Source organism: Legionella londiniensis (assembly GCF_001467825.1).
Taxonomy (GTDB): domain Bacteria; phylum Pseudomonadota; class Gammaproteobacteria; order Legionellales; family Legionellaceae; genus Legionella_A; species Legionella_A londiniensis.
In genome coordinates this window covers 1-57,671 of record NZ_LNYK01000001.1, presented here as the reverse complement: position 1 = coordinate 57,671, position 57,671 = coordinate 1, and the positions used below count along the sequence as shown (strand labels likewise).

Genomic DNA, 57,671 nt, shown 5'->3' with positions numbered 1-57,671 from the left:
TACTCATCTGCACTGTCTATGGATTCCCCATCCCGGCTCGGCTTATCCATGTAGCGAATTGCATCGTAGCCGCTCTTTTTCTTAAATATTTCTCCACCAATTTTCCAGTCATTTTTTCCTTGGGCAAAAAATTCAGCAGCTTTTGCCGCCATATCGGAAAATGATTCATTCATGCCGCCGGATTGTCCATAATACATCAAATTTGAATACTGCTCGGTAAATCCATGAGATATCTCATGGGCGCCAATTCCCAGTGAAACCAACGGATGGAGTAAGCGACCGCCGTCACCGAAAGTCATCTGCTTGCCATCCCAAAACGCATTTTCATAAGAACGCCCATAGTGAACGCGCATAATCATTTTCATGGCTTTCCCGGCATTATTGACTAAAGGAGGAATCCCATACCATTGATTGTACAATTGATTAATAACCTGGCCTGCGTAAAGCGCATCATTGGACGGCGAGAAAGCGCCATTGGCACGGTCATAGCCGTTTGCATTGTATCCTGTCCAGAATATTTTTGATTTAAGATTGCCTTTTTGACAGGAAAACTTCATGGGAACGTTTTTACCGTATACCTTATGTTTCATGTCAACAACTCTGACTGAGTCGTTTTCCATAGCACAAATGCCTGCTTCGTTGTCTCTATGGATTATCAAGTAAGGGACATTTTTTCTTCCATATTGAACTTTACGCGAACTGGTATTGCCGCCAAATCCCCTGCCTCTGACTTCTGTGTAAGCTGTTTTGATATCATTCCACTCTACAAAAGGCGTCAGGGTACTGGCATCCATAATCATGGTTGGCCGTTCTGGTATTTTATCTGGATAGCGAACTAAAGCGCTGACCTTATAGGCCCAATGTGCACGATCATCCTCATCTATGTAAACCATAGGTATCGCCTCTTCTTCACTGATAGCCTGGTTTGGATACTTGGCTTTTAATTGTTCCAGGGCACGGGAGGCATTTTTTTTAAAATCGGCTTGCGGCTTACCCAAATCTTTTTCCAGCGCTTTATATACCTTGCCATTTAAAAGGACTTCGCTTTTGTTATGCAAAAGCATGTTGTGGGGTTGCCTCGTATGCAAAACGACATAGCCGCCAAATACAGGAAAGCCGGCATATTGCTGCTGCATACGGATATGCATAACCTTATTAATATCTCGATGCTGTTTTAGAAATTGCATGGTATCGGCTGAACCAGCTAGTTTTGGTTTATCGCCGGGGAAAAGCAATTCTATGTTGCCGGGAATGGAATGCAGCGAATCATTTTGTAAGGAAACAGGCTCTGCAGCAAATGCTGGCGCTGCAACAGCCAAAGACAAAAAAACGGCTGAATAAACATGAGAATGATTAGCCATGAAACTTTCTCCTTAAGCGTTAAATGCTTGAGTAAACTATCCTTTTATCGCTGGACATGCGATGTAATGAATCATAGAGGCTTAAACAGCATAGCAGCCAAAATTAATTAAGCCAGTAAATTCATGAGAATGGAATACAGATCATCAAGAAATGATTCGAATAGCTTTATCTGCTGAACTTGCGTGCTTATTCCATGACCATGCTTATTAAGCACACATAGCAAAACAGAAAATGCGGTAAAAAACAATAAGAATTTTAACTAAAATGCCTCTTGCAAAAGATAAAGGCTCATAGTTCATCTTGAATCAGTTATATTTTTGCCAGGTGAATTAACACCTGCCTGGGTGTGATGCTATCCCCTTTTTGACAATAGACTTCCTGCACCTTCCCGGCAAAAGGCGCCTGGATTTCGGTTTCCATTTTCATGGCTTCCATCACCAGCAATGCCTGCCCGACTTTAACTTCATCACCTGCTTTTACCTGAACACTGACTACGGTTCCCGGCATGGCAGCTGTTATGTCCCCCGCTGAAATTGGTTTTTGCGGCAGAGGCGAGGAATCCTTCCGGTTTTCTTCAGTATAATGAAGAATGACTTCTTCCGGCACGCCGTCAACCCAAAGATAATAGGCCTGTTTGCCATTTTCCCGTTTTCCGGTTCCGCCCACTTTGACGTGATATTGTTCGCCATGCAAGGAAAATTCAAATTCGGATAAAGGTTGTTTTTTTACATTTAATTCCGGTGCCAGCAGTGGCTCGGGGCTCAGCGCCAGATTCTTTCGTTCTTCCAGAAACTGCTTTGCTACCTCAGGAAACATGGCATAAGACAACACATCTTCTTCATTTTCCGCTAAACCACCTATGTTTTTTCGCAAACGCTCAAGTTCGCAGGGCAATAAATCGGCAGGCCGCCCTTCAATCACTTCCGTTTGGCCAATTGCTTTTTGACGCAATCGGGCATTGATTTTTCCAGGTGGGGCGCCATATTTTCCCTGACAATAGAGCTTGACCTCATTGGTAATAGTCTTATAACGCTCGCCGGTTAATACATTAAGCACCGCCTGAGCGCCAACAATTTGCGATGTTGGGGTCACAAGAGGAGGATAACCCAAATCCTTCCGCACTCGGGGAATTTCAGCATGCACTTCCTGCATTTTATCCAAAGCCTGCTGCTCTTTTAGTTGGTTGTACAGATTGGAAATCATCCCTCCTGGAACCTGGTAGAGTTGCACTCTCGGATCAATTTCCCGGGCTTCACTCTCAAATTGCTGATATTTTTTGCGAATACCTTGAAAGTAATCGCCAATTTCAAGCAGCAGGCTCAAATCAAGACCGGTATCATAAGGTGTATCAGCAAGTGCTGCCACCATGGATTCCGTTGCCGTATGTGACGCCCCGCCTGAATAGGCAGAAATCGCTGTATCAATATGCCTGCAACCTGAAACAACAGCCTCATAAAGACAGATCCCGGCCAGACCTGAAGTAGCATGGCTATGGACATGGATAGGCAATCCAGTTGCATCGGCCAGAGCCACAGTGAGCTCAACAGCCGCTTTGGGAGTCAAAAGCCCTGCCATATCCTTGATGGCGATGCTGTCGCAGCCCATATCTGCCATGACCTTGCCAAGCTCTACGAATCGCTCCAGGGTATGGACAGGACTTGTGGTGTAAGAAATTGCGCCTTGGGCATGTTTTTTGTATTTTTTAATACACTCGATTGCCACTTTTAAATTGCGCGTGTCATTTAACGCATCAAAGACGCGAAATACATCAATACCGTTTTTCACGGCCAGCCGAATAAACTCTTTTACAACATCATCCGCATAATGACGATAACCAAGCAAATTTTGCCCGCGCAGGAGCATGGATAAGGCAGTATTGGGCAGTGCGTTACGCAACTTCTTTAACCTCTCCCATGGGTCTTCCTTTAAAAAACGCAAACAGGCATCAAAAGTTGCCCCGCCCCAAACTTCCATGGCCCAAAACCCAACCTGATCCATTTTATGGCAGACAGGCAGCATGTCTTCAGTACGAAGCCTTGTGGCAATTAAGCATTGATGGGCATCGCGTAGCGTTACATCCGTGATGTGGGTTTTCATCAATCATCCTTCGCGAATCAAAGTTCTGTACTTAACTATAACCAGAATGAGACAAAGAAGCCAAGATAGTAAATATGAAGTTATCTTGCCGGCATCTTGCCGATATCATCGGATATATAGACATATTCGTGAGAATCAGGCAAAATTGCGGGAATTTTGATCGCGACTGTTTTTTAATGAAAACAATTCTTGTGTTAAATGGCCCGAATTTAAACTTGCTTGGCACCCGAGAGCCTGAAGTCTATGGCGAGGACTCATTGGAAAAACTGAATCAAAACCTGAAGGATAAAGCCCAAATTGCAGGTTTTGAACTCAAGGCCAGGCAAAGCAACAGTGAGTCAGAATTAATCCATCTGATTCATGAAGCCTTTGCCGCTAAAATTGATTATTTCATTGTCAATCCTGCAGCTTTTACGCATACCAGCATCGCTTTGCGTGATGCGTTGATCGCGGTAAAAATCCCTTTTATTGAGGTACATATCAGTAACATTTATGCCCGCGAATCCTTTCGCCGCCATTCCTATTTTTCCGATATTGCATTGGGAGTAATCAGCGGATTTGGCACCAAGGGTTATTTTCTTGCTTTAGAAGCCATCATTCATCATTCCAAGTAAAGAGAGTTTTATCCATGGATATACGTAAAATTAAAAAATTAATCGAATTGCTGGAAGAAACCGGTATTTCTGAAATTGAAGTCAAGGAAGGCGAAGAGTCGCTGCGCTTGAGCCGGCATGGGTATGCGCCAGAACCCCCTGCCGCAAGACCAGTTGCTCCTCCGCCTCCTTCAATTCAAATTCAGCCTTCACCTGCTGCCGAAGTTGAAAAGAAACCGGAGCCTGCAGCATCTGCGCACACGATCCGTTCTCCAATGGTCGGCACTATGTACACTGCGCCTTCTCCAGATGCCGCACCCTTTGTGACCGTGGGCCAGTCTGTCAAAATTGGCGACACATTATGCATTATAGAGGCTATGAAAATGTTTAATGAAATCGAAGCCGATCGTGCAGGCAAAATTACTGCTATTCATGTTGCAAATGGTGAGCCGGTTGAATACGACCAGCCTCTTTTTTCAATTGAATAGGGGCGATATGTATGTTAAGCAAGATTGTAATCGCCAACCGTGGCGAAATAGCTCTGCGAATTCTGCGCGCCTGTAAGGAACTTGGCATCAAAACCGTGGCTGTTCACTCAGACGTTGATAAAGATTTGCTGCACGTTCGCCTTGCTGATGAAACTGTCTGTATTGGACCTGCCAGCTCGCAAAAAAGCTACCTCAATATACCGGCAATTATATCTGCCGCAGAAATTACAGATGCCGTTGCCATCCATCCAGGATATGGTTTTTTGGCAGAAAATGCGGATTTCGCGGAAATCGTTGAGCAAAGCGGCTTTCGCTTTATTGGCCCTCATGCTGAAACCATCCGCTTAATGGGTGATAAGGTTTCTGCAATTAATGCCATGAAACAGGCAGGCGTTCCCTGCGTTCCAGGTTCTGATGGTCCTTTATCTGAAGATGATGATAAAAATCTTGCCCTTGCGAGGAAAATTGGTTACCCCGTTATCATTAAAGCCGCAGGCGGCGGGGGCGGACGCGGCATGCGGGTGGTACATAGCGAGGCAAACCTCTTAAATGCCATCAGCCTGACCCGCAGTGAAGCCAAGGCCGCATTTAACAATCCAGTCGTCTATATGGAAAAATTTCTGGAAAACCCGCGCCACATTGAATTCCAGGTGCTGGGAGACGGCAAGGGAAATGCGGTGCATCTTGGGGAACGTGACTGCTCAATGCAGCGCCGTCACCAAAAAGTCATCGAGGAAGCTCCCGCCCCAGGGCTTACAGAAGAGCTTCGCCGTGAAATCGGCGAGCGAGTGGTTAAAGCCTGCTGTGAATTAAAATACCGAGGCGCCGGCACTTTTGAATTTTTATACCAGGACGGGTGCTTTTACTTTATTGAAATGAATACCCGCATTCAGGTTGAGCACCCGGTAACTGAGCTGGTCACAGGCATTGATTTAATTAAAGAGCAAATCAAAATTGCAAGCGATATGCCTTTTACCCTCACTCAGGATAAAATCAAATTAAAAGGCCATGCCCTTGAATGCCGGATTAATGCTGAAGATCCAAAATCGTTCATGCCTTCGCCCGGCACAATTCGACTCCTCCATCAGCCGGGCGGGCCTGGCATCCGTTTCGACTCCCACATCTACAGCAGTTATACCGTTCCGCCAAATTATGATTCCATGATAGGCAAGCTAATCAGTTATGGCGAAACCAGGGAGGAAGCATTTGCGAGAATGCTCAATGCCTTGGATGAAATCATCATTGACGGCATTAAGACCAACATAGAGCTGCATCAACGGATTTTACACGACAAAGGCTTCAGGCAAGGGGGAACCAACATTCATTATTTAGAAAAAATGCTGAAGGAATAATCGTGCTGCAGATTGAAATTGAATGCCGGCGTGAGGATGTTGAACCGCTGTCGGCACTGCTGGAGGAAAGTGGGGCATTATCGCAAATTCTGACTGATAAATTCGATAATGCCATTTTAGAGCCGGAGCTTGGAACTACCCCGCTTTGGCCTGACGTCATTTTTCAGGCTTTATTTGCCGACCCTGAAGATGCAAAAGCAGCTGCAAGACAAATTTCAGAACGATTTCCGCAGTTAAACCCCTCCATTTCCCCCCTTCCCGAAAAAGACTGGGAGCGCGCCTGCCTTGATGAATTTAAACCGTTACGATTTGGTAAACGACTCTGGGTCACCCCTTCCTGGCTGACGCCTCCAGATACCCAGGCGGTCAATTTGATACTGGATCCAGGTCTTGCTTTCGGTACAGGAACGCACGCTACCACATCACTTTGCCTTGAGTGGTTGGAGCAAGCTGATGTTTCTCAAAAAACCATCATAGACTATGGCTGTGGTTCTGGCATCATAGCGCTTGCCGGCTTAAAACTCGGAGCACGGCATGCCTATGCCGTGGATATAGATGAGCAAGCTCTGCAGGCTACTCAATATAATGCAGAACTCAATGCCTTGGGCTCAGAGTATCTAACGACGGGTTTCCCTGAAATCCTGCAAAACAGCAGTGATATTTTAATTGCCAATATTTTACTGTCGCCTTTATTGACCCTCAAAGAGTCATTTTTTCAGCTGGTTAATCAACAAGGCATGCTCGCTGTATCCGGAATTCTTAAAGATCAGGCCAGTATCCTGGCAGAAGCCTATGCCTCCCATTTTCAACTGCTGACCACTTTGCAAAAAGATGAATGGGTTTTGCTGATATTTAAACCTAAACAAACGCCTGTTGAATGAACCATCAGAGATGATGACGCATCTCTGATGGTTAAACAGCATTGCCGGATTGAGTTGTTAAATTAAGCCCAATGCCTTAACTGTATCACGCTCGTTACGCAATTCTTCAAGGGTTGCATTGAATTTTTGCTGGCTGTATTCGTTAAATTCCAGTCCTTCAACGACACGTACCACGCCATGTTCAAGGCCTACGCGGCGCACAAAGCCATGTTCGCGTCGACACGGAAATGAGAAAATCAGTCCTTCATCAACACCATATTCTCCATTGGAGGAGAGTGCCATGGAAAAGGATTCATGTTCTGGCGTATCTTTTACCAGATGATTCACCCCAACCACGATAGCATTGGCGGCAGAAGCAGCAGAAGACGAACCTCTTGCCTTAATAACTTCAGCGCCGCGTTGTTGCACTTTGCTCACAAAGGTTTCTTTAAGCCAGGTCTCGTCATTAATAACTTTAGCCGCAGAAATGCCGTCAATCTTGGCATGATAAAAGTCCGGGAATTGTGTTGCTGAATGATTACCCCAAATCGTCATTTGCGAGACTTCAGTGATATCAACTCCTGCTTTTTTGGCAAGCTGGGCGCGGGCTCTTAATTCATCCAGTGTCGTCATGGCATAAAAACGATCGTCAGGAACATCAGGAGCGTGGTGTTTGGCAATAAGACAGTTCGTATTACAAGGGTTGCCCACCACAAACACGCGCACATCATCGCTTGCATAATCATTAATAGCTTGCCCTTGTTTTGTAAAAATACCGCCGTTGATCTGCAGCAAATCAGAGCGTTCCATGCCTTGCTTACGGGGTACCGAGCCAACCAGTAAGGCCCAGTTTACGCCTTCCATTGCTTCTTTGAGACTGCTGGTGCATACAACCCGCTTTAGCAGGGGAAACGCGCAATCTTCAAGCTCCATTGCAACTCCCTCAAGTGCGGGCAAAGCTTGTTCGAGCTCCAGCAGATTTAATTCGATATCGGTATCAGGACCAAACATTTGCCCTGAAGCAATGCGAAATAGCAAGGCATAACCGATGTGTCCTGCTGCACCGGTAACAGCCACTCTAACTCTGTTGTGCATAATTTTATCCTCTTTTTTCTTAAATAAAGCATAATATTAGCCGGCACGGCAGTTTGAATATGAATTCCACGGAAACCGGCGTAATCTTTTAGAGTTTGTTCCTGGAGCCTGTCTGTAAACTGGCAAATTAGTTTGCAACTTATGGTACTATTGTCTAACTTAACAAGCCAGTCTATTTTACAACTTCATGATACCGGTATCACTTTATATTCACATCCCGTGGTGCATCCGCAAATGCCCCTATTGTGATTTTAACTCTCATCAAAGCCCTGGGCTGTTGCCCGAGACGCAATATATCGCTGCATTAATAGAAGACCTGGATAACGATCTCGAACGCTTTCCTGCAGGATTGATAGAATCGATTTTTATTGGCGGCGGAACACCAAGCTTGCTCACTCCAAAAGCATACGAAATGCTGTTTGTACAATTAAAGCAAAGGCTAAACTTCGCAGGCGATATTGAAATCACCCTGGAAGCCAATCCTGGTACGGTTGAGCAGCAGCGGTTTGCTGAATACCGTGCCCTTGGGATTAACCGTTTATCAATCGGGATACAGAGCTTCAACCCCATGCATCTGCGCGCCCTCGGGCGTATACATGACAGCCGGCAGGCCCATTGCGCCATAGATGCCGCAAGAAGCGCAGGCTTTGACAATTTGAATCTTGATCTGATGCACAGCCTGCCCAACCAGACAGTACAGGAGGGAATGCTTGACTTGCAAACAGCGCTTGCCCATGAACCTGAGCATTTGTCCTGGTATCAATTAACCATTGAACCCAATACGGCGTTCTATAAGACAAAGCCACCGCTTCCTTCTGAGGAAATTGTATGCGAGATGGAAGAACAGGGTTTTGCAAAACTTAAGGAAAATCATTACCTGCGCTATGAAATTTCTGCTTTCTGCCGTAATAACCGGTTTTCCCGCCACAATCTAAACTACTGGTTATTTGGCGATTACTACGGCATTGGCGCAGGCGCGCATGGCAAGCATACCCGGGGTAATGATATATATCGGACGCGCAAACATCGCCAGCCCAATGATTATCTCGATTGCCATAAACCCTTTCTTGCCGAGACAACCCGTATCAACGCTGATGATCTGATATTTGAATTCATGCTGAATACTAGCCGCCTGCAACAGCCAATCCCCTTGGCGCTTTTTGGCGAACGCACAGGCTTGGCCCTTGATCTGTTAATGCCTGGATTGAACGAGGCAAAAAATAAGGGATTAATTATGCTGAATGATGATGTCTGGCAGGTTACTGAACTTGGAAGACGCTATACCAATGATTTGCAGGCAATATTCCTGCCATAAGTATGACGCTATATTTCAAAAGACTCTAAAAAAATTTTTTGGCAATGGACAGCCTGAGACAAATGCCGGGCTTCACAATTATTGCCTCTTCCCTGATAATAGCTGCAATTTGCCGCGCGGAGAAAAATGGATATGCTGGCCTTTCTTTTTTTTATGCTTTGTGTACTTCTCGGTTATATTGTGGGTTCTTTTTGCTCCGCAATAGTTGTATGCAGGATTTTTGCCTTGCCGGATCCCCGCATTGAAGGCTCCAAAAACCCTGGCGCCACGAATGTTTTACGGCTTGCTGGGAAAAAATATGCCATCATTGTTTTATTCGCTGACATGTTGAAAGGTTTTCTTCCGGTATTGATGGTCAATTTACTAAGCGGGAGCGCTGCAACAGTTGGCTTTACAGCTTTCGCCGCCGTTTTGGGCCACATGTACCCCGTATTTTTTCAATTTAAGGGCGGAAAAGGAGTCGCTACCGCACTGGGAGCTTTTTTTGGTTTAAATATTATCCTTGGCTCCATGGTTGTTGCTACCTGGCTTTTAGTAGCCAATTTTACCCGCTATTCTTCTCTGGCATCTATTGTTTCCATCATTTTTGCACCTTTTTATTCCCTATTTATTTTCAACCATGTCAACGCTTTCATGCCATTAATGTTCATCAGCTTATTTATCCTCTATAAACATCGGCATAATATTACCCGTCTTATCGATGGAGTGGAGCCCAAAATCATTTTTCGAAGCAAGGAAAAAACTGAAGAACTGCCTAATGAACCAACCGCTGGTGAAGAAATTCCAAAACCTTCCCAACCCAAAATCATTACAGAAGAATCAACACCGCCCTCTGATAAAAAATGATACATTAGGCAATTAAAGACTTGAAAAAATGATGACGTGGGCTCGATTAAAATCTATTTTTTAGAAATCGCCAAGCGGCCATCGGGCTTTCACAGCGATTTCCCAGTTTGGATCTTTTTTATTTTTTAATAAATGCAAGCAGCCCGCATAAGCAACCATAGCGCCATTATCAGTGCAATACTCAAGACGGGGGAAATAAACCTGTCCGCCCATCTCAGCCATAAGCCGGGCAAGCCCTTCCCGCAAACTTCGATTTGCACCAACCCCGCCTGCTACAACCAATTGCTGACAATGGGTTTGTTGTACTGCGCGCCTGCATTTGATAAGCAACGTTTCAACAACTGCTTCCTGAAACGCATACGCTATGCGCTGGCGGGCTTCTTCGTCCTGAGCACTGTTGTTCCAGGTTGTCAGGGCGTGTGTCTTTAATCCGCTGAAACTAAAATTCAAGCCTGGCCTGTCGGTCATTGGCCTCGGAAATTTCGGGAGCTCCGGTTCATGTTTCAGGTTATATTGATCAGCAAGCTTTGCAAGCTTTGCTCCTCCAGGATAGGGAATGCCCATGAGCTTCGCGGTTTTATCAAATGCTTCACCAACTGCATCATCCACCGTATCGCCCAAAACCTTATAATGACCCAACTCTTTTGCTTCAATAAGCTGAGTGTGGCCGCCGGATACCAAAAGTACAATAAAGGGAAACTCAAGGGATGGCGAATCCATTTTTGCGGCCAGTAAATGAGCTTCAAGGTGATGCACAGCTAAAGCCGGGATGTCAAGCGCAAAGGCAAAGCTTTTAGCGAAGCAGGCGCCGCTGAGCAAGGCGCCAACCAAACCTGGCCCTGCGGTATAAGCTACTGCATCGAGTTCATTTTTATGCATTGAAGAATGTTGTAATGCTTCATCGACTAAAGCCACCAGATGCTTGATGTGATCCCGCGATGCAAGCTCAGGCACGACCCCGCCAAACTGGCGATGCAGCCTGATTTGCGAATACAAGGCATGAGCCAACAACCCTCTTTGAGCATCATATATCGCAACGCCCGTTTCATCGCAGGATGTTTCAATACCCAACACACGCATAAGACCACCAATGATGTTTAAAAAAGTGCACTGTTTTGTTGATTCCGTCCTGGTTTTCATCATCCATCGGGTTGTCAGGGAAACAGCCTAAGGCAGCCCAGTCATTCAGATGATGATCTCCATAGAAATCAATCGCAGGAAATAGCGCATTATAAACGAAAATGATTGCTAAAATACAAATAAACTTGACTGCCGCAAATAGTACTACTAGAATTGCCACCCTATTGTTAGTAATTTTTTTGAGGAAAGTTTAATGCCTACCGTTCGCGTAAAAGAAGGCGAAAATCCTGAATACGCATTGCGCCGTTTCAAGCGTGCTTGTGAGAAAGCCGGTATTTTAACCGAGTTGCGCCGTCGCGAGTTTTATGAAAAACCCACCGCAGAGCGCAAACGTAAACAGGCTGCCGCCGTTAAGCGTCACCTGAAAAAAATGTCTCGTGAACTGACCACAAACCGTATTGTTAAGCGAAGACGTAAATAATCAATGACTATTAAAGAACAGATTAGCAATGACTTAAAAGAGGCCATGCGCGCCAAGGACAAGCAGCAGCTGGAGACGCTGCGGCTAATCAATGCTGCTGTCAAGCAAGTCGAAGTAGATGAGCGCGTTGAAGTGGATGATGTACGTATGCTGGCAATACTGGATAAACTAGCCAAGCAGCGCAAAGAATCTATTTCACAATTCAAGTCTGCAGGCAGGGATGATTTGGTTGCGCAGGAAGAATATGAGCTGGGTATCATCAACCGGTATTTGCCAGTGCCTCTGACCAACGAGGAAGTAAAAGCCTTGATTGATAATGCCATCGATACAGTTGGGGCAAAACAAATGAGTGACATGGGCAAGGTCATGGCTATTTTAAAACCCCAAATGCAGGGCCGCGCTGACATGAGTAAAGTCAGCAGCTTAATTAAAGAAAAGCTGTCTTAAATATTTCTTATAACTCGTGCAATATTCACGGTTAAATCTAATGCGCAGCCTAATGTCTGCGCATTTTTTTCATATTCACCAAGTCACGAATCCGGCTGCAGCACTGCATAAAAATAGTAGCGCATGATTAGATGTGTACTGATTCAATTAACAATTAATGATTTCCGTATGTATTTTTAACTTATTGGCGCTGCAGCAGTTGCCTTTGAACATATTGGATGCAGATTATGTCCGGCTTAATCCCACAGCCATTCATTGACGAGATACTCCATCGCACCGATATTGTTGAATTCATTGACGGCTATGTGCCTTTAAAAAAAAGGGGCAACAGCCATATTGCCTGCTGCCCGTTCCATCATGAAAAAACCCCGTCATTCAATGTGGTTGCAAAAAAACAGTTCTACCATTGTTTTGGTTGTGGCGCGAGCGGCAATGTCATCAGCTTTGCTATGAATTACCTGCAGTTGAGTTTTATCGAAGCGATCGATACGCTGGCTCAGCGCCTTGGCATGCAAGTTCCCCGAGACAATAAAAGCGGGCATAACCAGACGTTAAGCCTATATAGCCTATTGACCGAGGTTGCAAAATTTTATCAGCAACAATTAAAAACAAGCGGGCAGCAAGCAGTTTTGTACCTAAAAAACAGAGGCGTCAGCGGAGAAATTGCAAAACTGTATCAGCTTGGCTATGCGCCGCAAGGCTGGCATAGTTTGGAATCAAAATTCAGAAAATATAAAAAAGAATTAATAACCACGGGTATGGTGGTTCAAAAAGAGGATGGTAAAATATATGATCGCTACCGTCACCGCATCATCTATCCCATACATGACCGCCATGGCCGCATTATTGGGTTTGGCGGCCGTTCTATTGATCCAGAGCAGCAGCCTAAATATCTTAACTCGCCAGAAACAGTCATTTTCCAGAAAAGCCGGGAACTGTACGGTTTGCATCAAGTTATCCAACAAAACAGCAATCCACCTAAAATTATCATTGTTGAAGGTTATATGGATGTAATCGCACTCGCGCAATTTGGGATATTCAATGCCGTTGCCGCCTTGGGTACCGCCACCAGCAGTTATCATATCCAGTTACTGAGCAAATACACCCGCCAGCTCGTCTTTTGCTTTGATGGCGACGCTGCCGGCAGGAAAGCCGCATGGCGCGCTCTGGAAAGCTGCTTCCCTCATTTGAATGAGGGCCTCGATGCGTCATTTGTTTTCCTTCCTGAAGGCCATGATCCAGACAGCATGGTGCGCCTTGAAGGTAAAGAGGGCTTTCTTGAACGCATGATTGGGGCTTTGTCCTTAAGCAAGTTTTTCTTGATGCACATCATGCATGATATCGATTGTTCAACGCTTGCCGGAAAAAGCCGACTGCTCAATGCCGCAAGCCCCTATCTGCAAAAAATGGGCGAAGGACCTTATCGGCAGCTTTTAATCAATGAGCTCGCCCGCATAACGCGGCTTGATATTCATCGGATTAATCATCTCCTTGCAGAACACAAATACGAAAAAAATGTTGAGCCTGGCATCCCTATCAAGCGTTCCCCTATCCGCATAGCCATCGCCCTCTTGTTACAGCATCCTGAAATTTACCTTCTTTGCAAGGAACAAATTAATCCCGAAATCCTTGATGATGCAAAATTAAATGTGCTAAAAACGCTGATGGAGCAGGTAGCGGGCAATCCTGAAATCAACACGGCAACACTTGTAGAGTCATGGCGCGACACAAGCTATTTTGAATCGCTGAATAAATTGGCAGCCTGGGATCACCAGGTTCCTGAAGAAGCCTTGGCTAAAGAATTCATTGATATCATCCTTTTTTTGACCAAACAATCTCGGGAAAACAAAATTCAGCAGTTACTGGAAAAAGCCAGGCACGAAGGCTTATCTGAAAAGGATCGTCTACAATTACAACAAATGCTGCAGCAACGACATAGGAGTTTACATGGCAATGATATTAACCCCACTTGAAACCATCAAATGAGAATGACTGGTATGTTAACCAAACCCAGTTTATAATTAAATCAATTTTTTTAATTTTTAATAGCCTTAACAAATACCCATGACTATGAATGATCAAGAACAACAGCGCTCCCAAATTACCAAAGTAATCAGCCTGGGAAAAGAGCAAAATTATTTAACCTATGCCCAGATTAATGATTTGTTACCCAATATCGTTGATACTGAACATTTCGATGTCATCATCAGCATGCTCGAGGACATGAATATTAAAGTCTTTGAGCATCAACCTAGCGAAGATGAACTGGCTCTGCTCGGCACCACCGAAGAAGCTCCCGAAGATGTTGAAGAAGCGGCTGCGGTACTGGCTTCCGTAGATAAGGAAACCGGGCGGACCACTGATCCAGTCCGTATGTATATGCGTGAAATGGGTACTGTGGAATTGCTGACCCGGGAAGGTGAAATTCAGATCGCCAAACGCATCGAAGAGGGAATTTATCAGGTATTAAAATCCCTTGCCCATTATCCTGAAACCGTGCAGCTTCTAATGGAAGATTATGAGCGGGTACTTGCTGATGAAATTCGCTTAAGTGAAATCATCAGCGGATTTGCAGGCTCTGAAGACGAAGCACCGGCAGCCAGTATCGGCTCCATGCTTGATGAGAGTCAGCAAGAAGCGGCCGACAATCTCATGGATGATGAAAGTGAAGAAGATGAGGACGGTGACGGCGGTATCGCTGAAGTTGACGAAGGGCCCAATCCGGAGCAGGCGAAAATCTATTTTGACGAGTTGCGCGAAAATTATGAAAAAGCTATCGCTTCTTTGAACAAGCACGGCCGAACTGCGAAAAAAACCATTGAATTGCTCGAAGTGATGTCTGAATCTTTCTTGAAATTTAAGCTCACTTCCAGAGAAGTTGATAAATTAACCCGCCATTTTCGTCAACTGCGTAACCATATACGTGAATACGAACGCCAAGTTATGCGTATCTGCATTGAAAAGGCCCGCATTCCGCGAAAATTGTTTATCGATACATTCCCAGGCCAGGAAACAGATTTAAATTGGCTAGAAACATTAATTGGCAAACATTCCAAAAAACTGGATCTTCCCCGTATTGCCGAATACAGCGATGAAATCAAAAACCTGCAAGCAAAACTCGCTAATTTTGAAAATGAATACGGCTTAACCATCAGTGAAATCAAAGACATTAACCGCAAGATGTCTATTGGTGAAGCAAAAGCTCGCCGAGCAAAAAAAGAAATGGTGGAAGCCAACCTGCGTTTGGTGATTTCAATCGCCAAAAAATATACCAACCGCGGCTTGCAGTTCCTTGATCTAATTCAGGAAGGCAATATTGGTTTAATGAAAGCTGTTGATAAATTTGAGTATCGTCGCGGCTACAAGTTTTCTACCTATGCCACCTGGTGGATTCGTCAGGCTATAACCCGCTCTATTGCCGATCAGGCTCGCACCATCCGTATTCCGGTGCATATGATTGAAACCATTAACAAACTAAACCGCATTTCCCGCCAAATTCTTCAGGAAACAGGCCGAGAAGCAACACCTGAAGAGCTGGCCGAAAAAATGGAGTTAAGCGAAGATAAAATCCGCAAGGTTTTAAAAATCGCCAAAGAACCCATCTCCATGGAAACACCCGTTGGCGACGATGAAGATTCGCATTTAGGTGACTTTATTGAAGACAGCAACATCGAATCTCCTATTGACTCGGCCACCACAGAAGGCTTGCGCGAAGCAACACTTGAAATCCTCGAGACTTTGACACCAAGAGAAGCCAAAGTGTTACGTATGAGATTTGGTATTGAAATGAATACGGATCACACGCTTGAAGAAGTGGGCAAACAGTTTGACGTAACCCGTGAGCGGATTCGCCAAATTGAAGCAAAAGCTCTCAGAAAGCTGCGCCATCCATCCAGATCTGAAAAATTACGCAGCTTCCTCGAAGGTGACGAAAGCTAACAGGCTATACTTAGTTTCACTCAAGTGTTCTGGATTGTTTAGGCCTTGAGTGAAAACTCATATTTCCAGGGCTCGTTGCATCACTGAAATAGGTAACCCGAAATAATCTAAATAGAGCCAAAATCAGTAATGCAACACGCCAGCACAAAAACCGCAAAAAAACCCTGGCGTTCATAAACGTTAGCGATTACAATACACACCGCGGGCCCATAGCTCAGTTGGTTAGAGCAGCGGACTCATAATCCGTTGGTCCTAGGTTCGAGTCCTAGTGGGCCCACCAATTAAAGCCTTTAAAATCAATAACCTATGTTGATTACCTGTTTTAGTTCAAAAGTCCTTGCGTGACTTTTGCGTGACCTAGATCACGCACTTACAAACTTACTTGCTGAACCCCTTGAGTATTTTGACTGGCCTGTCTGCTCTTTGGGTTTCGCAATAATGTTAATATCACACCGCTTTTTCGATTCTCACAAACCTTATTGGCAGCTTGATATAAACTTTGTAACTCAGCTGAAGAATAGTGAGTTGTAATCCTTCCCGAACGATGGCCGAGTAAATCCTGCCTGTCTTCAAAACTTACCCCTGCAGCTCGTAATCGTCTGCCAAAGGTATGCTTTAAATCATGCACTCTTACTTCTGGCAATTTCGCCTTAACTCTCGCCTGTCGCCAACCAGTCGATAACATTCGAGCCAAGGGACGGCCTTTAAAGCTAAAGACATGGGTAGGATGCTTACCTCTCTGCCCTTCTACCACTGACCGCGCTGTTTCATTACAGACAACCAACCGCTCATCACCATTTTTAACCAACTCACCTGGTATAATGAAAACGGTTATGTGCGGTAACTCTGGAATCTGGATTTCCCAATCCCAGCGCAATTCACATATTTCCCTGTCCCGACATCCTGTATTCACAGCAAATAATGCCATGTTTTTCAGGTGCTCAGGTAAAAGGTCAAACAGTTTATGCTGTTCATCCCAGCTCAATGGGTAAGGTTTACGAAGATCAGGCTCAGGCAAAAGCTTTATCTTTGGCGCTGAAATTAACCAGGTTAAACCAAACTCATCCATCCACTCACTGGCCGCTAAATTTAAAATACGCCTAACGATTTTCAACCCATGATTAATAGTCCTGCAACTTACACCATCCTTTTTTCTACCTTCAATAAAGGATTGCAGACTACCAATATGAATGGCTTCAATAGGCATATCTCCGATGTATTTAACCAACTCACGTAAACGGCCAGCGTCATCACTGATGCTGCGCTTATGTTGGTTTTCCATCAAAAATTTAGTAGCGGCTTCTTTGAATGTTCTTTTTGGGCGAACACCATAGACTGTTGCCAGTCTTATTTCTTCGAGGCGCCTTGCAAGATACTTTTCCGCCTCTTCGAGGTTGTCAGTACCAGTGCTTTCGCAAAGTCGTCGTCCGAAGACCTTTTTGTCAATACACCAGACGCTGCCACGCTTTTGCAGTCCTGGCGTTCTTTTTCGTCCCATATTTCCAAACTCCTACGTTCGGTTGCCGCGGGACGACCACTACATTGCTTATAATGGTCTACCCAAGCATCCAAATCAAGCCTATCAAATGCAATACCTTGCGTTCCGATAGGTATTTCTGTCATATTCGGCCGAACATTTTCATTAAAGCGGTGCCGATCCATACCCAAATAATCGGGCGCATCTTTTAAACGAATTAACCGGGGAAGCAGTTGAATGTTCGACATGACAAAACTCCTGTAATCAGGATTAACCGAATTGACTTCTTTGTTAATCATTAAAACACATATCGTGTGTTAATATAAACATAACGGGTTTTTAAATCAATAAAAATTTGAATTTGTTAAAAATTGATCACATTTCAATCTTTGGATATGATTAGACTTTTGACAGGATACGAATCAAAAGATGTTTAAGGATTTGTTGCTGATACCAGGTTCATTATCAACCCCTGAGCTTTGGTACCAGAATATTGATGTGTTCCAAAAGCAGTTCACCAATATTCACCATATGGATGTTTGCAAAAGTGACTCCATAACAGACATGGCAAAACGATATCTGCCCTATGCCCCTGAGAAATTTTCTATCGTCAGTTTTTCTATGGGAGGTTATATCGCCCTGGAGCTCTTCCAATTCATCCCTGATCGCATTGAAAACCTGGTAATCATAAACGGCGGGGCTAGAGAACTTTGTCAAAAAGGAAAATATGAGCGACAACGCTCAGTTGAACTGGTGGAAAAAGGCCGATTTGATTTTCTTGTGAACCGAATATTTAAAAATTCAATTTATGAAGAAGAAAAACAAGCAGCGATTATTCCGCTGCTAAAAAAAATGGCTTATGAAATTGGACCAGAAAATTATGTTAAACAACTTAGTTCGATGATTAATAAACATGAACAGGAACCGCTTTTGTCCAAAATCACCTGCCCTACCTTGATCATCACAGCAAAAAAAGACAGGGTAATGCCCAACGAGCGCGCTGAACACATGGCCAATCACATTGCCAATGCTGAATTAGTAACCCTTGAGGATTGCGGCCATATGGCGATGCTGGAACAGTCAGAAAGAATTAATGAATTGTTAATGAACTGGTTTAGGGAGTAAATGTTCAAGGTGTTGTGATGCATAGTATTAATGAAAAAGGTGAAATCTGCGTTGACTTAAGCGATTTTGAAGAATTATCAGACTCAATAAGACTCCGACATAAAATTGATCAGTTAATGGAAAAATACCAATTCCCCAAAGAGTTATCCAATTTTTCCATCACCTTTATGCTAAGAACCGGAAGAAGATATTACATTTCCAATCTTTATTACTGGGCGATTCCTTATCGTACCGAAGGGTATTCTCGTGGCGACATCGATCATGCTTTTAATGTGTATGATGGTCGAGAATACTTTATCCCAGAACAAATTAAACCTGACGCAACGCAGATTGATATATTAGAAGTCATGCAAAAGCGGTACAACCTTTATACTGTTTTCGCCATGGTAAGGCAGTGTTATGAGTGCGATATCATTATTGAGACTTACAACAACACGCCAGTGCAAAATAAAACTGAATTCTATTTCAAGCATAGAACAGCAATGGAACGATTTATCTCTGGATTTATCCAGGACATGGAAACTGATTTAAAAGGGATGATACCTGAATCTGAATTTTTAAACTTTTTTAATAATCACGAGTTCAGAAACCAAGTGCTAACGGGAGAACTAGGCTCAACAAATGTAATTTTGACAAGCCGCGAGCTTGATTGTCTATTTCTCATGGCTCACTGTGAAAATACGCAAACAGTAGCGAATAAACTTTTTCTATCGGTTGATACTGTCAACTCTCACCTTAAATCAGCAAGGAAAAAGCTAAACTGCAAAACTACCCTACAAGCAGTAGCAATTGCCTTCAAATCGGATCTTTTTAGACACAAAATTTCACCAAATTTGGGGATACAATAACCACATTATTTAATAGATACTTTTTGGGTCGTAAAAAAATTAGTTGTAGGAGCTTTAACATGGGATGTTTCATTCAACTCAAAGACCCTGATATTACATTTAACTTTGTTCAAAATAAACTCAAACAAAAAATGCTGCTGGCAGCACTAATTCGATATAGTGAAATTGATTTAAACGGCATTGCAGAAATATTAGATATTTGTAGTAAGCGATTATTGAAGGTTTTAATCGGCGCTGAATTTTTAGAGGAAAAAGATGCTGAAGAATTAGGGAGGTTATTTTTAATTTTTTTCAGCGAATAATCGATTTGTTCATTGTCCATGTTGTTGAGTAAACAACAACGACATGGATACAAAAATTAGATTCCCACGCAATTTATCTGGGTTTTTCTCATATTAGCCATCTCGTTCTTCTCTATCAGCAGGGATCTTTTCATCCAACAGCCATGAATACACCGACATTTATCTTGGTTAATACCCCTTACCCATAATTATGCTTTTAAATTGATTAAGCCATTGAAACCAATTAGTATAAGCCGATTTTAAACCTTTTTAGTCTAATGTAACCTAGGTTTCATTGGCTATACTTGTTTTTATATTGCATAAATAAACAAAAGAGAACAGCAATGAATGATAGGTGGTTATCGGTTGATGAAATTGGCGAGTACCTTGGTGTTAAAAGAGATACGGTTTATAAATGGATTAATGACAAAGGGATGCCGGCTCATAAAATTGGGCGGCTTTGGAAGTTTAAAGTGTCTCAAGTTGATGCCTGGGTTGAAGCTGGTAGTGCGCAAGAAACTGAAAAGAATAATGATTAAGAGGGTTTTTATATGAATTACGCCATGCACAACACGATAACCAATTTCATATGGGGAATTGCTGATGATGTCTTAAGAGATATATATGTTCGCGGAAAATATCGTGATGTTATTTTACCAATGACTGTCATTCGTCGCCTAGATGCATTGCTGGAACCTACTAAAGAAGCTGTTCTCACCATGAAGAATCAACTTGATGAGGCAGGAATTGCTAATCAAGATGCAGCGCTATGCCAGGCTTCTGGCGAAGCTTTTTACAATTGTTCCCCTTTTACGCTTAGAGATTTAAAAAACCGAGCCAAGATGCAGCAACTTAAAGCGGACTTCGAATCCTATCTCGATGGCTTCTCTCCTAATGTTCAAGAAATATTGGACAAATTTAAATTCCGTAATCAAATTACAACCTTAGTGGAAGCAGACATCCTCGGCGCATTAATCGAGAAATTTTTGAATCCCAACATCAACCTAAGTCCCAAACCAGTAAACGATGCTGACGGCAATGAAAGACTACCAGGCTTAGATAACCATGCCATGGGAACAGTATTTGAAGAATTAATCCGCCGGTTTAATGAAGAAAATAACGAAGAAGCGGGAGAACACTTTACCCCTCGTGACATTGTTAAACTTATGGCGGATGTCATATTTCTTCCCATCGCAGATAAAATTGAATCAGGCACCTATCTTGTTTATGACGGTGCTTGTGGTACTGGTGGGATGCTAACTGTTGCTTAAGAAAGATTGAAGGAACTGGCCAAAGATGCTGGCAAAGAGGTATCTATCCATCTTTATGGACAAGAAGTACAGCCAGAAACCTATGCTATCGCGAAAGCAGACTTACTACTGAAAGGAGAAGGTGCTGAAGCGGAAAATATAAAATACGGCTCCACACTGTCTGCTGATGCTTTTGTTTCCAATCACTTTGATTTTATGATTTCAAATCCCCCATATGGCAAAAGCTGGAAAACAGATCTGGACCGCATGGGAGGAAAAAGCGACATAAAGGATCCTCGCTTCATTATAGATTACGCCAATGAGCCAGAATATAAGATGATTACGCGATCCAGTGATGGTCAGCTGATGTTTTTGGTTAACAAGCTAATGAAAATGAAGGATTCCAGTAAACTAGGCAGCCGTATAGCACATGTTCATAATGGATCGTCATTATTTACCGGAGATGCTGGACAGGGAGAAAGTAATATTCGACGTTGGATCATGGAAAATGACTGGCTGGAAGCAATTATTGCTCTACCAGAAAATATCTTTTATAACACTGGTATTGCAACTTATATATGGGTTCTAACGAATCAAAAAGCACAAGAACGTAAAGGTAAAGTTCAATTAATTGATGGCACAGGCTGGTATCAATCCCTAAGAAAAAATTTGGGAAAAAAGAATTGCAAATTAACTGATGAACATATCAAACAAATCTGTGATCTTGTTGTTAGACCAATTGATACTGAGCAATCCAAAATTTTTCCAAATAACGCGTTTGGCTATTACAAAATCACTGTGGAACGTCCGTTGCGACTTTCCATTCATCTAGGGGAAAAACAATTAGCTAAATTTCAACGACATTGTATTGAGGCGAAAGAAACCGCTTTATATTCAGTCATTGAAACAATGGCTAAGCAGATCGGTGAAGGCCCACACAATAACTACAATCAATTCATCAATGAGCTAAACAAGCTTGCAAAAAGCATGTCAATTAAACTTCCAGCTAAAAGCATTAAATTCCTTAAAGATAATTTATCTGTTATTGATGAAAATGCAGAACCAATAATCAAGAAGCTACATAAGTCTGGCACAGTTGAACCTATTTCTCTTCATGGATTATTCGAAACGAATATAAATGGCAAGCCAGTCATTGTTGAATATGAAGTAGACAGCAATTTACGTGACTCGGAACAAGTGCCACTATTAGAAGATGGCGGAATTACTGCTTTCTTTGAGCGTGAGGTACTCCCTTATGCGCCTGACGCATGGATTGATCCGTCAAAGACTTTAATTGGATATGAAGTCTCTTTTACAAAGCATTTTTATAAGCCAACCCCAATGCGTTCCCTTGAGGAAATTAAAGCTGATATATATGCCATTGAACGTGAAACAGAAGGATTACTTGAGGAAATTGTTGGGGAGGGTAATTAATGAAACAATACCCTGGTTATAAAAAGTCAGAAAAAAAATGGCTAAATGAAATTCCTGAACATTGGAATTTTAAAAGAGCTAAATCAGTTTTTAAAACTATTGATATTCGATCAATAGATGGTTCAGAAGAATTATTATCAGTTTCTGAAAAAAATGGTGTAGCATTAAGAAAAAATACAAATGTAACAATGTTTCAGGCAGAAAGTTATGCTAATTATAAGTTATGCTGGCCTCAGGACTTAGTGATTAATAGTCTCTGGGCATGGATGACAGGTTTAGGATTTTCTGAGTACCACGGGATAATAAGTACTGCCTATAGTGTTTTTCGAATTTGGAATCAAGATTCTTTTAATTATAAGTATGGAAATTACCTTCTTCGGTCCAAAATATATAATTGGGAGTTTAGAGTAAGATCCAAAGGTATCTGGCGTTCACGATACCAATTATCTGATGATTCCTTTTTATCTATGCCTTTACTCTTGCCGCCTTTAGAAGAACAACAACAAATAACCCGTTACCTCGATTGGAAAACTGCAAGAATCAATAAATTCATCAAGGCTAAGAAAAAGCTCATTACGCTTCTTAAAGAGCAGAAGCAAAATATCATTAGTGAGGCTGTCACTAAAGGAGTTAACTCTAATGTAGAAATGAAAGACAGTGAAATTGAATGGTTAGGAGAAATTCCAAGGCATTGGATTGTTAAAAAAATCAGACACTTTTGTTCATGCCAGAATGGTATAAGTGAAAGCGGTGATTTTTTTACTAAAGGGTACCCTTTTATTAGCTATGGAGATGTTTATAAACATAGAGTTTTACCGAATAGTATTGAAGGAAAAGCTAACTCGAATGAAAAACAGCAAATCACTTATTCAGTTCAGCAAGGGGATATTTTCTTTACGCGCACTTCTGAGGCACTAGACGAAGTTGGCATAACTTCAGTATGTTTAGAGACGATACCCAATGCTATATTCTCTGGCTTTTTAATTCGTGTTAGACCAAATAGAAAAATAATCAATGAGCTTTTTTCCAAATATTACTTCCAAGCTACTTGCGTAAGGGAGTATTTTACAAAAGAAATGAATATCGTCACCAGAGCTTCCCTTGGACAAAACCTTTTAAAAAACTTACCAGTATTATTACCACCATATCATGAGCAATTAGAAATTGCTGAGAAACTAGAAGAGGAAAGTAAACTTATAAATGCAACTATTTCTAGAGCAGAAAAAGAAATAGAGCTTATTCAAGAGTACAAAACTAGGCTTATTTCTGATGTGGTTACTGGCAAAATCGATGTTCGATCAGTAGCGATTCCCGATTTCGATCCAATAGAAACTGATACTGATGTTTCAGAAGATAATGTTGATGAACGGGTTATGGAGAATATGGAATAATGAAATTCACCAACACTAGTGAAGCAGGGTTTGAATCTACAATTGTATATTCACTAATCGACGGTGCCGGTTATCAAGCTGGTAGCCCACAGGATTATGATCGTTCACATGCTATTGATTTAATTAAGCTAACAGATTTTTTGTGGTTAACACAACCGGAAATAGCTGAAAATCTAAATCTCTCCATTGACTCTCCTAAAAAAACTAAATTTCTGCATCGTCTGCAAGGTGAAATTGCTAAACATGGTATAATTAATGTCTTACGCAAAGGGATAAAGCATGGTCCCAATAACATTACTCTTTTTTATGGAAGTCCATCTAAACAAAATGTCAAAGCAAGAGAACTTTTTGAGCAGAACATTTTCAGTGTGACTCGCCAGCTCCGTTATAGCAATAATGAAACACAATTAGCACTGGATATGGCTATATTCATTAATGGACTCCCAATAGCTACATTTGAATTAAAAAATAAACTTACTAAACAAACAGTCGAAGACGCTGTTCAACAATACAAAAACGATCGTGACCCAAAAGAGCTGTTATTTCAATTTGGGCGTTGCTTAGTTCACTTTGCGGTTGATGATCATGAAGTGAGGATGTGTACGCATCTGAAAGGAAAAGCTTCTTGGTTTTTACCCTTTAACAAAGGCTATAACGATGGTGCTGGTAACCCACCCAATCCTGATGGACTAGCAACTGATTATCTATGGAAAGAAATTTTAAGTCGAGATCGATTAACTGATATTATCGAGAATTATGCACAAGTTATTGAAGAAAAAGATGAAAAAACCGGGAAAAAGAAATATAAACAAATATTCCCCCGTTACCATCAATTAACTGCCGTCCGAAAATTACTCAAGCACACTAGTGAAAATGGTGCCGGAAAACGTTATTTGATTCAACACTCTGCTGGCAGCGGTAAATCAAACTCAATTGCCTGGCTGTCACACCAGCTAGTAGGCTTAGAACACGATAGCAAACCCATATTCGACTCAATTCTAGTGGTCACTGACCGTCGAATTTTAGATAAACAAATCAGAGATACAATCAAATCATTTGCCCAGGTGGGCAGCATCGTCGGTCATGCTGAGCGATCAGGCGATTTAAGACGTTTTATTAGTGAAGGCAAGAAAATTATCATTACTACAGTACAGAAATTTCCATTTATTCTTTCTGAGATTGGTAATGAACACCGACAGAATAAATTTGCCATTATTATTGATGAAGCACACTCAAGCCAGGGAGGCCGTACAGCTTCTAAAATGAATATGGCACTATCTGGAAGCGTATCTGATACTGATGATGATGAAAGTATAGAGGACAAAATCAATGAGTTAATGGAAAGCCGAAAAATGCTAACCAATTCAAGTTATTTTGCTTTCACAGCTACCCCTAAAAACAAAACACTTGAAATTTTTGGTGATCCAGATCCTCAGCCTGATGGTACAGTTAAACATCTACCCTTTCACAGCTACACCATGAAGCAGGCCATTCAAGAAGGCTTTATCTTGGATGTGCTAAAAAACTATACGCCAGTGGCCAGCTTTTATCGTCTAATAAAAGCTGTTGAAGACGAACCACTATTTGATAGCAAAAAAGCGCAGAAAAAACTGCGTAAATTTGTTGAATCTAACACCCATGCAATCCGTGAAAAAACAGAGATCATGGTTGATCATTTTCACACCCATGTAATGGGACATCGTAAAATAGGTGGTGCTGCTCGTGCAATGGTAATAACTAGCGGAATAGATAGAGCCATTGAGTACTTTCACGCCATTAACCATTATCTGAAGTACATGAATTTTCCTTATCGGGCTATCGTTGCATTTTCTGGTGAACATGAATATGGCGGGCAAAAGGTTACTGAAGCTTCGCTAAATGGTTTCCCAAGCAATTTAATTGCCGATAGAATTGCAGAAGATCCTTATCGCTTTCTTGTAGTCGCTGATAAATTTCAAACCGGATACGATGAGCCTCTAATGCATACCATGTATGTTGACAAGCCTTTATCTGGAATCAAAGCGGTTCAAACTTTATCTCGACTAAATCGAGCGCACCCTAAAAAATATGATACCTTTGTGCTCGATTTTTATAATAGTGTAGATGCGATTGAAAAAGCATTTTCCAATTACTATAGGACAACGATTTTAAGTGAAGAAACTGATCCTAACAAATTACATGATCTTCAATCCGACCTGGACGGCTATCAGGTGTATTCATCGGAACAGATAGAGCACCTGATTGAACTCTACCTTAATGGAACTGAGAGAGAAAAGCTAGATCCTATTTTAGATAATTGTGTGGCTGTTTACTCAAATGATCTTGATGAGGATGGACAAGTAGATTTCAAAGGAAAAGCAAAAGCCTTTATCAGAACCTATGGGTTTTTATCTTCGATACTTCCTTATAATAATACTGAATGGGAAAAGCTATCACTCTTTTTGAATTTCCTGACACCTAAATTACCTACCCCTAAAGAAGATGACCACTCATTAGGGATACTAGAAACAATTGATATGGACAGCTATCGGGCAGAAGTACAAGCCAGTATCAGTATCAGATTGGCAGATGAAGATGCTGAACTCGATGCAGTGCCTACTTCAGCTGGCGGAAGAAAGCCTGAGCCAGAAATGGATCAACTTAGCAACATCATCAAAACCTTTAATGATATGTTTGGCAACATCGAATGGAAAGATAAGGATAAAATCCGGAAAATGATAGCCGAAGAAATCCCTGGCAAAGTTGCTGCTGATACTGCTTATCAAAACGCCATGAAAAACTCAGACAAACACAATGCCCGAGTAGAACACGATCGCGCACTTGCACGAGTTATGGTTGAACTGATTGCTGATCATACCGAGCTATATAAGCAGTTCAGTGATAACCCATCATTTAAAAAGTGGTTGGGGGATAATATTTTTGGGGCGACTTATCAGTCTGAGAGCCAAAATCAGTCAGAACAAAAGTAGAATGATAAAAATAATAACGATTTGGTGCTTAAATCTTCTGAGCCTCAATGAAGTAGATGTTGGATATAATTGAATTCGGAAATGTAGTATATGAAAAATCTAAAAGTTGAATTAAAAAATTGCTACGGTATTAAATCATTAGTGAATAATTTTGATTTCAGCCCCAATAAAAGGAAGCCTAAGAATAAAGTATATGCCATTTATGCACCCAATGGATTGATGAAGTCATCTTTTGCAAGAACCTTTGATGTAATCTCTAATGGGGACTCTCCCAAAGAGGAACGCTACAATAGAAAATCAAGTTGCTTAATACAAGCAGACGGGCAAGACATAGGCAAGGAATCAATTTGCGTCCTGAAATCAGAACTTGATATTAATTCTGATAACCCTGCAATGACAGATATTCTTGTTAATCCTAAGAGCAAAGCTCGCTATGATGAATTGTTGCTTGAAGTAGAAAAATCGAAAACAGAGTTTATTAACTCACTTCAAGAAGTATCTGGTCTAAAAAAAGGCGAAATTGAAGAAGCCATTTTGAAAGATTGGGGTGAATCAGACTTCCTGAAATGTATCAGAAAAATAATTAATTCCAGTTTAAATGACGACCTATTTCAACTCAAATATGGAACCATATTTGACCCAAAAGTTTTAGATATTCTGAAGAACGATGAGTTTCTAGCAAAAGCTAAGGAGTTCCACGACCGATATCAAGAATTGTTCACGAGCCCTGGAACAATATATGAGAAAGGAGTTTTTAATCCAACAAGTGCAGATAAGTCATTTTCAACTCTGGATGCCCAAGGATATTTCAAAGGAGGACATCGTGTTCACTTAAAAGGAGATGAAAGCTCTATTGATAAAAAAGAGCTCGAAAAAAGAGTTGAAGAAATAAACTCCCGTATTAATGGAGATGATCAACTAAAAAAAATACAAAAATCTCTTGCTAAAAATGCCCAAACTCAAGCATTTACCCTGTTAATTGAAAATATGCCATCCACGCAAATTGAATTTCTTCTTGAAAAATTAAAACCAGAAAATCAAAACCAATTTCGTAAAGATTTCTGGATCTACTATATTCAGGATTCTTCTAATGTACAGAGCTATCTTAATTCTGCCGGCAGCTGCGAAGAAGAAATTATTACCATTGAGAAAGCGGCAGCAAAAACTGTGCCGCAGTGGGAAAAAGCAGTGGATCTATTTAATTCACGATTTATTGATATGCCTTTTAGTCTTGCGATACCTAACCACGCACAAGCAGTGCTTGGTAAAGAACAGGCCAGATTAAGTTTTATCTTTCAAGATGGCAACGATAGCGTTGAATGGTCAAGAGCTGAAATTAAAACCTTAAGCCAGGGTGAAAAGAGAGCGCTATATCTTCTGAATTTTATCTTTGAAGTGGAGGCTCGTAAATTATCAAAACAAACTACAATTTATGTTCTTGATGATATTGCAGACTCTTTTGATTACAAAAACAAGCATGCGATTCTTCAATACCTAGAAGACTTATGTGAAATTGATTTTTTCTATCAAATAATCCTGACTCATAATTTTGATTTTTTCCGCTCGCTTGCCATTAACTTTGTTCCTTATGATCGTTGCTTAATGTCCTGTAGAAATGAAGAGTCAATAGAACTAATACAGGCTGAAGGAATAAAAAATTATTTTATAAATAAATGGAAAAATAAAATTACCGAAGATGATTGTATACTTTGTGCGACAATACCCTTTGTAAGAAATCTTATTGAATACATCAGGGGAGAAGACGCTGAAGAATATAAAAAACTAACCAGCCTTCTGCATTGGAAAAAAGAAACTCAATCTATCACAGTCAAAGAATACATTTGTATATATAACAATCTTTTTGGTACGAATCATAGCTCTGAAAGTGATAAGCCAATAATAGAATTGCTTTTTTCTTTGGCTGATCAAATTTGCAAAAAGAAAAAGCATGAAGGCTTGAATTTAGAAGATAAAGTTTTATTATCCATAGCAATACGACTTCAAGCTGAAAAATATTTAACGCTTAAACTTCGAAATATTAAAAATGATGAATCATATTGGTGTGAAAGTAGCAATCAATTTGGTGCATTAATTAAAGAATTCTCTAAGCTTGCAACAGATGACGCAACAATTAAGATTCTTGAAAAAGTAAGTATAACTGTGAGCTCAAATATTCATCTGAACTCATTTATGTACGAGCCTATTTTAGATTTAACCATTGAACATTTAATTGACCTATACAGTGAAATATTGGTACTGGAGAAATAAGGGCTTCAATTTATGAAATTCATCCACACAGCCGACTGGCAAATAGGAAAACAATTCGCCAACATCAAAGGTGACATTGCAGCCTTCCTTCGTGAAGCAAGATTCGATGTTGTTAAGACCATTGCCAGCCTTGCGAGTCAACATAAAGCAGATGCTATTTTGGTTGCTGGTGATGTGTTTGATGCGAATGAAGTCAGTGATACCACTATCAGAAAAACACTAAACGCGATGCAAGAATATAAAGGACCGTGGATATTATTGCCAGGTAACCATGATCCAGCATTAGCACAAAGTGTTTGGACTCGAATGAAAGATTTACCTGAAAGAACTGACAACATTATTTTAGCTTTAGAGCCTGAGCCTATATCAATTGCTAACGATAAGCTTCTGTTATTACCTGCACCATTAAGATTACGCCATGAATATAGAGATTTAACTGAATGGTATGATGCATTTCAAGCTCCTGATTCGGCCTTTAAAGTTGGACTAGCGCATGGCTCAATTGAAGGTTTTTTGCCAGAGTCTGCTGAAAATCATAACATGATTTCTTATCAACGCACTGAGACAGCTAATTTAGATTACTTAGCTTTAGGAGATTGGCATGGTCAATTGAAGGTATCAGCTAAGGCATGGTATGCAGGAACGCCTGAACAAGATCGGTTTCATGAAAATGAGCCAGGTAAAGCTTTATTAGTAACTCTAAACGAAAAAGATAAAGAACCAAGGGTTGAATCATTAGATACAGGAAAATATCAGTGGCACCGGATTCAATTTGACTTATATGAAACAAAAGATATTGAAGGTTTAAATGATCATTTTTCAAAATATCAACCTGCTGAAAACAAAATAATATCTCTAAGCCTCAAAGGTAATTTGTCTTTGGATAATCGCCAGCAACTGGACCAGCTACTAGACAGCTGGAAAGCCAAATTTGCAATGCTGGAAATAAACGACTCAAATCTTAAACTAAACCCCACTGAGCAGGATTTACAAGAATTACAATCTATGGGCTTTCTGAATAACACAATGAAAGAACTTCTTGCCATCAGAGAGAATGAGTCACACGAACAGCATGTCTATGCGGATAGAGCCATCCAAATGCTTTGGCAAGAGCTGCAATCAAATAAAGGGGTTGGTTAACATGTTGTTAAAGTCGATTGCAATTGAAAATTTTCAACAATATGAAAAGCCCTTTCAACTAACAGGTCTTTCTTCCGGTATCAATGTCATATATGGCGATAATGAAGCTGGGAAATCCACCCTTTTACGTGCATTACGGGCTATATTGTTTGATCGTTTTAATGGTAAAGGTGCTGATGATTTTGCAGGTTACAAAGGCGGTAGTCCTGAAGTTAAGATCACATTTGAACTGAATGGAAATAGTTATTCGCTTGAAAAAATATTTTCTAAGAAGAAAGACGGACGCGCCGTACTAACTGATGGAAAAGGTATTCAATGGATCGGTTCTGAAGCTGAAATACAACTTGCTGAATTATTGAAATTTGAAAGTGTAGACCGAGGGTTGGCTAAATCGGAGCAACAAGGGATTTATGGCGTATTGTGGGTTGAACAAGGTAATGCTTGGCAGCAAGTCTCCATCTCAAACAACCCCAAAGCCAGTCAAACCATTCAAAACGTTCTTAATCATGAGTTAACTGATATGTTAAGTCAAGGCAAAGGTGAAAGCCTTTTGAAAAAATTTGCTGATGAACTCAATGAATATCAAACAGAAAAAAGCGGGAAGCCCAGATGTAAATATAAAGAAAAATTGGATGCCAAAGAATCTGCTGAACAAAAGCTAGAAACTCTGAGTAATGAATTAAATAACTACCAGAAAAAAGTGGATCAACTATCTGACTACCAACAAGAACTTGCTTCCCTTGTTGAGGGTAAGGTTGAGGAAAAAGACAAGGAACAACTTGAACAAGCCCAAAGGCATTTAAAGCATGTAGAAAAAGTTAACCATCAATATGAACAATGTAACCGAGATCTAAAGCTGGCTGAGCTTAAGCACCATACTGCTGAAAATGCCTTGGGTGATCGAAAGACATTGATTGACAACCTTCGCCAAGAAACCGAAAACTATGATGCCCTTCTCTCAAAAATCGAAGCGCTAGAGGCCGAGGCTAATCAGCTCAAGAAAAACTGGGACCGTGCAAAAAAAGAACTGGCTGCTGCTAAAGAAAATCATGAACAAAGCCAGTTAGCAATAAAGAAAGCAAGGAACTATCAAAAGTTAGTCAGTGTTCAAAGCAATATTAAACACATTGAAGAGCAGCTTAAAAAAACACATGCACTGAATGCAGATATAAAGAAGAAACGTAATAGCATATCTCAAATACGACTGGATACAGCGAACTTAAAGAACCTCAAAAATCTTGATGACCAGGTTAAAAACCTGCAGCTGCGATTTGATGCCATCGCAACCAGAATTGAATATTCCATTACAGATGACTCTGTGAAAATTAACGATCAATCTGTTAATGGCAATGGAGAACTACTTATTTCAGATAAGTCGACCATATCTTTTGGCAATAGTCATATCTTCATTACACCTGGTGGAGAAGAATTAAGTACAGTACAAGAAAATTTAGAAGCAGCAAAGGACCAGCTCTCAGCAACATTTGAACAGTACAATATTAGTTCAATATCTCAAGCAGAGGATCAGGTAGAAAAGAAAAATACCCTTTCTAATGAAATCAACTCACTCAATACTCAAATCGATGTAATTGCTCCTAACGGAATTGAATCATTAGAACAAGAACTAGCTGAAAACCAGTTCGAAGAAACAAGATTAAAAAGTCTACTTGGTGAAACAAAGCCGATTTCAATTGAAAAAGCCGAAGAGCAGGAAGAGCTATCTTCTAACGAACTGAACAAGTGCCGCGATAATGAGCGCCATGAGCATGATCAATTGTTAGCGAAAGAAGAAGCGCTGAAACACGCAAAGTCAGCATTATCGAAATCAAAAGAAGATTTGGCTTCAGTTAAATCTAAACTGGAATCAGCACGCAAAGAACATTCTGATGATGAGCTTAAAAAGACCACACAAGACCTCACTGAAGAAAAACAACAATTACAGATTAAACTTGAGTCTTTTGAAAGTACGTTGAAAGATCTTGATTATGAGGGTGCCACATCTGAAGTCGAGCGACGTCAGGGTGTTTTAGATTCAACCCGACAAAGAATGGCTGATTTAAAGCAGCAAGTTAGAGATTTATCGATTGAGTTACAAACCAGTGGTCATCGAGGGCTGGCAGAAGAAAAGGAACAAGCCGAACAAGAGCTAAAGGATATTAGCAAGGAAGTTGAACGACTAAGCATGCATGTTGGTTCCTTAAATTTGTTATGCCAGCTGATAAAAGATAATATTCAGTCTGTCAAAGAAATGCTGGTCAAACCAATCACCGAATCAATGGCGCCTTATTTAAAAATTTTATTCCCTGATTCAGAGCCAGTGATAGATGAAGAATTTTCACTTCAATATATATTGCGAGATGGAGTAAGAGAGCCTTTTGAAAATCTAAGCATTGGTACTCGTGAACAGCTAGCCATCTTACTTCGATTAGCCTACGCAGACTTACTGGCTGAAAAAGGCGCTTCTGTTCCATTAATCCTTGATGATGCTTTGGTTAATTCCGATGATCTCCGGCGCGAGAAAATGAAACAAATTCTGCACCGAGCATCTAAGAAACATCAAATTATACTATTAACCTGTCATGGTAATGACTATCGGGATAGCGGTGGACAATTTCTAAATATATAGCTTTTTATAAAGAAAATGATATTTCAATTTCTATGAATACTGTCTTATTTCTGATACAACACCGAAAATAGTAACGTCGCCCTCTTCTTTCACCGATACCGCAGCCCATAAATCATTTTCAGCCAACAACTGAAACAAGCAACCATCAGATTCACCATACTTTCGAAGAACAGTTTGCCTTTTAGAACCTAGATATGCCAACACATAATCACCAGGATTAGGAGATTGTCCACCATTAATCACGACAATTGAACCAGCAGGAATTTTGGGTTCCATACTATTGTCCTCAACTACCAAAGCAAATAATTTCTCAGCATTTAAAGCCTTGTTAAAACTGTCGATAACAATCGTTCTTTCATGACTATAATCAGACGCATCCAGTATTTCTTTATAATGATGTGCATCCTTCATGCTCAAAACAGGGATATGGCGCATACCAAAGTTAGCATTCCGAGTTAACTCACCCTGTGGATTATTGGTTAAACAAAGAAGATAGGATGCTGAGACATTCAAATGATCAGCTAAAATCTTTGCCTCAACAGGGCCAGGGCTTCTTGTACCTTGCTCCCAGTTTCCAATTCTTGCGGGGGAAAGATCATTGGTTTTTTCTGCTAGTTCTTTAATGGTTAATCCAGCTGCTTTTCTGGATTCTTTAATGCGATTGCCAATTTTTTCTTTGATGTTCATATCATTCGTCCATTCATTTTCAAAAAACCATTGACATAAACACGATATGATTTATTATCAAATCTTAAAACAACGTTTTGTGTTTTTTATTCAATGATTCGAATTGGAATAATGCTATCTCAATTATCGAGTCGTGTAAATAATTTATTAAGGTGTTTGTTTTAGATGGACTTTTTATTTGTAAATACACGGGAGTTATCTGCCTTGATCGGATTGCCTTATATCCAACAATCCACCTACTTAATTGGTGTCCGCCCTTTCATGGACCGTAAAACTGGCTTTGTGGGTATCAAGAGACGAATTAGCTATCAATCACTTGCTGAAGCTCTATATATTGAACCACATCCTGGTATTCAATCTGGCTCGCCGTCAAAACAACAACTTCGCCGTGTCATTAAAAGCCTTGAACGAGTAGGTTTAATTGAGATTCATTCAGACAGTAAACATCTTGTTTTAAAATGCCTTTTAGCGGAAGGGCATTCTTCTATCCAAAATAAACCCGACACTATCCCGACATCTCAAGCCGACACAAAGCCGGCATTCAAAAATAAAAAAAAATCTTATAGTTATGGTAACTCTTATCAAAAAAGCGACATAGGTCTCAATGCAAAAGCCGACATACCTCATAACTCAAAAAATAATTGTGTGTATGTGCGCGACCAATTTGAAAAATTTTGGAATCTTTATCCACAGAGAAAAAACCGAGGGCAAGCATTTGATGTGTTTGTAAAACTCAATCCCTCTGAAGATTTATTCAAGCAAATTATTACAGCCCTTCAGGCACAGATCAAAAACCACCACGAATTTGTTGCTGCAGGTCATTGGGTACCCAAATGGAAATACCCTGCCAACTGGCTATTGCAGCAATGCTGGTTAGAAGAAATTGAAACCCTAGATACAAAGGAGCGCCAAAATGCAAAGAGCCGATCAAATCGTCAGCGCAAAACTTCAGCAGACATTCTCAGCGAATCCTGTGGAGAAGCAAGCTTCGACTTTGAAGAAGAATCCCCAAGATCAGAAAACGTCATCCAATTCGGACGAAAACGCAAGCTATGACAAGCGGATTGATACGCTTTTTATCCGCTTTGCTGCCATTTATGGTCATTTATGGGTCAATAATTTCAATGATGAACGAACCATTTATTTTGCAAAAAAAGAATGGTCGGAAGGTTTAAAGCCTTTCAATAATGCCATTGTCAAAGAAGCATTACTCCAATTTCGTGAAAAACATCGATTTCCCCCCAGCATTCCTGAGTATATTGCTTGCTGTAAGGAAAAAGTAGCACGCAAGCAACTCACAACAATGGTGTCTGAACCCATAAAAAAACCATCACCAGAAGTGGCAAAGCATCACATCAACATGATGAAAGCTGCATTAACCCATTTATAAAACAAGGAGTTCAACCATGCTGATATTAAGCAGAACCAAAGACCAAAGCATTTTTATCGATAAAGGACAGATACAAATCAAAGTCATCAAAGTCCAAGGAGGCCAAGTGCACTTAGGCTTTACCGCTTCTAAGCAAATTGACATTGTTCGAGAAGAAATATTTTACAGAAATCAGGGTAAACCAACGAACTCCAAAGGTCTAGCAGAATCCATCAAATAAATAATGCCGGCTCACGCCGGCGGAGGTGTGTATGTGTAAAATTTTATTTTGTTTAGCTTTATCATTAATTCATTTTCAAGCACTGGCAGTCAATGTCACTCAAGTAAGTCGTTACGCAACCGTCAACAATAAGCCGCTGCCAGCCCAAGTTAATCCACTGAAATCCATACAGCAAATCCATTTCCCATCGTCAATTCAAACGATAGGTGATGCTGTTAATCATTGGATTTCCTACTCAGGCTATCACTTAGTGCCAGCTGAAAAACAAAGTCCTCACTTGAAGCAAATACTCAAACAACCTCTGCCTCAAGTGGATCGTAACCTTGGACCTTTATCTATTGAAGATGGCTTAACCGTGTTGGTTGGACAAAATCTGTTTTCCCTTAAACACGATGACTTATTACGCGAAGTGAATTTCACTCTGACTGGAAGGAGGAAAGGATGAGAGCTTATCTGGATAGCAAATGGTTATTTCTGGTTTTACTCAATGCACTGGTGGTTTTAGTTGTTTGTTTTAAAAGCCAAGCGGTGAAGACTCAGGTTCAGGATTTATCTTTTTTAGAAAATCGATTGTCAGCTATTGAGTCTAAATTAAGACAACCTGTGAAAGAACCCGATTTAACGCCGATTAACCATAACCTTAAACAGTTGGGTCAATTCATTCAACAGCTGCAAAACAAAGATGATCATCAGTTAGGTGAACTTTTTTCAACAGGACAAGTTGAGATTAAAAAGCAGCTGGACTGTATTGCAGAACTACTGACTCGATTAGATGATCAAAAGCATCCCATCAAAACCTTGCCTGCAAGCAGTCTGCCCTTTCAAGTGTTGAGCATTGACAGTATTCAGGATGTCAGTGTTGCCTCCGTTCTTTATGACTATAAAACAAAGGCTCTTGAAAAAGGCGATTCTTTAGCTGGCTGGACGGTCATCCAAATTGATTTTGCGAGCCAGTTTATTGAATTTGAGAATGCAGACAAGGCTCATGTCACCCTTACACTGAAATCCAATGAGGTGGCGCATGGCTAACTTAATGCCTTTGACTTTAGGATTGTTCCTTAGCTCCACTGCCTTTGCCGGTCTTTCCATTCCAGGCATTACTACTTCCTCTCTTAAAACTGCAGATAACGCACTGGCCAGAGCGGGCGTAACTGAAATTCAGGATGAAGTGGTTGATGAGAAAGACTTTGAACTCTCTGATGCCCAGAAACATGAAGCCAAGGTCTGGCAATTAACCGAAGCTGAAGAAAAACGTTACGTCCAGTTAATGCAAAGCCGAAGCGGCTTGTATTACCAGGGGCTTCGCATGAGTCCCATTGATATTTTGGGACTGAATGCCCGCAATGATGCAGAACGGGAACATTTTGCAGAACTTGCTGCCATTCAAGAAGCGCAGAAAGTGGCGCAGAATATCACTTGGAATAATGCTTTTTATCAGGCGTATAACAGGCTTTTTAAAGATGTGCCGGTGGTTGGCGATTTTGACCCATCCCCCTATTCGCCTTATGCCCACCAGCCGATTCAGTTGAAATCAGGCGAACGGCTGTATCTGTTTATCAAGGCCGAAGATGCCGTAAAAACCATTTTAATGCAGCTCATAGATAGCGTTAGCCGCACACCCAATACCCAATTAAACCTGCTTTTTGTTGATATGGATTCAGATGCCATCCAGCTTTGGGCTAACCGCCAGCAGCTTCCACGAGCTTTAGTCAATTCTCAGCAAATTACATTGCACGATGGCAAACAGCAATATGAAGCATTAACCATTCCTAAAAAACAAACACCACTCCTGCTGTTATCCAATGGCAAAGCCTCGCACTTTGTCGATATGGGGAGGTTTTAACGATGCGTGTTTTGTTTCTGATGCTGATTGCGTTTAAAGCCTTTAGCCTGCAGGTGATTCCTTTAACGCTTGGCCACTCTGAAACATCCAGTCAGCTGGACTTATCCAGTCCCATTGGTGTGCCAGCTAAAAGCAAAGCCACCTTCGGTAAGGTAGATGCCAAGAAAGTTGATACCACTGTATTTCATAACGCTTTATTTGTGATTGGTGCTGACCGTCTTTCAAAACAGTGGTTGGCTCAACATCAAAAACAATTACAGGACATGCAGGCTATTGGGTTTATCACCAACGTAGATGATTTTGAGGCCATCATTCAATTACAGGAACAATGCCAGTTACCCCTATTGCCAGTCAATGTTGATCCTTTGATGCAATTAATCGGTGTCAGTCATTACCCCATTGTCATTGCTGAGGGGGAAATATGGCAGTAGTAAAACAATATTCCAGAAGACTGACCTTGCACCTTGCCCTGGTGGTCTTTTTGGGCTGGCTATGTTTGCTCATATGGGCCATTGGTCAATGGGCATTGCATGGCTATGACATGGCTTTCAATAATGTAAGCTCACTGGTAAACCATCAAAGACAAGCAATCAATCCAGTATATCGAGGATCATTATTATCAGCCCTGCCTTTGGAACCCCGTTTTCAGTTATCACTGGATCATCCCTATCTAACCAAACTTTCCTTTAACGAAATAACCGCTGATTTGGTCATAAAAGCACAACAATTTATAAAACTGATGTGGCTCGCCAGTCAATGCATGTTAATCAAACTTATGATTCTCTTTGCAGCCATGCCCTTATTCACTTTGGCAATGATTGCGGGATTAGTTGATGGTTTAAATCAAAGGGCCATCCGCACAGCCTGCCTCGGGCGTGAGTCATCCTATGTTTTTCACCGTTTAAACCATTACTTCAAAAAAGGGCTGGTGATCGTGTTGATGGTCTGGCTTGCCGTGCCCATCAGCATTACACCGGCTTATGTATTTATACCCGTCAGCCTAATGCTGGCACTAATGGTAGCAATGACCGCCAGTCGATTTAAGAAATATTTATAAGGGGAAGTTATGAAACGAATCTTATTAGCAGTACTGGTTTTTATAAGTATCACAGCTCATGCAAACGATGCAAACCTCAATGAAACGCTGGTCCGCATCATAAATCAGATTAATGCCATTATGCCTTTACTGGATGAAGCGCAAACTGAACTCAATCCCAATGCCCGTATTCAGCTGCATCTCAAAAGCTTTACGGATAACGAAGGCCAACAGCATGCCGGCGTTCGAGAAGATTTATTAATGATTCGCAATGGCTTGATTGATTATATCAACCAACCTGTCATTGCGCCTCGCAAGATTAAGCCTTTAAACAACGATTTTGTGAGAAAGCCCTAATGAGTAAAGACGAAATCGCAAAACTGTTTGCTGCCAGTTTTCAGCAGTCAAGCCAGGGAGTTTCGGTAAATGTCTTTTCCAGCAGTATCCGCTTTATTGCTATCTCAATGGTGATACTTGCGGTCATGTGGTCTGTGAACCACTTCTTAGGCTCAGAAGAAAAAGAAAAGGATGGATTTTTAGTGCGTCTGGGCTCTCGTCTCATCAGGCTGATCATTGGCCTGATGGTGTTTATTTTATTGCTTTATGTCAGGGGATAACTATGAAAACGATCACACGCTCAGTCTATTTAAGCTTAATCAGTCTGTTTTACGCACCCGCGATGTTTGCAGCCGATGCCTGGTTTCCCAAGATTTCCGATGCCGACAACATTGGCGATGGATCAAAAAATATGATGTCAGTAACAGGAAATTACGTCAAACAGGGCTTGGGATTATTACTTTTTATCACCGCTGTAGTCACTTTCATTAAATTCATTACCACGGTTCAGCATGGCATTGAGGAATCGAAAAAAAACGAAGGTTCGATGGTTGCCTTCGGTACTTTTGCTGTCATGGGCATTACTTATCTCGCCATCAGTATCGCTTCTGGCTATGTCGGTTATTCGATGATTACTAAATTCAAAATCTAAGGAGGTGAAGTTATGAGTCAGCCTTCATCGCGCCATTTATCCCATGACTTCCCTGCCTGGAAAGGTTTAAGTCTGCGGGAGTTATTTTGGATTGTCGTGACTACAACACCACTGGCTACCATGGTGTTTATCATACTGGGATGCCTAATTGACTTCCCTATAGCCAGCGGCTGTGTGGGCTTTATTGTTGGATTCATTCTGGCAATTAGCGTATGGCCCAAAAGCATTGCTCGCATCAAAGCGGACAAGCCTTATGGCTATGTCACTAAAAAGGCTATCCAGTTATTGGTGCGATTAAGGCTCAAACGCTCTCCCTGGATTCATTACCAAGGACAGTGGAACAAGAACAAATCAGTAGGAGGAAGTCATGTTTAACTACTGGAAGAAAATCGACAGCCTGCACCACCATAACCGCTTATTGCTGGCTTTTATCGGTGTATTAACCACCATCGTTTTGGCCTTAATTATGACTTTATTTTCCATGCCCAAGCGTTATGAATTCTGGCTCAGTCCAAGCATGGCGGCCAATGGCGGCTTAATGAAGGCCCATGATATCCCTAATGAATATGTACAGGGGTTTGTCACATCGCTTATGCCAACTTTATATAGCTGGCAAGCCAATGGCAAAGATGAATTTAACCGCAACCTGAAAGCCTTTCATTATTATTTCACTTCTCGCCATGAGCAATTGCTCGAACAAACTTTATCAGCCTATAAGAACGCACAACTCTTTAACCGTGCACAAGTGGCAAGTCTTTATCGCTTTATGGAAGCCGATGATATCAAACGAATTGGCCCCAACAGCTGGGAAGTGAAGCTGGTTTTAAGAATCACCCAACGGCTAAAAGACAACTCGCCCATGGTCATTGCCGATAAAGTCGTGGTCTACCATCTGCGCGTGGTCAAGCTCAACTTATCCCGACTGCATAACCCATTCCAGCTGGCACTTGATGGCTACACCCAGCCTGAAACACTAGTCAAAGATTTACTGGTTCAAGCGGAGGATGTCCATGCGAATGATTAAAATATTAAGTATGTGGCTTTGCTTTATCAATTTAAGCTATGCCCTGCAAAGCGAACATATGGTGTGGGAAAAAGTCCCTTTGAATATTGAATTACCGTTGATGCAGGAACGCCTGATTCAATTCCCTAAAGCTATTAAAATTATTGACCAAAACCTAAGCCCTGCACTGGATATTCTCAAAGTCAAAGGCAGCCTCTATCTCAAAGCGCAAGACAATTTCAAAAACGCCAGGATTATTGTGCAGTTGATTCCAGATGGTGAAGTCATCATTTTAAATCTGAAAGCAGATATGCAATTCAATAACACCACACCCATCGAAATCCTGACTGACGACCCTAAGCGAGAAGGAAAAACTAGCAACAGTCATTATGAATATAACGCCATCCAGCTGACCCGTTTTGCTATTCAGGCTTTATATGCCCCTGAGCGAGTACAACAGATTCCAAACGGCGTTTACCGCACACCGATGCAAACGCATCAAACCATTCCTTTATTTTATGGTGCCAGCATTGAAGCGCATCCCATTGCTTCCTGGCGGGGCGGTTCATTGCATGTCACAGCCGTTGAGTTGAAAAACCTGCTTAATAAACCCATCAGATTGAAACCCGAAAACCTGATTGGTCACTGGCAAACAGCAAGCTTTTATCCGGCTAATCGCCTACCCGCCAGAAACAGGCATGAAAGCACCACCGTTTTTTTAGTCTCCGATAAGCCATTTCATGAAGCCTTAAATCAGCATGCGAGGTATAGCCGATGAATAAAAACCGCGGCATTAAAATTCTGGCGGGCGCTGTTGCCCTGGTAGCCATCCTGATTCTCTTTAACAGCAAAAGCCGCCCGCCTGCCATAGAGCCAGAAAAAAACACCAACAATTTTAACGAAGCCATTGCCAGCCAGTTTAATGACAATATCCGCGATGTTTCAGCCCGCCTTCAGGAAACAGAAAAGCGTCTGGAACACATGCAACAGGAAAATAAAACACTGCACAATAAGCTTCAACAGCCGAAAGAGGATGTCAGCCATAAACTCAAAGAAGAACTTCTGGCTCTAAAAGAACAAATTGCCTCCATTGCCGAAAGCAAAACCAATGCTTATCCACTGGAAGGAAAAGTTGAAACAACGCAAATCAAAGACCTGGATGGGTTATTAGACAAGCCGGTTGTTGAACATAAAGAACTCACTTTATGGGATGGGCAAAAAGAAAAAGAAGAAGCTCCCAAAGCAACGCCATTTTATACCATCCCTGCCGGCAGTGATTTCAGTAAAGTCACTTTGCTATCGGCCTTAATAGGTGAAGTACCCGTTGAAGGCAAGCTCATGCAACCCTTGTTTCCTTTCTCTGCCATGGTCTCTCGTGGTGATTTAATGACTGCCAACGGCATGCAATTACCCGATGAAATCATTGGCATGAAAGTGATGGGGTTTAGCATTGGTGTCGGCTCATTCCTCGATAACATCAGCTGTGTACGTGCTTATGTCACTTCTGCCTTATTTGTTTTTGATGATGGCCATTTTGTCACCGTAGGCCAGGAACAAATGAAAAATTCTGCCGAGATGATTAACAATGACAGCATCGGCTATCTGACCACCCAATATGGCAATCCATGCATTAAAGGCCAGTACATCACTAATGCACCGCAAGTTTTAACGTCCTTTATGGCAGCCGGCGGGATTCAAGGTGCCGGCAATGCCTTATCCAAATGGCAGTTAACCTATCAGGCTGAAGGTAGCAATGCCATTGCCACCCCAACTGGCGAGCTTGGGCATTTTGCTGCAGGTGGCGCCTTAAACGAAGGCAGCCAGAAAATTACCGATTGGATGGAAAAACGCATCCAAGGCAGCTTTGATATGGTCTTCGTACCCGCGAGTCTCAAAGTACAAAACCGGTTTATTCCCAATCAATTAAGTCTGCACTTTAATCAAACCATCGCTATCGATAAAGAACACAACGGGAGGGTATTAGATTATGGTCATCAAACTCAAAAACACATGGATAACGCTTTGCGTTAGCCTGGGGTTATGCGCCTGTTCAACCGCTAAGGTTCAGCATGGCACCATTCCAGAACAAGGCTTAACGGTTAGTCAGCTGTATCAGCTTAATCAATCACAACCGCTGCCCAGGCGAATAGCAAAACCAGTTTCACTGAACCATCAGGAGCAGCAGTTTAAAGCATTACCTAATCCAGAAGTGCCGATTCATGTCTTTGCCCATGTCGCCCAAATCGGTGATGAGCAAATCATAAAGCCTGATTATGACACACGCTTTTTTCTCTATAAGCAAAACCAGTATGCGCTTGTCTCAGAACTGTATTGAGGTGGACCATGAAAAAGATTGTTAGCTGGCTGTTAGGGGAACAAAATCCCAAGTCTGAATTTAAAAAGGATGTCAAAAAACGTTTTGCCAATCCTCTGCCCTCTTTTGCCGACAAACTCGCCATCGCTGACTTTAATGATGAGCATAATATCTTTTTATTTGCCGATGGCAAAAGCCTGGGCTCCGGTTTTGAATTAGGCGATATTCCAGCAGAAGCCGCAGCACCTGAATATTTGCAAGCGGTTTTTAATAAAGTGCGGGATACTTTTGCCTCAGTCGTGCCACTTCATCAAACCGATCCCTGGGTAATGCAAATGTTTGTTCAGGATGATTACAGCCTTGAGCCTGTGATTGACCATATTAAAAGTCATGTTGATGACAAACTCATTAACACTCAAATAACTCAAGATTACCTACAAAGGCTGCAGGATTTATTTAAAAAGATGAGTCGGCCACAAGGGTTATTTGTTGACCCCAAAACAGGCCAACCCTACCGCGGCAGAAGAAGGCGTATTCGGGTTTTATTTTATCGGCTGCTGCATGAATCTACCCCAGACCGGCAAACCGCTTTCAAGGAACACCAGGAGGTAATCGCGCAGATTGAATCGAAACTTCGCTCACCAGGATTACAATTAAAACGCCTATCTGGCAAAGACTATTATCAGTGGTGGGTGCGCTGGTTTAATCCTCTTGATGCGGAAACACTGTTAAAGCAGTTTCCCTATCCTGCAACAAAACCCGCAGGTTTTAATCTGGCGCAAAATATTTTTTTCTCACTACCTGAAAGCGATGACAAAGGCTTTATTTTTAACGGCCAGAAACACCGTATTTTATATGTTGATGGCTTAAAAGAAGCACCAGAAATTGGCCTTATTTCACGCGAAAGAGCGCAATCCAATCCCAAGCACCGCTATGCCTTATTAGATACCTTGCCCGAAGGCAGCATCTATACCATACAAGTCGTATTCTCGCATGATGCCTCACTGGATGCCCATTTAACCCGATTGGAAAAAGGCATTGTCGGCACCAGTTTGAAGCCAACGCAGGTCCGAGAAGATATTAAAACGGCGCGCAATGAGTTGGCCATGGGAAACCGTTTATTCTGGGTTAACCAGGCAGTCTTTTATCGGGCAAAGGATGATGAAGAAGCTGCAGAGATTGAAAAACGGCTGCAGGATATCTTCATTGAAGCCAAAATGCCTTTGATTGAATCCCGTTTTGATATACATCCCTTAAATTCCTATCTCAACGCCCTGCCTTTTAATTTTATACCGCATTATGCCAGGCAGTATCTGTGTTATGACCGCCTGATGTATGCCTCAGAACTGGCATCCCTTTTACCGGTTTATGGCCGCAACCAGGGCGCAAGGCACCTGCCATGCTTCACCTTTTTTAACCGCTTAGGCGAGCCTGTCTTTTTTGACTTATTGCATCATGATTTTGTATCGCAAAACTCCCATTGCGCCATCTTTGCCAATTCCGGTGGCGGTAAATCGGTATTAACCGGCTGGATGGTGCAATCGTTACTGGCGATGAAAAACGCCCGTATTGTCTTATTTGAAATGGGTAATTCCTTTGACCGCATCTTAACCCATTGCCAAAAGCATGGGCTAAAAACCAAACAGCTCATGCTGTCCAATCAAAAAGACAAAGCGGTTCCCTTAAATCCCTTTTGCGATGCCTACAAAGCAATACCTGAAATCAGCGAGCAATCCAACCATGCATTAGAGTTATTAGAGCAGTTGAAAAAAGAACGCTCCCTTCCGGCCAGCCAGGCAGAGCTTAGCTGTGAAGATGAGTCCCGCTCTTATCTGGCTGAGTTGACATTGGCCTTAAGAACCATGATTACTGAGGCCAATGAAAAAGAAGAACAAGGCTTCACGCTTGCTGATGAAACGCTGCTCATTGAAATTTTAAGCGATGCCATCGTTACCTGTGCTAAAGAAAATATCCCGCAAATGCTCACTGAACATGTGCTTGCCTCTTTTGAACAGCGCATCAAAAAGGAAACCGTTTCAAAGAAAAAAGAACGTCTGCAGGATATGGCAGATAGGTTAAAAAGCTATGTCATCAACAATTCCAAATCGCGCTTTTTTAATGTGCCGACAGAGCCTCTCGATGACTTTGATATTTTCCATATCGATATTTCAGCCATCAAGGATGATAAGGGCAAGCTTGCCCTGGTAATGGTGTCACTCCTGCCCCGAATTCTCGCCATGGCAGAACGCACGCAAAACGATGACCGACCCATGTTTTTAATCATCGATGAGGCACATATCCAATTTGAAATTGATGTCATTGTGTCCTGCGCCCTGCTTATTGCCAAAGTGGCGAGAAAGCTTGGCTTATGGCTAATTCCTGTCACCCAGAACGTGGCCGACATGCGGTCTGCCAAGGCAACCAAGATTTTGTCCTTAATGGAAACCTGGATTGTCTTGGGCCTTGATGAAAATGAACTTAAAGACATCAAACAATTTAAGCACCTGACACCACAGCAGGAAGCCTTGATTCGAGACATTGATTCACAGAAAGGACTCTATGCAGAAGCGGTACTTTTAGGCTCCCGTTATCAAGGTTTATTCCGAGTCATACCGCCTCGTTATCTCCTTGCCCTGTTAATGAATGAAAAAAGCGAAAAAGTAATGAGAGGCCAGTTGGAGAAAGATTATGACGTACTCAAAGCCGCTGAGATTATGGCAGAAAAACTGGAACAGCCCAAAGTTAATGATGATCCTGGGGCTTATTTTTATGATTAATACAGCACATGCGATTGAAAGCACCATGCCACCTCATCCAGTGAACACCTTTACCATTGCCGGCAGAGTCATATCAAAGATATTCCATAATTCACATTATAAAATCATTGGTTCTTGTGCCTGGCGTCATGGTCATTATCCACCCAAAATATCAGTTACCGCTGCAGTTGAACAATTCTTGCCTGACCTCATTGTCACTGTGAGTAATAAACCGGAAGAAAATCCCTGGATTGAGGCACGAGCTTTGTATGAAAACAAAGCCAATAGGCACGCTTACCAACAAGCCTACAAACTTGCTACCGGTATGGATTTAGGTTTTGGCAATGACAGCAGCCAAACAACCAGTTTGCATGGTAATGATGAGCGCACCCGAGTCGTTGATGTGATTGGCAGCCCCGCTGCCTTTTACCGCTTCCCATTTTTATCCCTGAAATCGGAAACCAGCTTTGGTATGCCATATTATCTATCTGAGCTTGATGCAGTGATGGATAGAACCGAAGCAGCCGAGTTGGTGTATATAGCATCTCATCCACAACTGTTGATCAGCCATGATATCGGCACTGCAACACATATCTGGGGTACTGAAATTCCAAGACTCATGCGAGTGACTCAGCCTTATAACTTCCGCGCTTCAGTTGTCGCTGCCATGCACGCGGTTGATATCGTGACTAATCAAAACCCGCTTCATGTCACCAAATCTACCAGCAACAGTTGCGGTCAAAACTGTGTTGTCGCCAATGGCATCTTTGATCCAAATAACAAGAAAGTCATCTGGCAGGAAGTCTACCCAAACAATCGCACCTTCCATCCAGGTGATCCAAATGACTTCGGGATTGAAGATGACAAGAACGGCAACGGCAATTATGTCTTTGTTGTCTGGCGCAAATACAGAGGATGCGTGCAACACCATGGCAAACTGATTCGCTTTCTAACCTTTCCTAAAGTGGGGCAACCACAAAAACGCTAGGGGTATCATATGAAAAAAATAATCCTGTTAACCACACTAATTCCAACAAGCCTTTTTGCCAGTGGCTTTATGCCCAGCCAATCCGATTACTATTATCAATTAGGCGGTGCATCCAACTTGTTTGTACCTCCCATCAACAAAGACCAAACTCTAAAAATTGGTGCAGACATCGATGGGCGCATGGGCTTTTCCTGTAGTGGATTTAATCCCGTGGTATCGATTACCAATACCATGCAGGATTTAAAAAAATCCTCGCTCAATATCCCAGCTGGTGTGATTAGCAACTTAAAAGGCTCTGTTGCAGGCTACCCTCTGTATAAACTGCAACAAGCCATGCCTGCCTTATACAATGTTCTGCAAAATACAGCATCCAGTGCTCAGAACGAGTTTTCCCTCAAAGTCAAAGACTGCCAGCAGGTTAAAGAGGCTTTAGAGCAAAATCAGTCTCCTGTTGAAAGTATGCTTTCGGTGTCCGACAGCCAGGGCTGGCTTGATGCAGCCAAGCGAGCCAAAAAGGAAAATGTTGATGTCACCGAAACCTCAAAAAGTATTGCCCAAAAAAGGGATGAATACGGTCTGCCCTGGATAGGCAGTGATAAAGGTAATGCCGGCGGTAAATTTCAACGGCCAATTAAAGTAATCAACGATGTGGTAATTGCCGGATATAACATCTTATTGGAACGCAAACCACTTGATTCAACAACCAAGCCGTATGAGAAAACACCCATGACAAAGACCTGGGCTACTCCTAATGATGCGGCGAATTGGGCAGTTAAAGTATTAGGCGATATTCACGTCAGCAGCAGTGACACCAAAGAAAACCATGACGCCAAAGCCGGTATGGGTTTATCAGCCTTACTGCAAAGCTGCGCTAATGCCAACACCTGCAGTCAAAATATTGCCAAAGCACTCTGGAATCTGGTCAATGGCAGCTGGGCATTAACCGAAGAAAATCTTCATAAAGTCAGTGCTTCCAATTTGCTGATCACCGATGAAATCATCCTAACCATCCAACACTTACCCAGAGAAGAACAACTGCTCACCGTATCCAAGCTAGCCGAAGAAATTGCCGTTCAAAATATGCTGGATAAAGCCTTAATGATGAGACGAATCCTACAAGCCGGCCTTCAGGTCCAGGAAGTGCAAAACTTAAAACCCGCCTTGAACATGGTGCGTTTTGCCTTAAAAAAACTCGATGATGATATCCATTCATTGGCATTTGAAAATGAAGTGCGCAAAAAAATGATGACTGACACTCTGACTATGATCATGGACATCCGTCATCAAGCCCAAGGCGCAAGCATGCCTGGCCAGGACCATGAGCAACCCGCTGTGAAAAATGGTGCAGTCTATGTAAAAGAACAAAAAGGGGCCTGATATGATCGTCTTCAATCCACTTTCGTTATACACCACCTACCTTGGCTGGCAGCAATATGAAATCATCTTCAATGCTTTGTGGCAAACAGGATTGTTATATCTTGGATTTCTGGCAGTCGGCTATCGCTTTTTAAAAAATGTACTGGTGCCAGCTGGTGCATTTTTTGCGGTGGAGCATGCCCTAAATCATTTCCTCTATGAATTAGCTATTACCGTTTTAATCTGCGGGATATTTGTCTACCCCTGCGTTCCACTGGAAACCAAAGCACTGCAGTTTAAACCGTTATGCGGTCTGAAATCACAATCAACAGCCACCTTCGGCGATACTGGCACAACCTATGATGAAGCATTTGCAGATGTTTTAACCCACCAGGTCAAAATCCCCATCGGTTTTGCCATCATTCAGAATTTTATGTCGAGCTTTACCTACAGTCTTATGAAAGTCACAGGCTGTACTGATAGCCTGCAATCCATTGAAGGCGATTTGGTATCTACCTATTTACCTCATGATGTGCGTGAACAAGCTTTAGATTTTCACAGACAATGCTTTATTGAAGCCAGAACGCAATTTAATAGTGATAAGCATGAACAAAGCGAATTAAATGCTTTATTAAAACGCTATGGTGGTGAAGATGATCTCAAATGGATGGGGTCGAAAATCCTGCAGCAATTGTATTACGCCAAAATCCATGCCCGTCATCCAGTCAAAGGATTTACCTTTAATCAGGCTCCGAATCCTAACCTGCAAAAAGCAGCCAATCGCGGCGACCTATCGCAAGAGCAATTACCTGAAGAAGGCTATCCCAGTTGCCAGCAATGGTGGAATAAAATCAAAACGGATCTGGTTGATGTTGCCAACAAAGCCAGCTTCTTTAATAAGCATTTGAACTATTACGCAATGATTGAAAGAGTCCGGCAATACAAGCTCAAACATCCGAAAGCCTGGAAGGCAGATATTTCTGCAGAAGATTACATCGCAAAAATGTTGATTAACGACAGCAAAGATATGCAGCTCAACTCCGTCAGAAACGTAATGGACAACAACAATGGCCATGTCGGCAGTGCCATCACCAATAGCCTGGTCAATGTCGGTCAATGGGCTAAGTCGTGGACTTTAACACCACTGAAGCGGGAATCCATTATGCAGACCCTGCCGGTCATGCAGGCATTTTTCATGTTCTTTCTAATTATCTTAACCCCAATCATCCTTTCACTGAGCAGCTATAGCCCCAGAGCACTTGGCAGCCTTTGTGGTCTATTTGTGATGAGTATTTTTCTGCAATACCTCTGGCACCTGGTTGGCTTTGTTGAGCGGTCGGTCTTGGATCCACTTGGTGAGAATGAAGCGATTTCAGCCATGAAAAATATGGCGGTGATGTTTTATTTTGTTGCCCCTGTGCTTTTACTAAGATTATCCAGTCACTTTGGCAGTGATGCTGGCGCAGGTTTAATGGATATGGTCAGCGGCTCTGAAAAACAGAGTGATCAACTTAGCCAGTCAGGTATGACTACAGCAAAAACAGGGATTAAAGTTGCTTCGGGAATGATTCGATGAGTCAATTAAATACCATTGTTATTTTCAAAGGTTTCATTGTACTCACGCATACTAATCATGCCCTTCTCAAACTTTTCTCTGGCCTCATAAACCGGAATATATTGACGTTTTGGCTTTTCATCCATGATGTCAGTTATGGCATCAAGAACCACACCCAACAATCGAAATACCTTTCGCATTTGGAGTTATCCTTATGAAAAAAAATTATATACGTTCGTCCATTATAGTACTCATACAAACCATATTACCAATCATTGCACTATTAATAATCACCCCATGGTTTATCAATTCTCAAACATTTAATTATTTACAGGATTATTTAAAAGCCAATCAACCGTGGTTTTTAATTTGGCATGGCCTGTTTTATCTTGGGCTATTTTTTATCTGGCCTATTCTAATAAAAAAAATATCTCAACATCATCAACTCACTGACGCTCAGATTAAAAAAATCAGCCAATCCCGATGGTATCTAATCTTTACCTTCATCTTAATCGATGTTTTGATGTTATGGAGTTAACCATGAAAGACTATCCCATTAATAATTTGTTACGTGAACCCACAGAAGCCTGGTCTGCATTAACGTGTTTTACTCTGGCAATATTAGCTTACAACCAGCCGCATTTCTTCTTGCTCACCGAACATATGGCAACCTATGCAGCCATCACCTTATTAGTTCCAGGGTTGTATCGGGCATGGCAGGCCATCAAAGTCAAACGCTATCACCGGAGATTACTTGCCATGCCCACCTATGCCTTATCAACCACAGAAATACCATTATCAAAAAACTGGTTATTCATCGGCAAAGGCTTTCGCTGGAAACCAAGCCATACCCAAAAGCTACACCAAATCAAACAAGTCAAAAATGAGCAATTCATGCAACGAGGAAAGGTTTATCAAACCATCAGAGGTTTTTGTCGAAACCATGAGCAAACCAAGCTGGCAAAGTGGCTAAACAGCCGCTCAAAACTCAATCCATTTCGCCCTGATCCACCGGTTGGCGGTAGCCCTTTCCTGCATGGCGTTGGTGAAGAAGATAAACCTGTATACATTCCACAGGATGTTCGAGTAGGCCATACCTTCGTTGTCGGAACAACCAGGGTAGGTAAGACCAGACTTGCCAGCATTCTAATTAACCAGGACATCCGCAATGGCGATGCCGTTATTGCAGTTGATCCAAAAGGTGATCAAGACTTGGTAAGAGATATGAAAGCAGCTGCCCTTGTCTCAGGTAGAAGCGATGATTTTCACATGGTTCATCTAGGTTTTCCAGAACAGTCGGCCCATTACAACCCACTGAAAAACTACCACCAAGTCTCAGAAGTGGCTACCAGAATCACTGATGCCATTGCAGCGGAAGGCGAAGGCAAACAGTTCGCAGCATTTGCCTGGAAATACGTCAACATCGTTGCCATTTGTCTTGAAGAAATGCAGCAGGAAATCACCTATCAATCCATAGCTTTCTATATCAGCCGGCTAGACCAGTTACTCATGACCTACGCCGATAATATTCTTCCTAACCATTACCCAGATTATGACCAACAAATCGAACAAATCATCGAAGAACACAACAGCAAAATCGGTAAAAACAACAAAACCAAAGCACCAATGGAACGCCACCAAGCTGTTATCCAGTACGTCAAAAACCACATCAATAAAACAATTAAAAACGGCAATACAGAAAGTCTGCACGACCAAATCCTAATAGACCTATTTGACGCGGCAGTTATGGATAAAAACTACTACGACAAAATCACCGCCAGCGTGGGACCTGTGTTATCAGAAATTAACAAAAGTAACGCCTCAAAAATCCTATCATCCAAATCAAAACCACAAGACATAGAGCTAATGGACATAATTAAAAATAAAAAAATCCTCTACATTGGCCTTGATAGTCTAACCAATCCTAATATTGCTCAAGCAGTCGGCAAAGCTTTTTTATCTGATCTGGTCTCAACAGCAGGGAAAATCTATAAAGAAGAAAATGCCAAATACACCCTAAATCTGCATTGCGATGAGCTATCAGAAATCATCCAGGATTCTTTCGTTAAAATCCTTAATAAATCTGGTGGCGCTGGATTTCAGGTCACGGCTTACGCACAGACTATTCAGGATATGGAAGTTGCACTTGGATCACGCGCCAAAGCTGATGTGTCAGAAGGAAATTTTAATACGTTGATCATGCTTCGAGTGAAAAATGAGGAGACGGCTAATTTACTGGTAAAAGTACTGCCCCAAGTTGGCGTGATTGGTCATACCCAGGTCTCCATGGTTAATGATACCCCTCATGGGGATGATGGAGTTTATTTTAATACAACTAATGAGGATCGTGTTCAAACGTTATCTGTACCTATTATTGGGGTCGAGGATATTGTTTCTTTGCCAAAAGGACAGGCTTTTATTTTGGTAAATGGTGGAGATTTGTATAAAATCAGAATCCCTTTGCCAATAAACAAATCATGAGTCTCGATATTTATCATTTTTTTTTTGAATCAGGACATTCAAATGAACCATAAATCTCAATATAATTATCAAATAGCTTTTGAAGTTTTTTCGTTGACATTTGACATAAAAGATTATCAATATCAAAAACTTTCCTTAACTTATCCAAAATGAAATCAATATATACCTTTTCAACCCAAAAATAAGCTAAAGGGGTTGAATGTGATAAATAAATAGGTTCTGAATCACTTAAATTCCAACTTATAATTCTCTCGGTATGTACCCTGTCGCGTCTATCAAGTTTAGATTTTGAAAAAATATACTTATACCTTTTCGGTGAAACCCCACGAAAAGGATAAAATTTAACCATATTTAAATCATCAATAGAAGCTTTATCTTTAACCATATTTTCGAATAAATCTTCAGCCATACTTTTAGGGTAAGGTTCAATATAAACAACTGTATGGATTCCAGCAGCTATTATATGTTTAGTGCATAAGTGACAAGGAAAAGTTGTTGTATATAATGTGGTATTTTTAATTGAGACTCCTCTTTTAGCAGCATCACAAATCGCTGCTTCTTCAGCGTGTACAGCCCTAATATACTCTAGAGAATCATCGTTGTAATTGCTAATAAAATTATATCCTGTAAATTCTTCAAATTTACGAAATTCATCAAGCGATACTAACTTTAATTTATCTGTTTCTTTGGGAAATATTTTTTCTAATTCATCGTTATTTAATGGTTTATTTATAATAAGAGACATTAAATTAGCGTTTTTATCTACATAATAAATTTTGTTATTGTATAAAATATATGTTCTGTTGCTTTTACCAAACAGTTTTAATTCTTTATTGGACAATTTTTCAGGATTTTTAGTCGTTTTAACCAAATAATTTTTGAAAGATTTGAGTTTTAATTTCTCTCCAATAGGTACTCGATTACAATCAACAGTTTTCCAATCCCTCAGATCAGGATTAATATTATCCCAATATAATCCTCCGCCAAACTTTGGAACCTCATTACAGCCACTTGCGATAATATTACCATCATCATCAATAATGACAGCTCCAACTTGTCGTGAAATATCACTAGATCTTAAAGAAGAAACATAAGCATACATCATGGCTACTTCATCTTTAGACGGAGTTGTAAAAGGGATATTAAAAAGTAAATTTACAAATCTTTCGATATCTTGGTTTAAATAATCAGAATGGATAAAATAATGTGCTTTATGATAAGTTTTTAAAGTATCTCTTCCATGCGTAATTCCTTCACTTTCATCAGTATTCATAAGTTCTTCGATTTGTTCGTGATGAAGTTCGGATAGATTATTGGTTATAGAATATAATTGCTGGTTTAATAGATTTTCCTTTCGTGATTCTTTTGATTCATATACTGATAAAAGTACAAAATTTCTTCTATAAACATCTCTAAATATTTGATATTCATCAGGGTGCTTAAGGGAATCAACTATGTATACAACCGGCTTCTTAATGTCACTTTTTATTTCGCTTCTTTTAATTCTATCATTGTGGATAAATAAAATGGCTAGGTAAGATGCAATCCCGTAAGGAAGTTGTTCTCTTGCCTCATTCATTTTTTTAATTTTTTGTTCTAAATTATCTAAAAAATCAACATTATCTTGTTCTTGGAGGGTCAGATATTTTGTAACCTTAATTTTTTTTACTAAGCAATTAGCCGATTTGAATGCAGATTCTAATTCTTTATATACTTTATCAAAATTTGTTCCTAGACCGCCAACCAGCCCAATAACTAATTCAAACGGATTTCTATCTTTCTGAGACACTTCCATGTATTTCACCATATAAATAATGTTTATCTTTATTATAGACATTAACTCTAATATCCTGCGTCACTGCAAATCATATGCAGTGACGCAGAAAACCATCCTTGATTTTACCCAGTAAAATCAACACATTATGCCCTTTTGTTCCAACCCGCACCGCGGGATGGAACAAATCCATACCCCAAAATCCTTGCCCAACTTGCACCAGTTTGATAATTTTTAACTAAGTACTACTGATGAGCCTGTACAACAGGCGAAACCTTTAAGGTCTAGTACTCAAGCCACACCCCTTCCCTAACCTGTGGCTGGACGTTCAGTCGGGAAATAGCTGTTCTGGAGTCGTTACCATTCGGTAACCGATCATTTCATCTGATCTATGGATTCGGGATAAAGCCTTAGACTTTGTCGTGTCTGTCACTTTTTTATAAATAAGGAGGAAAAAACCAGAAAAAACCGAACGGCAAATTGATTTGACGTTCAATAGCTGATTTGCCAGCTTTTCGAGCCTTGCAGCATTTGCTGGGTGTCGCCTTTGAGTGAACCGCTCGACCAACACTAAACCAAAGTCAGGGCAAATAATTTTTTCAGGTGAGATTATGCAGCAATATTCATTAAGAAAGGAAGCAAGGCAATATATCAAAAATAATCGCCATGGTGGGTTAAAAGCCCGCCGTTTTCGTAATCATGTCATCTCAAAACTCACCCATGATATCTATACCATCAAAAATACCCCCAATGATTGGTTATCATTCAATAATGATCATTTAAAACAATTAGCCAATCATTGGCACAAGCAAAAAATCAAACCAGCGACCATGCTGAATCATCTTACCGTCATCAGAAAATTTTTAAATGATATGGGCAATAAACAAACCACTCTCACCAATCGACAATTAGGCATTGTGCGCAATTTCAAGAAAAAAAAGAAAGTAAAAATTACTCAAGATTTTTGGCTGCAAATAGAAGAGCCTTTGATTCGCGTTATTCTGGCTTTACAAGTTAATTTTGGCCTAACTTACAGCGAAGCCATACGAATCAAACCCAATATTCACACCCAACAAAGCAATCTATGGCTGACACGAGAAATCACCTTTAACAGTCAGGACAGAATAATACCTTATCGTAATGACGTACAGACCAGCATTATTGATTCGCTAAAAGAACTAACGCAGGGACCATCTAGTCTATTGCAAATATATGGTGAACAAAGCATCAAATCTCACTTACGAAAAATCCTTAACCAGTCCAAAATTCCTCAATCAAAATCCTGGCGCTACCTTTACGCCAAGTGGCTAAATCAGGAGCTATCATCAACCCTGAGCCAATATAAATTAAACTGGGTAATCATGGATGAAATGGGACTTAAATCCAGAACCAGCTTGTGGAGATACCTCAATGAGCAATAAACTCCGCAGTGCTCACTTCTCAGTTAATAAGTTCGTCAATCAAATTGACAATTATTCCCATGCAAGTCTTGCAGATATGCGCCATATGCTGCACCGTTGCATGAAAGATTTGCATGAACTGGGATATAAAATAGGACATATGAACGGCTTAAAGCCAAAACATATTCATGTATTGGTAGAGCACTGGAAAACACAAGGCAAAAAACCAGCTACCATTAAAAATTATATGGCCAAACTGCGTAAAACGGCCAATATTCTTGGTAAATCCAATCTGGTTAAAGCAAACAATGACAACTACAACATTCCCCGCCGAACTTATATCCCTACCCATAACAAGGCTATATTTAATATCGACTTAAACAAATGCACTGATCCACATATACGCTTATCACTTGAAGCTCAGGCTTTATTTGGACTCAGACGAGAAGAATCAATGAAATTGGTGGTATCAGAAGCCTGGCAAGGAAATGCCCTGGTCATTAAGTCCAGCTGGACGAAAGGGGGCATTGGCAGAACGCTGCCAATCACCAATCGAGCACAACAGGACTGGTTATACAGAGCATCCAAAACGATCAAGCCCCATCATTCATTGATACCCGAGAACAGGACCTACAAAAGCCATCTAAGTCATTATCAAAAGCAAATTGAACTACTTGGGGTTAATAAACTTCATGGTCTACGCCATGCTTATGCTCAAAATCGATATCATGAATTAACCGCCCATCTATCACCTACCAAAACACCATTATTGTGTCCCATTCAAGGTGGTAAACCTTACAAAGATCTTTCTTCAGAAGAAAAAATCATTGATAGGACAGCGAGAGAAATACTCAGTACCCTGCTTGGGCATTCGCGAATCTCGATCACCAGGCTCTATCTAGGATAATAAACGCTTATAGCGCTACGAAACTATTCTGACAAATCAATTTGCTACACTTAACAGTGGAGCAATTCTAACTGGCGATTACAAGGACGGAAATGGCAAAGTTTTTAACCAAATCAAAATTTAAACTGGCCTTGGAATGTCCAACAAAGCTTTGGTATTACGATCGCCCAGATGAATATGCCAATAAGCAGGATGAAGACTCTTTTTTAAAAGCATTAGCTGAAGGCGGCGCACAAGTCGAAGCATTGGCCAGATGTTATTATCCTGATGGAATACCAATAACGGCCTCAAGTAATAAAGAGGCCATTGCCACGACCCAGCACTTGTTTCAAACAGAGGCAGTGACTTTATTTGAAGCGTCGTTTCAATACCAGGGTTATTTTCTACGTGCTGATATCCTGCAAAAAAGACCTGGGCATATCAAATTAATTGAAGTCAAAGCCAAGTCAATCAGTAAGAAAGATGAATCAAAAATGGCAACGAAAAAAGGTGCTGTTAGTTCAGAATGGCGCCCTTATATTGCTGATATCGCTTTTCAAAAATGGGTTCTAAAACAATTATTTCCCTCTTTCACTATTAGCAGCTATTTAATGCTCGTTGATAAGGATTCTTTATGCCCTACTGATGGCTTGAATCAAAAATTCCTGGTACAAAAAGATAAACAAGGAAAAGCTAAAGTTATACTCACAGCGCCTGTTACTGAAGAGGATTTATCGGTAAAAATTCTTAAACAAATCAATGTTGATTACCATATTGAATTACTCTGGCAAGAGAAGAATGATGAAGGGCAAACGGTAAAAGACCAATTTCTTCAATTCAGCCAACTTTATTTCAATGATCAGAAATTTCCACCTAAAGCGAAAAAAGAGTGCGGTTCTTGCCAGTTTAAAACCACTGGTTCAGATAATAATTTGCTCTCTGGCTTTAAGGAATGCTGGCGAGAGGCGCTTGCATATAAAGAATCTGACTTTAATGACCCCACTGTATTTGATTTATGGGACTGCCGAGACAAACCTAAATATTTTAGTAATGGGCTAATTAAATTAAAAGATATCGATGAGTCTGATTTAAAAATCAAAGAGCCGGATGAAGCAGGGCTTTCCAGAACACAACGGCAATGGCTGCAAATAGAAAAAGTTAAAAATCAGAATAATAGCGTCTGGATTGACAAAGATAACCTGCACGCTGAAATGAATTCATGGGAATACCCGCTTCACTTCATCGATTTTGAAACAGCAATGTTACCCATTCCTTTCAATAAAGGTGCTCACCCTTATCAAGGCATTGCCTTCCAGTATTCGCATCATACATTGGATAAAAATGGCGATGTTGCTCATGTTGGTGAATATCTTAATTCTGAGCCAGGCGTTAATCCTACAATCGATTTTATTCGACATTTAAAAAGAGAATTGGAAAATGATGAGGGGACAATTTTTCGATACAGCAATCATGAAAACACTTACCTCAACTTTATTCGTAATCAACTGGAAAAAATGCCTGTTCCACCCAATGATAAAGAAATGCTCTGTTCTTTTATCCGTTCAATCACAAAATCACCTTCTGAAAGCAAAGAGAAATGGGAAGGCCCACGTTGTATGGTGGATATTTTAGAGTTGATCAAACGATTTTATTATGATCCACTGACCAATGGTTCCAATTCCATAAAGGAGGTATTTCCTGCAATTCTTAACCGCTCAAAATACCTTCAAGAAAAATACAGTCAACCTATTTATGGAGCTGTTAATGGCATTCCGAGCCAAAATTTTGTTAATCAAATCTGGATAGTCGAAGAAAATCAGAAAATCAAAGACCCATATCATCTATTACCGCCCATCAATAAAGATATCTCTGATGAAGATGCTCCCTTGTTGTTTGAAAGTAAGGATTTAAAAGAAGGTGGTGCTGCAACGATTGCCTATGCAAAATTACAGTTCACGGATATGAGTGATTTTGAACGATTGGAATTAAGAAACGGTCTATTGCGGTATTGTGAGCTGGATACCTTGGCTATGGTGATGATCATCGAGGCGTGGCAATATATGCTTAAAACATAAAACACATTTCGTGTTTACATTTACACGTCATATGTTATTATGAACTTAACACAACTGACGAGCTAGCGAGAATCTAGGTTCAATCACCATTTAATTATGCCCAAATAGCAATGGCAGCGAGAGCAATGGACGAGATAAAAATGGAGTCACAACGG

General features: G+C 41.1%; 51 protein-coding genes, 1 tRNA gene and 1 pseudogene (1 of these 53 running past the window's edge). 45 read left to right on the top strand and 8 right to left on the bottom strand.

Going from position 1 to position 57,671, the window contains the following annotated elements; translation table 11 throughout:
• Together Llon_RS00270 and oadA are read right to left on the bottom strand one after the other, a co-directional pair.
• On the bottom strand, positions 1 to 1,361 hold the 5' portion of the coding sequence (locus Llon_RS00270; protein ID WP_058528074.1) for a M4 family metallopeptidase. It extends 280 nt beyond the left edge of the window; only the first 1,361 of its 1,641 coding nucleotides appear in the window; it begins with the start codon at positions 1,359 to 1,361; the stop codon falls past the left edge of the window.
• A gap of 310 nt (positions 1,362 to 1,671) precedes the next feature.
• Positions 1,672 to 3,459: a sodium-extruding oxaloacetate decarboxylase subunit alpha gene (oadA, locus tag Llon_RS00265; protein ID WP_237758225.1), complete on the bottom strand. Its 1,788-nt coding sequence runs from the start codon at positions 3,457 to 3,459 to the stop codon at positions 1,672 to 1,674.
• A gap of 176 nt (positions 3,460 to 3,635) precedes the next feature.
• Here oadA and aroQ point away from each other — a divergent pair, with 176 nt between their 5' ends.
• The 4 genes from aroQ to prmA are packed head-to-tail and all read left to right on the top strand — an operon-like array spanning position 3,636 to position 6,773.
• Positions 3,636 to 4,073, top strand: a complete 438-nt coding sequence (gene aroQ, locus Llon_RS00260) for a type II 3-dehydroquinate dehydratase (protein WP_058528250.1) — start codon at positions 3,636 to 3,638, stop codon at positions 4,071 to 4,073.
• A 14-nt stretch (positions 4,074 to 4,087) separates the two neighbouring features.
• Positions 4,088 to 4,540 (top strand): acetyl-CoA carboxylase biotin carboxyl carrier protein, encoded by a 453-nt coding sequence (gene accB / locus Llon_RS00255; protein WP_058528072.1) that lies wholly within the window; start codon positions 4,088 to 4,090, stop codon positions 4,538 to 4,540.
• An 11-nt stretch (positions 4,541 to 4,551) separates the two neighbouring features.
• Complete coding sequence (gene accC, locus Llon_RS00250; RefSeq protein WP_058528071.1) at positions 4,552 to 5,892, top strand: acetyl-CoA carboxylase biotin carboxylase subunit; 1,341 nt, start codon at positions 4,552 to 4,554, stop codon at positions 5,890 to 5,892.
• Positions 5,892 to 6,773: a 50S ribosomal protein L11 methyltransferase gene (gene prmA / locus Llon_RS00245; RefSeq protein WP_058528070.1), complete on the top strand. Its 882-nt coding sequence runs from the start codon at positions 5,892 to 5,894 to the stop codon at positions 6,771 to 6,773. The genes accC and prmA overlap by 1 nt, the downstream gene beginning before the upstream one ends.
• Before the next feature lie 57 nt (positions 6,774 to 6,830).
• On the opposite strand, the gene Llon_RS00240 is transcribed toward prmA, so the two are convergent.
• A complete protein-coding gene (locus Llon_RS00240) occupies positions 6,831 to 7,847 on the bottom strand; it encodes a malate dehydrogenase (RefSeq protein ID WP_058528069.1) in 1,017 nt (338 codons plus the stop codon).
• Positions 7,848 to 8,034: 187 nt separating this feature from the next.
• Here Llon_RS00240 and hemW point away from each other — a divergent pair, with 187 nt between their 5' ends.
• Positions 8,035 to 9,162 carry a radical SAM family heme chaperone HemW gene (gene hemW / locus Llon_RS00235; protein WP_058528068.1) on the top strand — a complete coding sequence of 376 codons (1,128 nt, stop codon included), beginning with the start codon at positions 8,035 to 8,037 and terminating at the stop codon, positions 9,160 to 9,162.
• 126 nt (positions 9,163 to 9,288) lie between these two features.
• Complete coding sequence (plsY, locus tag Llon_RS00230) at positions 9,289 to 10,008, top strand: glycerol-3-phosphate 1-O-acyltransferase PlsY (RefSeq protein ID WP_058528067.1); 720 nt, start codon at positions 9,289 to 9,291, stop codon at positions 10,006 to 10,008.
• Between the two features lie 60 nt (positions 10,009 to 10,068).
• Here plsY and tsaD read toward each other — a convergent pair whose 3' ends face one another.
• Positions 10,069 to 11,088, bottom strand: a complete 1,020-nt coding sequence (gene tsaD, locus Llon_RS00225) for a tRNA (adenosine(37)-N6)-threonylcarbamoyltransferase complex transferase subunit TsaD (protein WP_058528249.1) — start codon at positions 11,086 to 11,088, stop codon at positions 10,069 to 10,071.
• A gap of 253 nt (positions 11,089 to 11,341) precedes the next feature.
• On the opposite strand from tsaD, the gene rpsU reads away from it, so the two are divergent.
• The 5 genes from rpsU (at position 11,342) to Llon_RS00200 (ending at position 16,235) form a co-directional block, all read left to right on the top strand.
• On the top strand, positions 11,342 to 11,569 hold the full coding sequence (gene rpsU, locus Llon_RS00220) for a 30S ribosomal protein S21 (RefSeq protein ID WP_058528066.1): 228 nt from the start codon (positions 11,342 to 11,344) through the stop codon (positions 11,567 to 11,569).
• A 3-nt stretch (positions 11,570 to 11,572) separates the two neighbouring features.
• Positions 11,573 to 12,016, top strand: coding sequence for a GatB/YqeY domain-containing protein (locus Llon_RS00215; protein ID WP_058528065.1), 444 nt, complete (start codon positions 11,573 to 11,575; stop codon positions 12,014 to 12,016).
• A 227-nt stretch (positions 12,017 to 12,243) separates the two neighbouring features.
• Positions 12,244 to 13,989, top strand: a complete 1,746-nt coding sequence (dnaG, locus tag Llon_RS00210) for a DNA primase (RefSeq protein WP_058528248.1) — start codon at positions 12,244 to 12,246, stop codon at positions 13,987 to 13,989.
• 91 nt (positions 13,990 to 14,080) lie between these two features.
• Positions 14,081 to 15,955, top strand: a complete 1,875-nt coding sequence (rpoD, locus tag Llon_RS00205; protein WP_058528064.1) for an RNA polymerase sigma factor RpoD — start codon at positions 14,081 to 14,083, stop codon at positions 15,953 to 15,955.
• Positions 15,956 to 16,158: 203 nt separating this feature from the next.
• Positions 16,159 to 16,235 (top strand) — tRNA-Ile (locus tag Llon_RS00200).
• A gap of 90 nt (positions 16,236 to 16,325) precedes the next feature.
• Here the strand turns inward: Llon_RS00200 and Llon_RS00195 are convergent.
• Entirely contained in the window at positions 16,326 to 17,453 is a 1,128-nt protein-coding gene (locus Llon_RS00195; RefSeq protein ID WP_237758224.1) for a tyrosine-type recombinase/integrase, read from the bottom strand.
• A gap of 408 nt (positions 17,454 to 17,861) precedes the next feature.
• Between Llon_RS00195 and Llon_RS00185 the strand changes: the two genes are divergently transcribed.
• The 10 genes and pseudogenes from Llon_RS00185 (at position 17,862) to Llon_RS00140 (ending at position 32,764) form a co-directional block, all read left to right on the top strand.
• Complete coding sequence (locus Llon_RS00185; RefSeq protein WP_058528061.1) at positions 17,862 to 18,557, top strand: alpha/beta fold hydrolase; 696 nt, start codon at positions 17,862 to 17,864, stop codon at positions 18,555 to 18,557.
• A gap of 17 nt (positions 18,558 to 18,574) precedes the next feature.
• Complete coding sequence (locus tag Llon_RS00180) at positions 18,575 to 19,405, top strand: helix-turn-helix transcriptional regulator (RefSeq protein WP_058528060.1); 831 nt, start codon at positions 18,575 to 18,577, stop codon at positions 19,403 to 19,405.
• 59 nt (positions 19,406 to 19,464) lie between these two features.
• Positions 19,465 to 19,707, top strand: a complete 243-nt coding sequence (locus tag Llon_RS00175; protein ID WP_058528059.1) for a hypothetical protein — start codon at positions 19,465 to 19,467, stop codon at positions 19,705 to 19,707.
• Positions 19,708 to 20,030: 323 nt separating this feature from the next.
• Positions 20,031 to 20,225: a helix-turn-helix domain-containing protein gene (locus Llon_RS00170; RefSeq protein ID WP_058528058.1), complete on the top strand. Its 195-nt coding sequence runs from the start codon at positions 20,031 to 20,033 to the stop codon at positions 20,223 to 20,225.
• Between the two features lie 12 nt (positions 20,226 to 20,237).
• Positions 20,238 to 22,370, top strand: a pseudogene (locus Llon_RS00165) (type I restriction-modification system subunit M).
• On the top strand, positions 22,370 to 23,761 hold the full coding sequence (locus tag Llon_RS00160; RefSeq protein WP_058528057.1) for a restriction endonuclease subunit S: 1,392 nt from the start codon (positions 22,370 to 22,372) through the stop codon (positions 23,759 to 23,761). The pseudogene Llon_RS00165 and the gene Llon_RS00160 overlap by 1 nt, the downstream one beginning before the upstream one ends.
• Positions 23,761 to 26,730: a type I restriction endonuclease subunit R gene (locus Llon_RS00155; protein WP_058528056.1), complete on the top strand. Its 2,970-nt coding sequence runs from the start codon at positions 23,761 to 23,763 to the stop codon at positions 26,728 to 26,730. The genes Llon_RS00160 and Llon_RS00155 overlap by 1 nt, the downstream gene beginning before the upstream one ends.
• Before the next feature lie 90 nt (positions 26,731 to 26,820).
• Positions 26,821 to 28,998: an ATP-binding protein gene (locus Llon_RS00150; RefSeq protein ID WP_058528055.1), complete on the top strand. Its 2,178-nt coding sequence runs from the start codon at positions 26,821 to 26,823 to the stop codon at positions 28,996 to 28,998.
• 12 nt (positions 28,999 to 29,010) lie between these two features.
• Positions 29,011 to 30,138 (top strand): metallophosphoesterase family protein, encoded by a 1,128-nt coding sequence (locus Llon_RS00145; RefSeq protein WP_058528054.1) that lies wholly within the window; start codon positions 29,011 to 29,013, stop codon positions 30,136 to 30,138.
• A 1-nt stretch (position 30,139) separates the two neighbouring features.
• Positions 30,140 to 32,764 carry an AAA family ATPase gene (locus Llon_RS00140; protein ID WP_058528053.1) on the top strand — a complete coding sequence of 875 codons (2,625 nt, stop codon included), beginning with the start codon at positions 30,140 to 30,142 and terminating at the stop codon, positions 32,762 to 32,764.
• 30 nt (positions 32,765 to 32,794) lie between these two features.
• Here Llon_RS00140 and Llon_RS00135 read toward each other — a convergent pair whose 3' ends face one another.
• Positions 32,795 to 33,451, bottom strand: a complete 657-nt coding sequence (locus tag Llon_RS00135) for a helix-turn-helix domain-containing protein (RefSeq protein ID WP_058528052.1) — start codon at positions 33,449 to 33,451, stop codon at positions 32,795 to 32,797.
• Positions 33,452 to 33,616: 165 nt separating this feature from the next.
• On the opposite strand from Llon_RS00135, the gene Llon_RS00130 reads away from it, so the two are divergent.
• Genes Llon_RS00130 through Llon_RS00035 form a run of 20 tightly spaced genes read left to right on the top strand, consistent with a single transcriptional unit; the run spans position 33,617 to position 48,921 of the window.
• On the top strand, positions 33,617 to 34,507 hold the full coding sequence (locus Llon_RS00130; protein WP_058528051.1) for a hypothetical protein: 891 nt from the start codon (positions 33,617 to 33,619) through the stop codon (positions 34,505 to 34,507).
• Positions 34,446 to 34,841: a hypothetical protein gene (locus Llon_RS00125; protein ID WP_058528050.1), complete on the top strand. Its 396-nt coding sequence runs from the start codon at positions 34,446 to 34,448 to the stop codon at positions 34,839 to 34,841. Before Llon_RS00130 ends, Llon_RS00125 begins: the two co-directional genes overlap by 62 nt.
• 16 nt (positions 34,842 to 34,857) lie before the next feature.
• Positions 34,858 to 35,061, top strand: coding sequence for a carbon storage regulator (locus Llon_RS00120; RefSeq protein ID WP_058528049.1), 204 nt, complete (start codon positions 34,858 to 34,860; stop codon positions 35,059 to 35,061).
• 31 nt (positions 35,062 to 35,092) lie between these two features.
• Entirely contained in the window at positions 35,093 to 35,506 is a 414-nt protein-coding gene (gene pilL2 / locus Llon_RS00115) for a PFGI-1 class ICE element type IV pilus protein PilL2 (protein ID WP_058528048.1), read from the top strand.
• Positions 35,503 to 36,090, top strand: a complete 588-nt coding sequence (locus Llon_RS00110) for a hypothetical protein (RefSeq protein WP_058528047.1) — start codon at positions 35,503 to 35,505, stop codon at positions 36,088 to 36,090. Before pilL2 ends, Llon_RS00110 begins: the two co-directional genes overlap by 4 nt.
• On the top strand, positions 36,083 to 36,904 hold the full coding sequence (locus Llon_RS00105; protein WP_058528046.1) for a TIGR03759 family integrating conjugative element protein: 822 nt from the start codon (positions 36,083 to 36,085) through the stop codon (positions 36,902 to 36,904). The genes Llon_RS00110 and Llon_RS00105 overlap by 8 nt, the downstream gene beginning before the upstream one ends.
• A 2-nt stretch (positions 36,905 to 36,906) precedes the next feature.
• The gene (locus Llon_RS00100) at positions 36,907 to 37,335 is read left to right on the top strand and encodes a PFL_4695 family integrating conjugative element protein (protein ID WP_058528045.1); all 429 of its coding nucleotides are present in this window, start codon (positions 36,907 to 36,909) and stop codon (positions 37,333 to 37,335) included.
• Positions 37,326 to 37,961, top strand: coding sequence for a TIGR03747 family integrating conjugative element membrane protein (locus Llon_RS00095; RefSeq protein ID WP_058528044.1), 636 nt, complete (start codon positions 37,326 to 37,328; stop codon positions 37,959 to 37,961). The genes Llon_RS00100 and Llon_RS00095 overlap by 10 nt, the downstream gene beginning before the upstream one ends.
• A gap of 9 nt (positions 37,962 to 37,970) precedes the next feature.
• A complete protein-coding gene (locus Llon_RS00090) occupies positions 37,971 to 38,297 on the top strand; it encodes an RAQPRD family integrative conjugative element protein (protein ID WP_058528043.1) in 327 nt (108 codons plus the stop codon).
• Positions 38,297 to 38,557 carry a hypothetical protein gene (locus Llon_RS00085; protein WP_058528042.1) on the top strand — a complete coding sequence of 87 codons (261 nt, stop codon included), beginning with the start codon at positions 38,297 to 38,299 and terminating at the stop codon, positions 38,555 to 38,557. Before Llon_RS00090 ends, Llon_RS00085 begins: the two co-directional genes overlap by 1 nt.
• A gap of 2 nt (positions 38,558 to 38,559) precedes the next feature.
• The gene (locus Llon_RS00080; protein WP_058528041.1) at positions 38,560 to 38,928 is read left to right on the top strand and encodes a hypothetical protein; all 369 of its coding nucleotides are present in this window, start codon (positions 38,560 to 38,562) and stop codon (positions 38,926 to 38,928) included.
• A 12-nt stretch (positions 38,929 to 38,940) separates the two neighbouring features.
• Positions 38,941 to 39,303, top strand: a complete 363-nt coding sequence (locus Llon_RS00075; RefSeq protein ID WP_058500860.1) for a TIGR03750 family conjugal transfer protein — start codon at positions 38,941 to 38,943, stop codon at positions 39,301 to 39,303.
• On the top strand, positions 39,296 to 39,952 hold the full coding sequence (locus Llon_RS00070; RefSeq protein WP_058528040.1) for a DUF2895 family protein: 657 nt from the start codon (positions 39,296 to 39,298) through the stop codon (positions 39,950 to 39,952). Before Llon_RS00075 ends, Llon_RS00070 begins: the two co-directional genes overlap by 8 nt.
• The gene (locus tag Llon_RS00065; RefSeq protein ID WP_058528039.1) at positions 39,939 to 40,709 is read left to right on the top strand and encodes a TIGR03749 family integrating conjugative element protein; all 771 of its coding nucleotides are present in this window, start codon (positions 39,939 to 39,941) and stop codon (positions 40,707 to 40,709) included. Before Llon_RS00070 ends, Llon_RS00065 begins: the two co-directional genes overlap by 14 nt.
• Positions 40,706 to 41,962 (top strand): TIGR03752 family integrating conjugative element protein, encoded by a 1,257-nt coding sequence (locus tag Llon_RS00060; protein WP_058528038.1) that lies wholly within the window; start codon positions 40,706 to 40,708, stop codon positions 41,960 to 41,962. Before Llon_RS00065 ends, Llon_RS00060 begins: the two co-directional genes overlap by 4 nt.
• The gene (locus Llon_RS00055; RefSeq protein WP_058528037.1) at positions 41,919 to 42,266 is read left to right on the top strand and encodes a hypothetical protein; all 348 of its coding nucleotides are present in this window, start codon (positions 41,919 to 41,921) and stop codon (positions 42,264 to 42,266) included. The genes Llon_RS00060 and Llon_RS00055 overlap by 44 nt, the downstream gene beginning before the upstream one ends.
• An 8-nt stretch (positions 42,267 to 42,274) precedes the next feature.
• Entirely contained in the window at positions 42,275 to 45,022 is a 2,748-nt protein-coding gene (locus Llon_RS00050) for a conjugative transfer ATPase (protein WP_058528036.1), read from the top strand.
• Positions 44,994 to 45,989, top strand: a complete 996-nt coding sequence (locus Llon_RS00045) for a TIGR03756 family integrating conjugative element protein (protein WP_412754098.1) — start codon at positions 44,994 to 44,996, stop codon at positions 45,987 to 45,989. The genes Llon_RS00050 and Llon_RS00045 overlap by 29 nt, the downstream gene beginning before the upstream one ends.
• Positions 45,990 to 45,998: 9 nt before the next feature.
• Positions 45,999 to 47,366 (top strand): integrating conjugative element protein, encoded by a 1,368-nt coding sequence (locus Llon_RS00040; protein ID WP_058528035.1) that lies wholly within the window; start codon positions 45,999 to 46,001, stop codon positions 47,364 to 47,366.
• Between the two features lies 1 nt (position 47,367).
• Positions 47,368 to 48,921, top strand: a complete 1,554-nt coding sequence (locus Llon_RS00035; RefSeq protein WP_058528034.1) for a conjugal transfer protein TraG N-terminal domain-containing protein — start codon at positions 47,368 to 47,370, stop codon at positions 48,919 to 48,921.
• Between the two features lie 5 nt (positions 48,922 to 48,926).
• On the opposite strand, the gene Llon_RS11575 is transcribed toward Llon_RS00035, so the two are convergent.
• On the bottom strand, positions 48,927 to 49,100 hold the full coding sequence (locus tag Llon_RS11575; RefSeq protein WP_165474512.1) for a hypothetical protein: 174 nt from the start codon (positions 49,098 to 49,100) through the stop codon (positions 48,927 to 48,929).
• 340 nt (positions 49,101 to 49,440) lie between these two features.
• On the opposite strand from Llon_RS11575, the gene traD reads away from it, so the two are divergent.
• The gene (gene traD / locus Llon_RS00025; RefSeq protein WP_058528032.1) at positions 49,441 to 51,381 is read left to right on the top strand and encodes a type IV conjugative transfer system coupling protein TraD; all 1,941 of its coding nucleotides are present in this window, start codon (positions 49,441 to 49,443) and stop codon (positions 51,379 to 51,381) included.
• Between the two features lie 13 nt (positions 51,382 to 51,394).
• On the opposite strand, the gene Llon_RS00020 is transcribed toward traD, so the two are convergent.
• Entirely contained in the window at positions 51,395 to 53,218 is a 1,824-nt protein-coding gene (locus Llon_RS00020) for a deaminase (RefSeq protein WP_115336884.1), read from the bottom strand.
• 548 nt (positions 53,219 to 53,766) lie between these two features.
• Here Llon_RS00020 and Llon_RS00015 point away from each other — a divergent pair.
• The 3 genes from Llon_RS00015 to Llon_RS00005 all read left to right on the top strand — a co-directional run bounded on the left by Llon_RS00015 (position 53,767) and on the right by Llon_RS00005 (position 57,516).
• Positions 53,767 to 54,576 (top strand): hypothetical protein, encoded by an 810-nt coding sequence (locus Llon_RS00015; protein WP_058528030.1) that lies wholly within the window; start codon positions 53,767 to 53,769, stop codon positions 54,574 to 54,576.
• The gene (locus Llon_RS00010) at positions 54,566 to 55,462 is read left to right on the top strand and encodes a phage integrase N-terminal domain-containing protein (RefSeq protein WP_058528029.1); all 897 of its coding nucleotides are present in this window, start codon (positions 54,566 to 54,568) and stop codon (positions 55,460 to 55,462) included. The genes Llon_RS00015 and Llon_RS00010 overlap by 11 nt, the downstream gene beginning before the upstream one ends.
• A gap of 92 nt (positions 55,463 to 55,554) precedes the next feature.
• Positions 55,555 to 57,516: a DUF2779 domain-containing protein gene (locus Llon_RS00005; protein ID WP_058528028.1), complete on the top strand. Its 1,962-nt coding sequence runs from the start codon at positions 55,555 to 55,557 to the stop codon at positions 57,514 to 57,516.
• Positions 57,517 to 57,671 lie beyond the last annotated feature (155 nt).

Coding starts and splice junctions, on each gene's coding strand:
- dnaG (WP_058528248.1), top strand. CDS start 12,244: ATGTCCGGCTTAATCCCACAGCCATTCATTGACGAGATACTCCATCGC.
- hemW (WP_058528068.1), top strand. CDS start 8,035: ATGATACCGGTATCACTTTATATTCACATCCCGTGGTGCATCCGCAAA.
- traD (WP_058528032.1), top strand. CDS start 49,441: ATGAAAGACTATCCCATTAATAATTTGTTACGTGAACCCACAGAAGCC.
- Llon_RS00215 (WP_058528065.1), top strand. CDS start 11,573: ATGACTATTAAAGAACAGATTAGCAATGACTTAAAAGAGGCCATGCGC.
- Llon_RS00005 (WP_058528028.1), top strand. CDS start 55,555: ATGGCAAAGTTTTTAACCAAATCAAAATTTAAACTGGCCTTGGAATGT.
- oadA (WP_237758225.1), bottom strand. CDS start 3,459: ATGAAAACCCACATCACGGATGTAACGCTACGCGATGCCCATCAATGC.
- Llon_RS00175 (WP_058528059.1), top strand. CDS start 19,465: ATGGGATGTTTCATTCAACTCAAAGACCCTGATATTACATTTAACTTT.
- Llon_RS00095 (WP_058528044.1), top strand. CDS start 37,326: ATGGCAGTAGTAAAACAATATTCCAGAAGACTGACCTTGCACCTTGCC.
- Llon_RS00060 (WP_058528038.1), top strand. CDS start 40,706: ATGAATAAAAACCGCGGCATTAAAATTCTGGCGGGCGCTGTTGCCCTG.
- Llon_RS00180 (WP_058528060.1), top strand. CDS start 18,575: ATGCATAGTATTAATGAAAAAGGTGAAATCTGCGTTGACTTAAGCGAT.
- Llon_RS00185 (WP_058528061.1), top strand. CDS start 17,862: ATGTTTAAGGATTTGTTGCTGATACCAGGTTCATTATCAACCCCTGAG.
- Llon_RS00015 (WP_058528030.1), top strand. CDS start 53,767: ATGCAGCAATATTCATTAAGAAAGGAAGCAAGGCAATATATCAAAAAT.
- rpoD (WP_058528064.1), top strand. CDS start 14,081: ATGACTATGAATGATCAAGAACAACAGCGCTCCCAAATTACCAAAGTA.
- plsY (WP_058528067.1), top strand. CDS start 9,289: ATGGATATGCTGGCCTTTCTTTTTTTTATGCTTTGTGTACTTCTCGGT.
- Llon_RS00240 (WP_058528069.1), bottom strand. CDS start 7,847: ATGCACAACAGAGTTAGAGTGGCTGTTACCGGTGCAGCAGGACACATC.
- Llon_RS11575 (WP_165474512.1), bottom strand. CDS start 49,100: ATGCGAAAGGTATTTCGATTGTTGGGTGTGGTTCTTGATGCCATAACT.
- Llon_RS00055 (WP_058528037.1), top strand. CDS start 41,919: ATGGTCATCAAACTCAAAAACACATGGATAACGCTTTGCGTTAGCCTG.
- Llon_RS00100 (WP_058528045.1), top strand. CDS start 36,907: ATGCGTGTTTTGTTTCTGATGCTGATTGCGTTTAAAGCCTTTAGCCTG.
- Llon_RS00130 (WP_058528051.1), top strand. CDS start 33,617: ATGGACTTTTTATTTGTAAATACACGGGAGTTATCTGCCTTGATCGGA.
- tsaD (WP_058528249.1), bottom strand. CDS start 11,088: ATGCGTGTGTTGGGTATTGAAACATCCTGCGATGAAACGGGCGTTGCG.
- accC (WP_058528071.1), top strand. CDS start 4,552: ATGTTAAGCAAGATTGTAATCGCCAACCGTGGCGAAATAGCTCTGCGA.
- Llon_RS00110 (WP_058528047.1), top strand. CDS start 35,503: ATGAGAGCTTATCTGGATAGCAAATGGTTATTTCTGGTTTTACTCAAT.
- accB (WP_058528072.1), top strand. CDS start 4,088: ATGGATATACGTAAAATTAAAAAATTAATCGAATTGCTGGAAGAAACC.
- Llon_RS00120 (WP_058528049.1), top strand. CDS start 34,858: ATGCTGATATTAAGCAGAACCAAAGACCAAAGCATTTTTATCGATAAA.
- Llon_RS00040 (WP_058528035.1), top strand. CDS start 45,999: ATGAAAAAAATAATCCTGTTAACCACACTAATTCCAACAAGCCTTTTT.
- Llon_RS00035 (WP_058528034.1), top strand. CDS start 47,368: ATGATCGTCTTCAATCCACTTTCGTTATACACCACCTACCTTGGCTGG.
- Llon_RS00195 (WP_237758224.1), bottom strand. CDS start 17,453: ATGGGACGAAAAAGAACGCCAGGACTGCAAAAGCGTGGCAGCGTCTGG.
- Llon_RS00080 (WP_058528041.1), top strand. CDS start 38,560: ATGAAAACGATCACACGCTCAGTCTATTTAAGCTTAATCAGTCTGTTT.
- Llon_RS00090 (WP_058528043.1), top strand. CDS start 37,971: ATGAAACGAATCTTATTAGCAGTACTGGTTTTTATAAGTATCACAGCT.
- Llon_RS00105 (WP_058528046.1), top strand. CDS start 36,083: ATGGCTAACTTAATGCCTTTGACTTTAGGATTGTTCCTTAGCTCCACT.
- Llon_RS00075 (WP_058500860.1), top strand. CDS start 38,941: ATGAGTCAGCCTTCATCGCGCCATTTATCCCATGACTTCCCTGCCTGG.
- Llon_RS00050 (WP_058528036.1), top strand. CDS start 42,275: ATGAAAAAGATTGTTAGCTGGCTGTTAGGGGAACAAAATCCCAAGTCT.
- Llon_RS00135 (WP_058528052.1), bottom strand. CDS start 33,451: ATGAACATCAAAGAAAAAATTGGCAATCGCATTAAAGAATCCAGAAAA.
- Llon_RS00045 (WP_412754098.1), top strand. CDS start 44,994: ATGATCCTGGGGCTTATTTTTATGATTAATACAGCACATGCGATTGAA.
- Llon_RS00070 (WP_058528040.1), top strand. CDS start 39,296: ATGTTTAACTACTGGAAGAAAATCGACAGCCTGCACCACCATAACCGC.
- aroQ (WP_058528250.1), top strand. CDS start 3,636: ATGAAAACAATTCTTGTGTTAAATGGCCCGAATTTAAACTTGCTTGGC.
- Llon_RS00020 (WP_115336884.1), bottom strand. CDS start 53,218: ATGTCTATAATAAAGATAAACATTATTTATATGGTGAAATACATGGAA.
- Llon_RS00145 (WP_058528054.1), top strand. CDS start 29,011: ATGAAATTCATCCACACAGCCGACTGGCAAATAGGAAAACAATTCGCC.
- Llon_RS00155 (WP_058528056.1), top strand. CDS start 23,761: ATGAAATTCACCAACACTAGTGAAGCAGGGTTTGAATCTACAATTGTA.
- pilL2 (WP_058528048.1), top strand. CDS start 35,093: ATGTGTAAAATTTTATTTTGTTTAGCTTTATCATTAATTCATTTTCAA.
- Llon_RS00065 (WP_058528039.1), top strand. CDS start 39,939: ATGCGAATGATTAAAATATTAAGTATGTGGCTTTGCTTTATCAATTTA.
- Llon_RS00085 (WP_058528042.1), top strand. CDS start 38,297: ATGAGTAAAGACGAAATCGCAAAACTGTTTGCTGCCAGTTTTCAGCAG.
- Llon_RS00010 (WP_058528029.1), top strand. CDS start 54,566: ATGAGCAATAAACTCCGCAGTGCTCACTTCTCAGTTAATAAGTTCGTC.
- Llon_RS00140 (WP_058528053.1), top strand. CDS start 30,140: ATGTTGTTAAAGTCGATTGCAATTGAAAATTTTCAACAATATGAAAAG.
- rpsU (WP_058528066.1), top strand. CDS start 11,342: ATGCCTACCGTTCGCGTAAAAGAAGGCGAAAATCCTGAATACGCATTG.
- Llon_RS00170 (WP_058528058.1), top strand. CDS start 20,031: ATGAATGATAGGTGGTTATCGGTTGATGAAATTGGCGAGTACCTTGGT.
- Llon_RS00160 (WP_058528057.1), top strand. CDS start 22,370: ATGAAACAATACCCTGGTTATAAAAAGTCAGAAAAAAAATGGCTAAAT.
- Llon_RS00150 (WP_058528055.1), top strand. CDS start 26,821: ATGAAAAATCTAAAAGTTGAATTAAAAAATTGCTACGGTATTAAATCA.